This window comes from Candidatus Saccharibacteria bacterium oral taxon 488 (genome assembly GCA_010202465.1).
Lineage (GTDB): Bacteria > Patescibacteriota > Saccharimonadia > Saccharimonadales > Saccharimonadaceae > Nanosynbacter.
In genome coordinates this window covers 458,022-515,310 of sequence record CP047919.1, presented here as the reverse complement: position 1 = coordinate 515,310, position 57,289 = coordinate 458,022, and the positions used below count along the sequence as shown (strand labels likewise).

The following is a 57,289-nucleotide window of genomic DNA, read 5'->3' as shown; positions in this document are numbered from 1 at the left end:
ATCCGTTGGTGGTTGAGGCAATGCGGCCGTATTTTTCTGAGAAGTTCTTTAATCCGTCCAGTCCATATGCACCGGCGGTCGCCGTCAAGCGTGACTACCGTGAGGCAAAATCGCGCATCGCGCGGGTGCTGGGTGTGGCTGCGGATGAATTAGTGATGACGGCTGGTGCTACGGAGTCAATCAATCTGGCGTTTACCGCGGCGGGTGGTGTGAGTTTGATCTCGGCCATTGAACATAGTTCAGTTATCAATTCTGCAAAAGCGCGCTCGGACGTTCGGCTTATCCCGCCGATGAACAATGGACGCATCGATCCGCAGGCTGTCAAAAAACTGTTAACGCCAGATGTTAGTTTTATGAGCATCGCGCTGGCGAATCATGAGCTGGGGTATATCCAGCCCGTTGAAGAGATCGCGGAAGTTGTGAGGCTCGAGCGCATTCGGCGCCAAGAACATGGCGAATCAACGCCGCTTATATTTCATACCGACGCTTCGCAGACCGCAGCGCTGATGGATGTGAAAATTAAACGGCTGGGTGTTGATTTGTTGACGCTATCGGCGGCAAAAGTTTACGGGCCGAAACAGGTTGGTTTGCTATGGATACGGCCGGGCGTCAAGCTACAGCCGAACGTTGTTGGCGGCGGGCAGGAGGCGGGTCTGCGCAGCGGCACGGAAAATGTGGCTGGCGTGGTCGGCTTTGCGACGGCGCTGGAGTTAGCTGCCAAGCGTCGCAGCGGTGAAGTAAAACGGCTGCGAGAACTGCGTGATACGTTAGTAAAAAAGCTATTAGCGGCTTTTCCTGACATGATTATTTCCTCTGATCAGAAAAAATCGCTGGTTAATTTCCTCAATATTTCGTTTCCTGGTGTTGACGCCGAGCGATTAGTGTTTTTATTGGAAGCGCGTGGCGTGCTGGTGGCGACAGGTAGTGCCTGTGCGGCTAATTCGGGGACGAAATCGCATGTTTTGACGGCGATTGGGCTAAGTGATGCGGCGATTGATGGTAGTCTGCGGCTGACGTTGGGGCGGCTGAACGATGAGACTAATGTGTGTCAGGCGGCAGAGTTAATCATTGGGGCGGTGCGGCGCGAGAAGGCGAGGATGCAGTGATTCATCGGTTAATCGGCTTGGTATTAATTGCGATCGCAGTCATTGTCGGCCTGAGCTATTATTTGTCGCCGGATGACTTGAAAGATTGTCCACGCCCGGGCTCGGGGCAATGTCAAAAAGCGGGCGCCATCATTGTCATCAGCGGCGGTGACACGGAAGCGCGCACGGCTGAGGCAGTCAAATTATATCAAGCTGGCTGGGCGCCGACTATTATCTTGTCCGGTGCTGCAGCCGATAAATCCGGCCCGTCTAACGCCGCCGCCATGAGAAAACAAGCCGAAGCGGCGGGTGTGTCAGCTGCGGCCTTGGTGATGGATGAACGTTCAGAAACCACCAAGCAGAATGCCCAAGAAGTGGCAAACATCATAGCGCAGCGTGGCATCAAGCGTGTCATTCTGGTCACCAGCGGCTATCACATGCGGCGGGCACTGGCCGAGTTTTCAGCACAACTGCCGAACGTTGAACTGCGGGCGCATCCGGCGGCGCAGGATAAGCATTGGAGTGCATGGTGGTGGCTGACACCGTGGGGCTGGTGGCTGGCGGTCGGCGAATTGCTGCGGATCGGTTTATTTGCCTTAGGAGTGTCGCGCTGATGGCTCGGGTATTCGTCGGTATGTCAGGCGGCGTTGATTCGTCGGTAGCGGCAGCGCTATTGGTCGAGCAAGGTAACGACGTCACTGGCGTCTATATGAAAAATTGGTCAGAGGATTTGCCGGGTATGCACTGTCCATGGGCGGAAGATGTGGCTGATGCCAAGCGCGTGGCAGTGGGGCTGGGAATTGATTTTCAAGTGTTTGATTTTCAGAAAGAGTACAAGCAAAATGTCGTTGACTATATGATCCGCGAATACCAAGCGGGTCGCACGCCAAACCCTGATGTAATGTGTAATCAAGAGGTGAAGTTTAAGTTATTTTTGGAAGCGTCGTTGGCAGCGGGTGCGGAGTATATTGCGACGGGGCATTATGCACGCACTTTTTCTCCCGCGGGTACTGTCGCTCGGTCCGCCCCTGAAAATTTTTCGGGTGAGCTGAAAACATTTTCGGGCGCTACCCCGCCTCGCGCCACCCGCAGAGCAGATTCTTGTTTGAGCGAGGGTCGACTATTCCGGGCTCACGATGACAATAAAGACCAAACCTATTTTCTGTACCGCGTGACGTCCGAGGCGCTAGCAAAAACCATGTTTCCGCTGGGTGATTTTACCAAGGCTGAGGTGCGTGAGATGGCCAAAGAGCGGGGCTTGTGGACGGCCAGCAAAAAGGAGTCGATGGGGATTTGCTTTGTTGGGCAAGTGGGAATTCGTGAGTTTTTGTCAGAATATGTCGAGACGAGCCCTGGCGATATCATCGACCAGCCAACGGGCGCGGTTGTCGGCCGGCATGATGGCGCAATTTTCTATACCCTGGGGCAGCGGCATGGCCTGAATGTTGGTGGCGGCTTGCCGTACTATGTCGTCGGCAAAGATATGGCCAAGAATGAAGTTTACGTGTCCCGCTCAATTGATGATGATAATTTGTGGCGGAAAGGATTGACACTGGCTGACGTTCACTGGATTAACCAGCCGCCAAAAGACGGCACCTACCACATCCGAGTGCGACACCGAGCGCCATTGATCAAGGCGGAAGTTACACGTGTGAATAATAATGATGGCGAGAAAATAACGATTGCCCTGTCTGAACCGCAGCGCGCCGTCGCCCCAGGTCAGTCAGCCGTAATATATGACGGCGAGGAATGTTTGGGTGGCGGGATTATTTGCTAAGTCATTTAATAGATTACTGTTGCTATCGCTCCGTCTCTGGATTGATCATGATGGCAATTAATACCGGGTGCCTCAAGATGGCGTTCCTCTTTTTCTGCTCTGTTGGCTACGGCTTTTGTTGGGTAAATTATACACTTTGCGTCAAGAATGATAAAAAGTTAATTAGCGATTACTTGAAGTTTCTGTGATAGATTCATGCGCTTACGAAAATCGTAGCCCTGCGCTTCAAAACGCATCAACTGCTGGTAGTCGAATATGTTGTCTAACATATAGACGACTAGTTTTGAATAATCCTCTCTAAGCTCATCTTTATTAACCGAGTCATCATTAATTGTCATACCCTGTAAATCGTAGAAGAATAAGCGCATTGATCCATCGGGCAAAGCGGCAAACGATATGCTGTCTCGTGACAGGACGATTCCCGATTGTGTGAGCGTGGCGATATCGGCGCCAAAACCAGTGATATAGGAAGAAATATCTGAAAAATGTTCAATATGAGAAAGTGGACCGTGTGTATATGTCTGTGTTCCATCCTTGCCGCCAAAGACCTTAAAAGGAAGGTTAGAAAATGGTGTCATGCTTAGTGCTGGTAATTCCCGACCGTTTATAGTAGTGGTTATTATTTCGTATTCAGGAACAGTGAGAAGTCCTAATTCAGATAGTAGTTTCGCGTTTTCGGGTTCTTGTAATACACTGTTCCATTTCTCTGCCTGTGTATCGGGATCGTCAATACTATTCGGTATCGCCAGCGCCCTTCTTTTTCCATTAATGATTGCGTCAAATACTGTTTTTGAGCCGCCTTCGCCAAGCAGACCCGAAATAATAAAATCTGTATCATCGATTTCTCTTGGTTGGATATGTTCATGTGGCATATTTGGATATTATAACAGATAGACATAAAAAGTCAATAGCAGACTCAAGACAGAATTGACGTACATAGCGAAATAGTGTACACTCTCTAGGAGTAATACATTAATCAAAGAGTTGTAAGAAAAGGAAGAAATCACACATGCTAGCAATTCGTTTGCAACGGTTGGGTCGCAAGGGCTATCCGGTGTACCGCCTGGCAGTACAAGAGGCGCAGCGCCATCCATCAAGCGGTCGCGTGGTCGCGTATGTCGGCAGCTACAATCCACACACTAAAGCAGCAAATATTCAGGCTGAATTAGCACAGAAATATTTGGACAATGGTGCCCAGCCAACACCGCGTGTTGTTAAGTTATTGAAAGAAGCTGGCGTCGCCTTGCCAAAGTGGGTTAAAGAGCCAGCTGCTGATAGGCGCAAAGCCATCCGCAATCCAGAGAAGCTTCGTAAAAACCAGCCAAAAGAAGAGCCAGTTCAGTCAGATACTGATGAGTCAGGCGCTGAATAATACGACGTGATAAACTGAGACATTTCCCGCCCGCGATGAGGGCGGGATTTTCTTGACAATGGAGGGCTTAGTCGCGTATTATTTGAGGTAATAGTACAACGAAGTAACATGAACATAATAGGGGGTTTATGAAATATTTACAACGACGCGGGCGCTTGCTGCCGACGCTAACAACAGGGGTTATGATGCTTGGTGTTGGTGGCGCGACGCTACTGGCGATGACGCAGCCAGCGAAAGCTGATCCAATTAACAATACTGATTTTGTCGTGACGATTGACACCATGAAGCCGGGCGTATCAAATACCGATCAATTTACCATACCGGTAACGGGTGGGGGATACAATTATACGGTCGACTGTAACAATGACGGCATTCCTGACGCTGTGGGCGTGACAGGTAGTCACACCTGTACATACAGCGACGAGGGTCGTCACACGATTCGTATCGGCGGTACATTCCCGCAGATTTATGTAAATAATGCCGGTGATCGTTTGAAAATTATGTCAGTTGACCAGTGGGGAACGGGCGCGTGGCGCAGCATGGACTCGGCGTTTCGGGGCGCTGAGAATATGGACGTCAAGGCGACTGATGTGCCAAATCTCACGAACGTAACGAGCTTACAGAGCATGTTCGACACGGCTCACTCGCTCAAGGGTGAGGGTGCCAACTGGCAATGGAATACATCAAATGTGACAACAACTGCTAATATGTTCCATGGCGCCGGACAGTTTAACCAAAACATCGGTTCGTGGAATGTGGGAAATGTGACGAGTGCTGGCCATATGTTTGCGTATGCGGGGGCGTTCAATAACGGTGGCAGTTCGTCGATTGCCAGCTGGAATACTGCAAAACTTGAATACGCTGATAGCATGTTCGAGTGGGCAAATTCGTTCAATCAGCCGATCGGGCTGTGGAATATGACGAAGGCACATGCTATGGTGCGGATGTTGGCTAATGCGCGGGCATTCAACCAGTCGCTGGCTGGCTGGCAACTGACCTCGCTGCAGGATGTTACGGGTAATCCGTATGCTGGCGGGGCGAATATGCTTGATAATACGGCGCTATCGGTGCAAAATTACGATGCAACACTGACTGCCTGGAATAATGCAGTACTCAAGTCACCAGTGACGCTGGGTGCGGCTGGCCTGAAATATTGTACGGCGGAGGCGGCGCATGCAGCACTGCAAAAGGCAGTGGCCGATGGTGGTCACGGCTGGACGATCAATGGCGATGCCAAGCAGTGCCCGACCTACACGCTGACGTTTGATACCGGCTCAGGCTCACCGGTACCATCCCAAACGGTCGCCTACACTGCCAAAGCGGTGCGGCCGGCTGATCCGACGCGAGCTGGCTATACCTTTGCTGGGTGGTACGCTGATCCAACTTATCTGATGCGGTGGGACTTTAACGTCCATACGATGCCAAATTCTAACTTCACGCTATACGCTAAGTGGAACGCTGTGCCAACGGCGCCGGGTAATCCAGGTGCTCCTAGCCAGCCGGGTCAGCCGAGTCAACCAGGGCAGCCGGGCGCTTCGCAAGGCCGAGCGGGCAGTCAACTAGCTGATACTGGTACGAGTTTGCTGGTAGCGATCGGGGCTGGTGTTGCTGCCATCATCAGCGGTGCAGTGCTGCTGATGCGGAAAAAACGTTCATAAAGATCCAGAGTATCTGAGGCGACTTGTGCTATAATTGCTCCTATGAACGCTCAAGAAATTCGCCTCAAATACCTCGACTTTTACAGCAAACAGGCTCATGCAGTCATTAGGCGCGCGCCGCTGATTCTAACCGATGACCCGACAACACTATTTACCGGTGCGGGCATGCAGCCAATGATCCCGTACCTGCTGGGTGAGCCACACCCTGAGGGCAAGCGAATCGCTGATTCGCAGACATGTTTACGGGCGCAGGATATTGATGATATCGGTGATAACCGCCACACGACATTTTTTGAAATGCTTGGCAACTGGAGCTTGGGCGATTATTTCAAGAAAGAGCAGATCAATTGGATGTGGACGTTCTTGACCGAAGAAATTGGGCTCGACCCGCAGCGGCTATACGTGACATGTTTCATTGGTGCGCCGGAATATAATATCGCCAGGGATACTGAAGCGGCCGAGTTATGGCAGCAGAAGTTTGTCGAAAAAGGCATCGAGGCTGGACTAGCCGATATTGGTAGCGAGGAGCAGGGCGCAGCGCGCGGTATTCATCCGGGTGAGCGGATTTTCTTTTATGATAGCAGCAAGAACTGGTGGAGTCGTAATGGTGGGCCGGAAACTACGCCGATTGGTGATCCGTGTGGGCCGGATAGCGAGATGTTTTATGAGTTTGACTTTATCGAGCATGATCCGAAGTTTGGCGAGTATTGTCATCCGAACTGCGATTGTGGTCGTTTTATGGAGATTGGCAACAATGTCTTTATGGCTTACAAAAAGGTGGCGGACGGTGTGTTTGAGCCACTAGAAAAGCCAAACATTGATCATGGCTCAGGCCTGGAGCGAATTGCGGCAGCGGCTAATAACGACCCGGACGTTTTCAAGATTAGCTTGCTATGGCCAATCATCGAGAAATTGCAGGATTTGAGCGGCAAACAGTACGCTTCACATACCGAAAGTATGCGGGTGATCGCTGATCATCTGAGGGCTGCTACCTTTATGGCGGTCGATGGCTGCGTGCCGAGCAATAAGGAGCAGGGTTATGTGATGCGCCGCTTACTGCGCCGGGCGATTCGCTATAGTTTCGATCTGGGAATTGAGCAGAATTTCCTCGAGGAAATCGTGCCGGTGATTGCTGATTTGTATGAAGCAGATTTCCCAGAGGTTAAGGAAAACCGCGAGAGTATCATCGCTGTGCTGGTCAAGGAAGAAAAAGCCTTCCGCCAAACGCTGCGCAAAGGCTTAAAGCAGATGCAGCATTATATCGACGATGGCTTAACTGGCGAAGAGCTATTTACGCTATATGATACGTTTGGCTTTCCGGTGGAGCTGAGTACCGAGGAGGCCTATAAACAAGGCATCAAGCTTTCTGATAATTGGCGCGCTGAATTTGATGCGCGAATGGCTGAGCAGCGCCAACGCTCCAAGACAGCACGCAAGGGGCAATTTAGCGGCGGCCTGGAGGGTCACGATCCGATTCATTTGAAATATCATACGGCGACGCACTTGTTGGGAGCAGCGCTACGCAAAGTCCTCGATGCACCGGATTTGCAACAGCACGGCAGCAATATCACTGCTGAGCGCCTACGCTTTGATTTCAATCACGATAAATTGACGCCAGAGGAAAAACAGGCAGTAGAAGATCAAGTCAATGCTTGGATCGACGCTGATTTACCAGTCAGCTTTGCCGTCTATCCGACTGACGAGGCGCTGAATATGGGCGCAATCGGCGCCTTTGGCGAGCGCTACGGTGATGAAGTGAAAGTTTATTCTATCGGCGAGGGCGATAATGTCGTTAGTTTCGAAGTTTGCGGCGGCCCACACGTCGAACACACTGGCGTCTTGGCTGAGGGCGGTAAGCGCTTCACCATCACTAAAGAAGAGGCGAGTGCTGCTGGGATTCGGCGGATTAAGGCTGTTCTTAGTGAGGGCGCTGCAGACGCTTCTTGATTGTAGTTTTGTATAGAGGTAGGATATCGTGGGCTAAAGGCGTTATCTATCAAGCTGCTCCAATATAGCAAACGGGTCGTTGTCTGTACGAATTGTCTCGCTGAGCCGTTTGCAGGCTTGAACTGCGCGATCAGTTATTGTGTCTGGATTAGTCTGGAGAAGGTGTCCGTGCGTCGTTGATGGACTAATTATTGTCTGGGCATCAACTACACCGGTATACGGGTTTACGACAACGGTGAGGGTATCTTTGATTGCTTGCTGTCCGACTTCCCCTAGAATTTTACTATTGCGCAGTACATATCGCTCTTTGGTGCGTGGTTTTGAGGTGGATTTTGACCGCGTCCTTTTATATATAGCATCAATCGCGACCACATCGGTCATTCCAAGCCCAACAGCTGGTTCAAAAAATTCACTACAAAAACGAGTAAGACGATCTTTCTCTATCATGGGGATTTCATCAAGCAACTGCCACATGGTGTTGTCACTAACCTTACGTGTGGGGTTTGTATAGTATTCGCTTGTGCGGATGGAGTCGACTCCGCCAAGGGCGGCCACGATATCTTCATTACTAAGGAGGCCTGTCCAGGTTGGTGTATGCTTTGGCCGAACGAGCCGTCTTCCGAATTGACCTTCCCGTAGCTCAAGGTCAGCGGCAAAGGCTAGGCCGCTGGCGATAAGTTCTCTCAGAGCAGCTAGGTGCAGTATCGTATCCTTTTCGCGATATGTGCCTGTGATGTGTACAGCACTGGGTGTACAGGTATTGTTAACAGTATCAGCATGTAATCCGATAATTTCACGTTTTAAGGTATCACGCTGCTCGGCGGACAGTTTGCGTGACGCAGTGTATGATAAAGTGTCACCATCATGACGGAATGCAGAATACATAATATGTATTATACAACTAAATAATATTTTGTCAAAACTAGCCAATCCACACCCAAATGGTATATAATCATAAAGACTATGGTGTTAGATAGGCTTTTCAAGAAGACATACAAAGATGAACACCAGTACCTGGTCGGTCTCGACATTGGTACGGAGTATATTAAGGCGCTGATCGCCGAGATCAAGGATGATGATATCGAGATCATCGGAGTTGGTCGGGCGCAGCAGAATCTGGGCGACATGCACCAAGGCGCGATCGCTGATATCGCTGGTGTGGTGACCAATTGCGAGGCGGCACTGACCGAGGCTGAGGATAAGGCCGGTGTTCAGGCCAAGCGGGTGATCATCGGTATTGCCGGTGAGCTGGTCAAGGGCGTGACCAACACAATTCGCTATCGCCGGCCGCAGCCCGATAAACCACTGGATGTTGCCGAGATGGAATTCATCATTGAGAAGGTACAGGAACGAGCACAGGGCAAGGCGCAGGCGCAGATTGCACTGGAAACTGGCAACGAGGACGTCGAGGTGAAGCTGGTTAATTCAGCACTGGTCAGCATTCATATTGATGGCTACAAGGTGTCAAACCCGATCGGTTTTCAGGGGCGGGACGTCGCGGTACAGATTTATACGGCATTTGCACCAATGGTACATATCGGGGCGCTGGAAAAGGTGGCCGACGAGTTAGCGCTGGAGCTAATCGCCGTGGCGGCCGAACCGTTTGCAGTCAGCCGAAGTGTGCTCGGTACAGATGCGAATTCTAATTTTACGGCGATCTTGATCGACTGCGGTGGTGGCACGACTGACATTGCGGTCGTCAATGACGGCGGCGTTGAGGGCACCAAGATGTTCGGCATCGGTGGGCGGAGCTTTACGCGGATGATTGCGACGGACCTTGATCTGGGTTATAAAGAGGCGGAAAAGTTGAAGGTAAATACTGATAATGGTTACATCAAACCAACCCTCAAGCGCAAACTTGACGAGGCAATTGATAAAACACTTGAGGTATGGCTGTCGGGCGTTGAGCTGGCACTCGGTGATTTTGACAGCGTTGATCATTTGCCGAACCGAATTTTGCTGTGTGGCGGTGGCGCGAGCTTGCAGCAGCTGGTTGATGCACTCGCCAATCAGCCGTGGTACAAGGAACTGCCGTTTACGAAAAAGCCAACCATTCAGCATATCAAGCCCTCTGATGTCATCGGTATCACTGATACGACCGGTGATATCACGGATCACACATTTATCACGGTGATGGGCCTGCTGCGGGTTGGGTATGATACAATGGTAAGTAATCAAGACGCTCATGGCTTGATGGATAAAGTTAACCGATTACTTAAAATATAGATGAATAAAGATGTTATTTACATTGACGTCGAAGATGATATCACTGCCATTGTTGGCAAGATAAAGGCGTCAAAGGAGCGAATTATCGCACTGGTGCCACCCAAGCGGGTTGGCGTGCTGCGTAGCGCGGTCAATATGCGGCTGATCGCTCGGACGGCCGCGTCGGTTAATAAGCGAGTCGTACTGATTACTGGTGATACGATTCTGTCTGGCTTAGCGGCGGCGGCCAAAATTCCAGTGGCCAAGACGCTCCAGAGCAAGCCAGAAATGGCCGAGGTACCGGTACTGAAGGTGGACGACGAAAATGACGTCATCGACGGGCGCGAGCTACCGGTTGGCGAGCTAGAAAAGAGCGCGCAACCTGTTGATGAAACGGATAAAGCGATTGATTCAGCCATCGCTGATTCATCCAAAAAGCAAGACGACGAGACCTCAAAACCGGCGGATAACGCCAACAAGAGCAAGACAGCGCCAAAAGTCCCGAACTTTAATCTATTTCGTAAAAAGTTTCTGCTGATCGGCGGCGGTGCGCTGCTACTTATTGGATTTTTGGTATGGGCGATTTGGTTTGCGCCGCATGCGCGAGTGATTATCACAGCTAAGACAACAACGGTGACGGTAAATAAGAAAGTAACACTCAGGACTGACGGGGTGACTGACCCGACCGCTGACGTGATTAAAGCGCGCCAGCAGGAGCAAAAAGTAGAACTATCCGTTGAGTTTTCGGCGACTGGCAAGAAGAAAGTCGGTGAGCGGGCTAAGGGTAAGTTGCGTATCGCGACCGACTCGATCAGCCTGCTGGACAAGACCGTTCCGGCTGGCACCTCGATTCGTACGAGCGGTGGGATGACCTTTACGACCGATAGCGCGGTGACGTTTAGTCGCTCCAATGCCTCAGGCTCAACGGTCATGGTGACAGCTGCAAATATCGGGGCGGAATATAACGGTGAAAGCGGCTCGGTATCGGGAATGCCATCAGGGGTCAATGCTGCCCTCGTTGGCGAAACCTCAGGGGGCAGCAGTCGTGAGGTGACGGTGGTCAGTAGCGATGACGTTAAGCGCGCCAGTGATTTATTGAACGAAAAAAAGGCCGACTCTCTTCGCGCTAAGGTCGAGCAGTCATTTGGCGGATCAACCACCATTATTAAGGGAAGCTACCAGGAGCAGCGTAGCACGCCAACTCCAAGTGTTGCTGTTGACAGTGAAGCGACCGGCGCGGTGACACTCAAAACGGTGGTGACTGCCTCAATGGTTGGTATCGAAAAATCAGAGCTAAGCACCTACCTCAAGGCGACCGCCAACAAGGAGCTAGAGGGCAAGCAGTCGCAAAAGATCTATAAAGATGGTGTTGATAGCGCGCAGTTTGCGCAGTTCAGTGGCCGGGGCGGTAACTTCATCGCTCATATCACCGCCAATGCCGTCGTCGGTCCAACCATTGATGAAGAAAAGGTCAAAGAGCAGTCACGCGGTAAAAGTTATGGCGACATTCAGTCGGCGCTCGAAGCCATCAAAGGTATCGAAAATGTTGATGTGAAATTCTCTCCGTTCTGGGTGCGCACCGTACCAAATGATACCAAACGAATAAGCATCGAATTTAAGCTCAATGAAAGCTAAAAACTTTCTAGCGCTAGATGTGGGCGAGAAGCGGATTGGTTTAGCTATGGCCGATTCACAGGTGCGGATCGCGGTACCGTTTGGCTGGGTGGCTAATGACGAGCGGGTCATGAAGGAGCTGGCAGAGATCATGTTGCGGCACGATATCTCGCTGGTAGTGGTCGGCTATCCGCGTAATCAGTCCGGCGAGCCAACACAACAAACAGAGTTCGTGGTCGATTTTGTTAGGCGGCTGGGTCAGCTGGACATTGATGCCGAGATCGCTTATCAGGATGAGTCGCTAACCAGTGTTCAGGCCGAACAGCGCCTAGCTGGCAAGATCAAAGATAAAGGCGACATCGATGCCGAGGCAGCGAGTATTATTTTGCAAGATTATTTGGAGGTGCACGGATGAAGAAAATGAAGATCAAAAAACGGCGGTTGTGGCTCATTATCGTATCGGCAGTTGTCGCGGTGGCGGGTGTGGTGATACTTGGCAGCGTCATTTGGTACAAACAAATGCTTCGTCCGGTCAACGCCGGGGCGCGGCAAAAAATTAGTGTCGAAATCGCCAGTGGCGACACGGCACAGGTTATCGCCAAAAAACTTGAAGATAAAAAAATTATTCGCAGCGCCTTTGCCATGACGATTTACCTCAAGTTAAATAACGTTACCGGCACCTTCAACAAGGGCGTGTACAGCTTTACACAAGATCAAGATGTGGCGTCGGTGCTTAAGCATTTACTCGGTGGCAAACCGGATCGGCGTTCGGTACTATTTTATCCAGGGGCAACACTACGCGACAAGACCTCGACTCCCGCTACTCAAAAGACCGATGTAGCCAGCGCCCTCAAGCGCGCTGGCTACAGCGATGAGCAAATTACAGCCGCCTTCGCCGCTACGTATACCGGTGCGGTCATGAAAAGCAAGCCAGCGACCGCCGATCTCGAGGGCTATATCTATGGCGATACGTACTTCTTGCCGTCAGACGCCACCGCCCAGCAGGCCTTGCAGCGGGCCATCAGCGAGCTAGACCGGGTGGTGGCTGAGAATAATCTCGAGAAAAAATTTGCGGCGCGAGGGCTGTCGCTGTATCAGGGCTTGACGCTGGCTTCGATTGTTCAGCGCGAGTCAATTGGCTGCCCGGGTAAAGCGACCTGTGAGGATATGCGGCGGATTGCCAGCGTGTTTTATAACCGTCTGAAAAAGGATATGCCACTCGGGTCAGACGTGACCTATCATTATGCCGCCGATAAGGCTGGCGTCGCTCGCTCGCACACGCTTAATTCACCGTACAATACGCGCATTCACAAGGGGCTGCCGCCTGGGCCAATCGCTTCGCCTGGTCTCGCGGCACTGAATGCTGCGGCCGATCCAGCCCAGGAGGATTACCTTTATTTCTTGAGCGGCGACGACAACATAACTTATTTTGCGAAGACCGAGGCTGAGCACAAAGCGAACATTACCGCCCACTGCGCCAAAAAGTGCCAGTTGCCATAGTTGCCCTCGGCAAATCGCCTATGCTATACTAGGAGTACAGTTAATTCCAAGGAGGGGCAGTATGTCAACGATAGATCAGCAATTTGTAGAATACGTAGTAAAGGCGCTGGTTGGGCATCCAGAAGATGTCGTCGTCGAGCGTTTGATTGACGAAAAAGGGGTGTTACTCACGCTGACGGTCAACCCAGAGGATCTCGGTCGGGTCATCGGTAAGCGTGGCGGTACAGCGCAAAGTCTGCGGACGCTGCTCAGGGCATTGGGGACGAAAAATGATGCGCGCTACAACCTGAAAATCGTCAATAATGATGGCTTTACAAGCGCCAAGCAAGCTACGACTGCCGCTTCAGATGATAACACTGTGGACAACTCAACAGATGAGACTGTGGAAAATAGCTCTTCTTATGCAGAAAATGCTCGAAAAGAGCTTGCAGAACTGGACGACCTTGATATATAATCATAACTAGTTCAAGCACAGACAATATGCGAGAACAGCTCTATGCGAGCAATGGGTAACCATTGAGAGCCTTATTTGTGCTAAAAAACCGCCTGGCTAGAGGGCGGTTTTTTGGTGGTTTCTATGTGGGCGCGGTATAATTAAGAATATGCGAAAATTTCAAGTTATTACCCTGTTCCCCGAGATGTTTTCTGAAGTCTTTGGAAATTCAATGATGTGGAAGGCGCAAAAAGACGGCATCGTTTCGCTCGAGACGGTGAACTTGCGTGAATTTGGCCTGGGGTCGCGGCAGCAAGTCGATGATACGCCATATGGCGGTGGCGATGGGATGCTACTAATGATTGAGCCGTTGTGGCGGGCGGTGGAGTTTGCGAGGTCGCGAGATGAGAGCGCAAAGGTTGTCTTGATGAGCCCGCGCGGTCGACGCTGGCGACAGGCGATGGCGCGTGTGGCGGCGGATGATAGCCGGGGACTCATTATAATCTGTGGGCGCTATGAGGGCGTTGATGAGCGCATTATGGAATTGGTTGATGAGCAGTGGAGCATCGGTGATTTTGTGTTGACTGGTGGCGAGCTGCCGGCAATGACCATCATTGACTCGATCGTGCGGCTGCTGCCAGGTGTACTGGGCGGTGAAACATCAGCGGAGATTGAGAGTTTCTCAGACGGCGAAACACTAGAGTATCCGCAGTACACTCGGCCGGAGGTATTTAATGGCCTGTGGGTGCCGGAAGTCTTGCTGAGCGGGCATCACGGCAAGATCGCCGAGTGGCGCGAACAGCAGTCGCAAAAAGCGGCTGTCGATTAGGCGGATAGCAGCGACTCTTGTTCGTAGTCATTGACAGCAGGGGCTGCTAATGCATTGGCTTTTGCGACGAACTCCTCGAGGTCAGCTAGCTGTTCGGGTGGCATATTTCTTGGATCGTCTCCATAGGCATGACGTAAGGCCGATACGGCTGTCTTACCGAGGCGGATCTCTGATGCCTTTCGCTGAGATCTAGAGCTGGTTTCTGCTATAAGGTCAAAGCTGGGCTGGGCATTGATAATTCGTAGTTCTATGTCACTAATCTGCTGTTGAATATAGTGATTGCGCTTCTTGGCGCCAAGGAGGCCTTCAACAATGGTATTCGCCACGATATGAAGGTGATTTTTGACATAGGTCTTACGATCTTCTCCATCCAGCGTTTGCCCGAGCGAGAGTAACTTATCATACAGCTCACCTCGTTTGCGCATTAGTGGCTCGAGCCTTACGAGAGTCGAGTAAGGGAGGATATCGCCATGAGTGGTGGCAAGTAATCGGATGCTTTCCGGTAAGCGTTGAAATCGTAGCGCAGTACTAATGATACCCTCGCTAATACCGGTCATCATAGACAGTCGCCTGTAGGTCGGCTGTGCCCCTTCTTTATTCTCGAGGTAGGCGTGTAGTTGCTCGATATATTTGGCGGTTTCAGTAGGCGACACTTTCTCGTGCGTATTCTCGCGCACTTGAGCAACGAGTGCTTCCTCAAAGGTAATGCCACGGCGAAGATTGACATTTACTAGGGTGCACTCCGGCGCAATGCCATGTTGGCTCAGTAACTGCTCGATAGCGCGTTTACGACGATGCCCAGAGATTAGGATGACGTAGTTACCATCATCATCCGGTGTGAGATTATCGATTGACTGAGATCCTTTATGAAACGCAGCGTGTTCCTTGAGGTATTGCTCCGCCTCCTCTGGTGTGAGGCAGGCGGCTAGGAGAGGATTGTACATATCGAACCAAGTATTACCGTCTTCCTCGTGAACGATTGAAGTCGCTAGTTCAGTGATTGCCCCTGGATCATAGGTTTTACGAATCTGCTCAATTTCGTTAATAGCAGGTAATGGTACGGGTGCGGTATTTTTTGGACCAAACTCAACAAACCCTCTCGACTCACAATGTTCTTTCATATTGTTACTATAGCACGTATACGCTATATATAGCGTTGTGATTTATCCAACAACGGAAAATACCGCTACATACTCGTAACGGTATTTTGTTGTGGTGGATATCGTAGAGCGAAAGAAACGTCAGTAGTGTTTGTTTTTGTATCGTTCGCTTGTTGTTACTGTACGTGTTTTTAGTAAAAAAAGCAAGCGTTTTGGTAAATAATACAACAAGCTTGAGCTTTTTAGAGCGGAGCGGTATACTATATCTATGAAGAAAACATCAACCAAACGACCAATATCAGTCGTGCAAATTGTGCGGTTAATCGTTGCCGGATATATTCTCGTCATCGTCTTGAGCCAGCTATTTTCGTTTGATAAGTTTCCATCAATGCTCGCTGGATTGCCGAGCGTGATGGCGGCAGTGTGCGCCATCGTTCTCGTTGTCGCAGAGATTGGGGCGTTGCCGTTCCTGCTGGCCATGGATATATCGGCTAGATTGAGAAAGGTCAGTGCCATGATGGGCATCGTGGCGCTACTACTGTTGACGCTGCTAGAAAGCATGGCGTTCTGTCACGGAGTGTCAATGATATTTGGGGCGACGTTTGACCTGCCGGGCGGTAGCTGGTCGCTCCTGTTTCTAGCTGGCGTGTGGATTTTGGCGATATGGGCAAGCGGTTTCGGCCAGGGCGCGACAACCGCGGTAAAACCTCAAAAAAAGTCAGCTGACCACCAGGCTCATGCCAAACCAAAGCGTAAGAAAAAAGATTGACAAAACGTCAATCCTTTTTCTTGGCTGGGGATGAGGGATTCGAACCCCCGAATGCCGGGACCAGAACCCGGTGCCTTACCACTTGGCGAATCCCCAATGCGTGTCTGATTATACTACGAATGGTAAAGCGGCGCAAGCTGGCGGGTTGAGCTCAGGGTTTGACGCCGACGCCCAGCAGGGTATAATGGGGCTTATGGATATCTCATGGATGGTGAAAATTATTGCCGACGGGCTGGTGATCCCGGTGGTGTTGATCGGGATGTATACGCTCATCCGACATGTACCGCGAGGCCGGCGCTATCAAGTGTATATGCGAGTGTTGATGGCGGGATTGACGGCATTTGTGACAGCGAAAATTATCGGGTTACTGTATCAGCCATCAGGTCTCCGTCCGTTTGAGCTAGCGGGCGTGAGCGCCGGCGCCTCGTTTTTGGATAATCCGGGCTTCCCGTCTGATCATGCTCTATTCACTATGGCCATCACGTTGGCGGTGTGGTTCGGCGCGAAGTGTCGAGGGTGGGCCGTGGCCTGTTTAGTGATGACGCTGCTGGTCAGTATAGGGCGGGTGGTGGCGCTGGTGCATACGCCGCTTGATGTGGCTGGGGGGCTCATTATTGCCTGGGTGGGTATATTCTGGTACATGCCATTGCGACGGGCGTCACGCACTGCAAAATAGGGTTGCGGTTTTATCAAATTACTGCTATAGTTGTATCTATTGTGAAGTGGTTTGAAAAAGTTTTTCACGAGGAAGAATCAGACTATATGTTTCCTGTGACGCCGGCGGTGTTCTGGCGAGTTGTCGTCAGCGGTATGGTTGGCGGTGTCGTGACATGGCTGATTGCCCTGGCGCTTGATCGCTTTATCCTAAAGCAGATTATTTGCGGTCCGACGGCCGACCCGTCAATGTGTACAAACAGTGCGCAAATCGGTGCCTACGTTGCGCTGGTATTGGTCAGCGTTATGCTCGTACCAATTATCGCCCTCAATCGAGTTCGGCGGCCGCTGCTCGTGGTGCTCGCGGCGGTTGGTGCACTGTGGGGTGTTGGCGTCTCGACTGCCGAGGCGTGGTGGTTATCGTTGATAGTGACAACCGTGGCGTTTGGCTTCGTATACGCAACCGCAATGTGGCTGAACCGGATCCGCGGCAACGTGGCGGCGATTATCTTTTTGGCTATATTCGTCCTGCTGGCGCGAGTTGTCTTGTCTCTGTAATCCCTGTACACTAAGAGTATGGAAATCATTATCATTATTCTCTTAGTTATTATTGTTATGGGTTTGGGCGCGACGTTGTTTGTGCTGCAATCAAAGCTAGGCGAGCTGAAGCAGCAATCCTCAGTCGAGCTCATTAAAACTGACGTAGTGGAGCTGGGGCGGACTATCGCCAAGCTAAATGAATCAGTCAGTGACAAACTCGAACGCAGTAACGCTCAGGTACAAACCTCGGTGCAAAAGCAGCTGTCGGAAAGTGCCAAGCTGGTGGCGGACGTGACACAGCGGCTGGCGAAGTTGGATGAGACGAACAAGCGGGTGGTTGACGTGGCGACTGACCTAAAAACCCTGCAGAATGTCCTGCAAAACCCCAAGCAGCGCGGCGTGTTCGGCGAGTTTTATCTGGAGAGTGTGCTGGATAACGTGCTGCCCGCCAAGCAGTTTCAGATGCAGTACCGATTCAAGGACGGCGAAATTGTTGATGCAGTTATCTTTCTGGATAAGGGGCAGATTTTGCCAGTGGACAGTAAGTTTAGCTTGGAAAATTACAACCGGATGATTAACGCCGAGACCAAGGCTGAGCGCGAGCTGTGGCTGAATAAGGTGAAGGCTGATCTGAAGGGGCGCATTGACGAGACTAGCAAATATATTCGCCCGCGGGAGAACACTATGGATTTCGCCTTTATGTTTATCCCCAGTGAGTCGCTGTATTATGACCTGCTCATCAACAATGTTGGTACGGGCAGTTCGAGCCGCGATTTGATTGAATATGCCTTTCGTGACAAGCGCGTGATTATCGTCAGCCCGACTAGCTTTTTGGCGTATTTGCAGACGGTGCTGCAGGGCCTGAGGAGTTTACAAATTGAAGAGCAGGCCAAGGATATTCAAGTGCGTGTCGGTCAGCTGGGCGTGCATATTAAGAAGTTTGATGAGCTACTGACCAAGATGGGCAAGAGTCTCAGTACTACAGTTGGGCACTATAATAATTCGTACAAAGAGCTGGGTAAGATTGATAAAGACGTGGTGCGAATCGCTGGCGGCGAGCAGCAAACGCAGCCGGAATTAATCGATCGACCGGCACAGGAAGATTAACGCAAAAAATATCCCGCCAAAAGAGGCGGGATATCGTTATGGTAGAACTATGATTTACTCTTCTTCCTTATTGCGGTAGTTGATGAGCAAGAACAAGTTACCGCCGAGTGCTGCACCAACGAGCGTCGCAGCGATTACTTCAAGGCTGAGGCGGGTATACAGCTTCTCTGCTTTTTGTGCTGGTGCCGAAGCATTTTGTAGCTGTGAGTTAGTCTTTTCCGTAACCGCTAGAGCAACTGCCGGGTTCAGTGTTGCACCGCTGATATACACTTCGCGTGGGTAGGTGCGCTGATCCTTTAGCTGCTGAGTTTGCCGAGTCGCATTTGCTTGCTCTTCTTGGTACTTTTGAACAGCAGCATTTTGGGCGAGTGGTAGCAATGCACCGCTAACCACCAAGCCAAGTGTCAATGACATACCAATGACCACGGCTTTACTGGTATTCTTGAGATCAGTGCGCGATAGGGCTGCGCTGATGCCAAACATAAAGACCGCCATACCGACGAGCTCGACGACAAAGATCGCCCACGAGAAAGTGGTGAATTGGTCAAAGTTAATGACGAAGCTGCCTGATGAAATTGCTCCCATCAAGACAACGGCAGCCATCGCGCCAAGGAATTGTGCTGCCCAGTAGAACGGCACAAGTATAGCTCGAAGCTTGCGCATCGTCCAGAGACCGAACGTCACGGCTGGGTTAATGTGCGCGCCAGAGATTGCACCAATACCGAGTACTAGTACTACCAGTGCGAGACCGACATAAAACGGCGTCATCATATATGCCGAGAATAAGGCGACTAATGTCAAAATAAATGTGCCGGCAACTTCAGCCAATACGATGTTGACAAGGTTGCGTGGTAGTTTGCTGTCTAGTTTTTTACGCGGCGAGCTAGTCCTGACGGGTTTAACGGCAGTCGATTTGACCTCTGGTTTTTTCGCCTCAGTTTTGCTGGTGACGCGCGTTACGGTTGTTTTCGATGTAGCAGCTGCAGCAGTCGTCTTCTTTGGACTGGATTTTGCAGTCGCGGCCTTTTTAGTAGTCTTCTTCGTGGCCATAGTCCCTCCTTACTGTACTATTACTATCATTATAACATATCTGGTATAATCGACATATGGGATTATTTGTAAATCAACAAGATCGGCGCAGTGAACTACAAGAACGCATTGCGGCGGAGCTGCGCGAGAAGGCCAAAGCGTCGGGTCTGCAGGAAAAAGCTAGCTTGGACGGCGTAGAAGATGTGAAATATTTGGAAGATACGAAGCAGACGACGACGCTGGCGCCAGCTTGGATTATAATTGTGATCATGGCGGCCGTGGTTGTTGGGATGTTTTTGATGCAGGGGCGATGACATGGAAAAATTGGATGAAGTTCGAGCACTATTATTATCGCGCGTAGCCGAGGCGGCTGAACCGCGCAGCGTGTTGCGGAGCGCGGAGCTGCGGGAACTATACGGCGTTATCGCGACGCTACCGAGTGAAGAGCGCGGGGCGTTTGGTAAGAAAGTCAATGAATTAAAGCAGGAATTAGAGCGGGTGATCGCGGCTCGTGAAGATGAGCTGTCAAAAGTTGATCTGCCGCCAATTGACGTGACAGCGCCGATGGATGTCAATGCTCCACGGCCTGAATTGCTGCCGAGTGAGCGCGGCACGATTCACCCGCTGAGCGCCGAGATTGAGCGTATTTCTGACATTTTTAACCGCATGGGTTTTGTGACGGAAGAGTCGCGTGAGATCGACGATCAATTCCATATGTTCGAGAGTCTGAATTTCCCGAAAGGCCACCCGGCGCGCGATGATTATGACACGTTCATGACCGAGGAAACTGACGCCAATGGCGACCGCTTGATCGCGCCGGCGCACACCTCGACCATGCAAAACCGCGTGTTGAAAAAATATCATGGCAATTTGGCGAGTGGCGAGGCGATTGCTGCTATTGTACCCGACCGAGTGTTTCGTAACGAAGATCTGGACGCGCGGCACGAGCACACGTTCTATCAAGTCGAGGGCGTGTATGTCGCCAAGGGGGTTAACGTTGGCAATCTCATTGCCACGCTGCAGGAGTTTTTACAGGAATATTACGGCAAGCAACTTGATGTGCGCGTCAATCCATTTTATTTCCCGTTCACCGAGCCGAGCTTTGAATTTGCGCTGAGCTGCCCGTTCTGTGAGGGTAAAAATCCAGATTGTAAAGTTTGCTCGGGCGAAGGCTGGATCGAACTCTTGGGCTGCGGTATGATTCACCCGAATGTGCTGAAAGCTGCTAACATCGATCCGAATGAATACACCGGCTTTGCCTTTGGCTGCGGCATCGACCGCTTGGTGATGATGAAATACGGCATCGAGGACGTGCGGCATTTTGAGAGCAGTAAGTTGGACTTTTTGGAGCAGTTTTAATTCAGTCAATTAGTCCATTTGGAGATATGTGATGATTAAGCGCAACGTCTTTCTCTACAACATCACCAATCGCGACGATGAGGGGTACGGCAGCTATCCGTTTGAGGATGTTCTTCGTGATCTGATGAACCTCGAAGAAGACGATAGGAATTGGCAGTACAATCCGAATGATGATGAGTCTTTCATGCGGCTTTTGCAGTTTGATAAGCTACATAAAACCAGCGAACTATCCAAATGCTATGCTGGCATCATCGCCGTGTACGGATCGAACGTGATTACCATAGGCAGGGACGATGACGATCTTGTCAAACGTTATCCGCTTCCTGATGGGCAGCTGCCGGTGCAGGTGGTGCATTTCCTCTACTATGCCGACAAAGGAATTATGGCGTTAGAATACAACCGAAACGTCGCCACAAACGTAAAGATCCTAGCGTATATAAACAATTGCGCAACAAAGCTCTCGCTTTCTGAAAAGCTAGCGTTTATCGGGACGGTGGTTTGCCATCCCGATGCCATCGAGTTAATCAGGCGGGCGCATCGTATAAAATCTGCGAAGATATTTGTTACTCGTGAAGCCATAGAGCACAATAATAAAATTAGCCAACTAGCGAAAAGTTTATTCTCCGCACCTTCAATCGATAATCATACCGATACGCTCGGCACGGTGGTCATTGATTTTCGGCCGAGTCGAGGCAAGTTTCTATCTCCTGGCGCGTACATTGATCACTATGTGAAGGAATTTCCAGGGGTCGAAAAGCAGGTCTACGAAGTTGAAATTGAAGAGGGCATGGAAGTAACGTCGGTAAATATCATGCAGCCGCAGTTCAAGAATACTATCGAATTGCCGGACAGCAGCATCGAAGATAGAGAAGAGTATGATAATCAGGTTTTTGGTAAAATCCACGAGGTGTATAAAGCAGCCACCAATGTCATAACGGGAGCGAACAATGTGGACTAGGCGATGGAGCTCCATTGGGCTGGTGCTGATCATCCTGCTGCTGTTCTTTGGGGTGTCGCTGGGTATGCAAGAGATCGTGAAGGTAGTGAAACCTGATATCATGAAGGTTAACCCGTGGGATGTATTTGAGGGCATAATAACCATCCCATCGTATATCGTTATTGTGTTATTGGTGTTGTTGCCGTCGGGGTCTCGATATAACCTGAGGCTATCACTATTTCAGCGCTCCAGTTACGTGCGTGAGATCATTATCTCCGGTCTCCTGATCATTCTCGTGATGGCCACAGTGGGATTTGTGGCGTACGACCCGACAGACAGTCCGACTCGTAATCCTTGGAATGATTTTAATTGGGGTAATTATCTGAGCGTGATTGTTTGGGGAATTATCATATTTTTGTATAATGTGCTGCTGCGGTTGGGTGGCGGGGCGAGGCGTGGATTTGATAAAAACGTAGCTTGATTATCCCATACAAATATCCCGATAAGGCCGCGTGACAACTTCTGCCGACTCAAGGCCGAGTTTGGCTTCAATGTCACTAATCATCGCCAGCGCACTGGTCTCATCATCTGACAAAACCTCAACTTCCACGAATGTCCCAGCGTCTTTGATTTCGTCTATGGCCACCGTTGCCTGCGGAAAATCAGGGGACTGGAACGAGCGACGGTATTTGTTGACCTCGACCAGTTTTACCATGCCAAGGTTGGCAAACAGTTGTTTGGCAGCCGTTGCGCTCTCGGGCTGAATTGGCAGGTTTGTCTCGGGCTTAATAATCACATTATTTTTCGTATGTGTCGCAGCCGTCGTTGCAGGCTTATATGTCACCTCAGCAAAACCATCGCGCTGGCGAATTCGCAGACATTCAACCGTCTGCATAAAGTCGACATCAGGACGAGAATAATACGTATCAATTTCGTGGAGATTGCTCTGTAGTTCAAAACCAAGGTCTTGCAATCGCTTGAGTAATTCGTTTGCGTCACCAGTTAATTGACGTTTGCGTTCGATTTCTAATAGTTTTTTGGTCATTTTGTGGCCTTTCTGGCGTTTATCTAGTATTGTATTTAGCCTATAATTATATTATACAGTTACCTATCTATAGTCTCTACATCTTGCCGTATCAAAAAACTCTTGCACTCCATCGTCCACCTGGCGATTCACAAAGTGTGATCGTGCTGCCAACTTGCCGCTACCATAAATAAATTGTGTTTCCTCGTCGTATTTCATACCGCGAAAGGCACAGCCCCCTGCCTCAATAATAGCTTTGACGCCGCGAAAATCTACGCTCTGAACTGATGAATTCTTAAAACAGACTGGTTGCCCGTAAATATGCTTTGCGTAATCCAGGTTGCAATTCTCAAACACGAAAAATCCCATGACAAACTGGCCAAAATCAACGAATGAGCAAGTATTTGAAGACTATCATTCTGAAATCATGAGTAGCTGGGCGACAGCTTCCGCTGATGAAGATGGTTTGGTCTATGTTCCTGAAAAATGAAAAAGCATTAAGCTTACGGTGTTAGCTTATATAAGCAATAGTTGAAGTCTCCGTCGAAGAATATAAAATTATCTGGTTGACTATACAACGAGAAGCAAGAGTCTACAATTTTACCAGATCCATCTTCTACGCCAACTATCGGAGAAGCTTCACTTGAGCGGCTCATTGGGTCATACAACACAGACCGCGTCTTAAAAGACATACTTCACCAGCAAAGCATCTATCTTCAGTCACGATGTAAAAGAAGTCATATGACCCCATAGGCAGATTAGTAAATTCAAAATGACCACGTGAGGCGCACTCATGAAGCTTGCCGGTAAATTTCTCAATAATAGTATGATGATTATCCATAATCAATGACATATTATAAAGGAAAAGTGGCTTTTTGTACGGAAGCCACAAACCGCTTAGTAGGAATCAGCCGTGGTGGTCGCGGTAGTCGTTGATGACCTCGCCGTCGACGCGCATATACTCGACACCACCGTCCTCATTCACGACGATGTGGTCGTGCGGCCGTGCGCCGGGCATGCCACCGGGGAAGATGTTGGTAGTACCGTCATCGTTCTTGTCCCAGTACATGACCTCTCCACCGATGCGGCCCATACCACCCTCGTACTGGCTGTTAGTTCCCATAATAACTCCTCTTGGAGTCAGGCGAGATAATTATCTCGCGAAGTGGAGCGTCTCAAGCCCAATGGCTTTGGGCGAAACGCCGACCCTTGCGGATGCAAAGGCTGATATATATATCAAATAATAGAACAAAACGTCAATGGATTTTGTCAAAATTATGGCATAAAACAGTAAATTACCTCTGCAGTAATAGTTTAACCATAGTACTAAACTTAGTAGAAAGTTGTGAACATAACGCGGGACGTAGTCTTATGTTGTATTTTGCTTGAGCTTAAAATTATTTGGTATAATTATCTTAAAAGGAGTAGAATTATGAACCATACAATTTTCGACGACATTGTATCAGGCACCGTAAAATCATGGAAGGTTTGGGAGGACGGGCAGTTTTTGGCGTTTCTCACGCCGTTTCCAAATACCCCGGGGGTGACAGTGGTCATTCCAAAGCATAATCCGGGCGATTATATTTTTGCAATTGACGAGACGTTATACCTCGAGTTTATGCGAGCAGTGCGCCAGGTGGCGCGGCTGCTGGAGCGCGCGTTTGATACACCGCGGGTAGCGCTGGTATTCGAGGGGACGGGCGTGGCGCATGTGCACGCCAAGCTGTATCCGCTACATGGTGACTTGGCAGGGCGGACTGATGTCTGGGCAGAGAACGCAGAGTTTCACGAGAGCTATCGTGGTTGGCTGACGACGACCGAGGGGCCGAAGATGGATGAGGCCGAACTAGACCGGATTCAGGCGCAGATCATTGCTGCTCAAGGGTAATATTTTAACTTTAACCAACGGGGCGAACTATGAAGTGGCTCGGAGTTGTCGGTACACGTGAAGTAAATGACACGATTCGCCGCGATATTGAGCAGTTTGTCGGGCAAAAGATTGCTGAAGGCGGCGGGATTGTGTCGGGTGGCGCGACTGGTGCTGATCACGAAGCGGCGCGGCTGGCGTATGAATGTGGCCTGGAGGCGGCACGGTTTCGGATATTTTTGCCAGTGGAGCTGGAGCTGTATTGCCAAGCATTGTATGATCGTGCAGCTGTCGGCAAATGTCGCCAGGATGATGCGATTGCGACGATCGCTCTTTTGCGAGACATCGCCAAACATCGGCCAGGAGTACTGCACGATGCTACTGATTTTAATGGAGTTAATGCTGATTCATTTCATGCGCGTAATTGTCAAATTGTTGACTTGGCGGACGAACTGGTGGCGTTTCGGGTCAACGATAGCTCTGGCACGACGTTTACGATTGACCAAGCTCAGGAAAAAGATATTCCTGTCAAGGTGTTTGACTACACCGTTGATTAGAATGATATACTGGTATATATGAAAGTCAGCCTAAACATTATCAAACAATTGATTAATTTTGAATTGCCGCCGGTAGATGAGTTGGTGTCGCGGGTCAATCAGCAGCTTGGTGGCGTCGAAGAAGTGATCGACCTCAACGCTAAATATGGCGGCGCACGAATCGTCCGGGTGGTTGAATGCGTCAAGCATCCTGATGCTGACCGGCTGAGTGTGACTAAGATTGATGACGGTGGCGCAGTGGCGGATGTGCCGCGCGATGAGAGCGGTCTGGTACAAGTGGTCTGCGGCGCGCCAAATGTGCATGCGGATATGTGGGCGATTTGGCTGCCGCCAAAAAGCACGGTGCCGGCAAGCTTTGACGACGACGAGCCGTTTGTGCTAGATGCGCGGCCACTGCGCGGCGTGCTGAGTCAGGGTATGTTGGCGGCGGCCGACGAGCTGGCGATTGGTACGGATCACGAGGGAATTGTTGAGATTTATGAACACGACGTGCCGGTGGGCGTTGAACTTACGGCAGGTGCGAGTTTCGCGGAAACGTTTGGTTTGGACGACTACGTGCTGGATATTGAGAATAAGATGTTTACTCACCGGCCGGATTGCTTTGGGCAGCTCGGCGTGGCACGCGAGATTGCCGGGATTTTTCACCAGCAGTTTACCAGCCCCGAGTGGTACAATGTGATTCAAGAATTTGCTGGCGGCGACGGTCTTGAGCTCGAGATCTTCAATGAGGCGACTGAAGTAGTGCCGGTGTTTTCAGCGGTAGCCATCAAAAATATTGAGGTGCAGCCAAGTCCGCTGTGGCTGCAATGTCAGCTGGTGGCGATGGGCGGCAAGCCGATTAATAACATTGTCGATGCCACGAATTACATGATGCTCATGACGGCACAGCCAACGCATGCCTATGATTATGACAAATTACGTGGGTCTACACTCGGGGCGCGGATGGCTCGTGATGGCGAGAAAGTCAGTCTGCTCAATGGCAAGGAATATGAGCTGACGACGGACGACATTGTCATTGCTGATGGCGAGGGCGTGATTGGTCTGGCGGGAATTATGGGCGGCACCGACACTGAGGTTTCGGATGGCACGAAAAACATCGTTTTGGAGTGCGCCAATTTTGATATGTATGCGCTGCGCCGCACGGCCATGCGCCACGGCATTTTTACCGATGCGTTGACGCGGTTTAATAAGGGTCAGTCACCGGCACAAACCGACCCGGTACTCAAGCGACTCATGGGTATGACTGGCGGTGAACAAGCTAGTCCCGTGCTGTTTAAGAATCATCAGTCTCTGCGGTCTGTGTTGGCTGATAGTATGCATTGGTGCGGTGGCCTGTTGGTGCCGAGTGGATTTGTTGAAGAGCGGCTCGGCGTAAATTTTACCGATGGTGAAATGAACACGCTGCTAGGAAACGTTGAGTTTTTCGTTGATGAAGGGCGCGAGTATGGTGAGGACGGCATGATGGTCTACAGCCCGTTTTGGCGCACCGATATTGAGCTGCCTGAGGATATCGTCGAAGAAGTTGGCCGGCTGTATGGCTTTGATAAATTACCGCGTCAATTACCGCATCGCAGCATTAAACCCGCGCCAAAAAATTTGCGTCGTGAATTGAAAAACGCCGTTCGCCGTAGTCTATCGCGTGCCGGTGCCAACGAAGTCTTGACCTACAGTTTCGTTCACGAATGCATCCTAAAAAATGCCGAGCAGGACGTTGCTCAGGCATACAAATTATCAAACGCCCTCAGCCCTGATTTGCAATATTACCGCTTGACGGTGCTTCCGAGTTTGCTGGACAAGGTCCACGCCAATATCAAGGCCGGGCATGATGAATTTGCTTTGTTTGAAATGGGTAAGGGCCACAGCAAAATGCATGGCCTAGGCGAAGATGGTTTGCCAGAGGCCAGTCAGTTTACGGACATCGTCTATGCTGCCAAAAAGCCGGGAGCGGGTGCGCCGTTTTACAAAATTCGTCGCTTGGTTGAGCAGTTGGCGCGTGACCTTGGCGCTGAGTTGGTATTCAAGCCAATTGAACAAGAACTTACGCTTCCAGTCGCGGCACCGTTTGACCGGTCGCGCAGCGCGCTGATTGAGACAACTGACGGAACGTTCATCGGTCTGGTTGGCGAATTGAAACAATCAGTCATCAAGAACTTCAAATTACCAACGTACGTGGCGGCGGCGAGCTTGGACACTGCTGGCTTGGAGGCTGTCTACGCCAAGCGTGACAGTCATTATCGGCCACTCAGTCGCTATCCATCAACGACGCGCGATATCTCGCTCAAAGTACCATCCGCTGTCAGGTATCAGCAACTACTGCAGACGCTGGATGAGGCTATACGGACCACCGATATGAATGTACGGATTGAGCCACTCACCATTTATCAGTCCGAGCATGATGCGGCGCAGAAAACGATGACATGGCGACTGACGTTCACCTCGCATGAGCGGACATTGACGGACAAGGATATCGCGCCGGTGATGCAGCAGATTGAACAAGCGGCCAAAGATGCGTGGGGCGCTGAAGTAGTCTGATGAAGCCGCTGATTCACATGCTCCGATATGCACGCGGCATGGGCAGATACTACATCGGGGTTAGTATTAGCTCAGTTGTTGTGGCGCTGACCGGCATTGCGGTGCCGTTCGTGATTTCGCGGGCGACCAGCTTAATGGTCGAAGTGGTTGAGGGCGGCAATGTAGGAATTGAGCAGGCGATTTTCTTGGCGCTGGTGCTGCTGGCGCTTGACGTGACGAATACGATGGTGCGAAACCTTGGCGGTTACTGGGGCGACGTGATGGCAACGCGGCTCAAGCAGCAGCTATCGACGCGGTACTATCATCACTTGCTTGGCTTGCCGCAAAGTTATTTTGATGGCGAGCTGACTGGGACGATTATCAATCGCCTCAACCGCGCGATTACCGAAACGACGAATTTCCTGAACATGTTTGCCAATAACTTTTTCCAAATGCTGCTCACGACGGGCATCACCATCGGTATCGTTCTGGTGTACAGCCTGGAGCTGGCGGCAATGGTGGTCATCATGTATCCGCTATTTATGTGGCTGACGGCGCTAACCAGCAAGAAATGGCAGACCTTTCAGAACCGTAAAAATCACGAAACGGATATGGCCAGCGGCCGGTTTGCCGAAGTCATTGCTCAGATCAAAGTCGTCAAAAGCTATGTCCGCGAGTCGCTCGAATATCGTCATTTTGCCAAGCGTTACCGCAAAACAATTGCCATCACGCGCAAGCAATCGCGCTATTGGCACAGCATGGACATTGTGCGCGGCGTGGTGCTGTCGGTCATCTTCTTTATGATTTTTGCCTACATTTTTGTGCAGACGACCGAACGGCGCTTTTCGATCGGCGATATGGTGCTGCTGATCACGCTGATTAATAATTTGCGGATGCCGCTGTTTAACATGAGTTTCATCGTTGATAATTTCCAAAAAGCTCTGGCCGGGAGTCGGGATTTTGTTGGTGTAATGACGCTGCGTCCAGCGATTGAAGATGTGCCTCACGCGCCGGAATTAGTCGTGAGCCGCGGGGCGGTCGAATTTCGCAATGTCTCGTTTCGCTACGCCTCTGCCATGCAAAAACCAGTGTTGACCGACATCTCGTTTACGCTTCGTCCCGGTGAGCATGTCGCTCTCGTCAGCGAGTCGGGCGGCGGCAAGACCACTTTAACGAACTTGCTGATGCGCCTGTATCAGCCAGACAGTGGTGAGATTATGATTGATGATGTGGCAATTGATGTGGTGCAGCAAAAGAGCTTGCGTCGCCACATTGCCACGGTGTTTCAGGAGCCAGCGCTCTTTTCCGGCACAATTCGTGAAAATATCGCCTATGGCGCCGACGAGCCGACGGATGAGCAAGTGATTGCCGCCGCCAAGGCCGCCAACGCGCACGACTTCATCAGTGAGCTTGACAAAGGGTACGACACGCAAATTGGCGAGCGTGGCCTCAAGCTGTCCGGCGGTCAAAAGCAGCGCATTGCCATCGCGCGGGCGGTACTCAAGGATGCGCCAATTCTCATTCTCGACGAGGCAACAAGCAATCTCGACAGCAAGAGCGAGCATCTAGTGCAGCAGGCGCTGGAGCGGCTGATGAAGGGGCGAACGACGCTGATTATCGCTCACCGGCTGAGTACCATCGCTACGGTGGATCGGATCGTGACGCTAAAACATGGCCGGGTCGACGAGATTGGTACGCCGAAACAGTTGGCAAAATCGGGCGGTATTTATGCTAATTTGCTCAAGCTACAGCGGACAGCTGGCGTGGGGATTGATGATGAGCTGGCACGTTATGACATTGCGGCCGAGAGGAAACATTGATATAATTTCAAGGTAAGATAAAGGAGGATTATGGCAACGAGGGGACAGCGACTCGGTATATGGATCATCACGGGGACATTAGCGGTTGGGACAATTGGCGGGTTCATCGCCATGATGGTGCAGCCAGGCAATGACGCCAAAGACCAGGCCGAGCTGAAGCAGGCGCAAGAAGATTATAAAAAAGCAACCACGGAGTGGCAAAAGAAAGTTGACGCTCAGACGGCGGAATTGAACAGTAAATATCACGGCAAGTTTTTGGGGTTTAGTACGCGAGTCGGTGCCTTTGAGGCTACTGGTGTGAAGGAGCTCGGCAAAGAAGATTTGGTCGTGGGTGACGGCGCGGAGGTCAAGGATGATACCAAATTTGCGGTTTACTACATCGGTTGGAATGCTAAGGGTGAGATTTTTGATCAGTCAATCAACAGCGGTAAATTGAAAGCGCCGTTTGCGGTAAACGGCCCAGCACATACGTCGGTGATTCAGGGCTGGAAAGAGGGGCTGATTGGTATGAAGGTTGGCGGTGTGCGCGAACTGACGATTCCAGCTGACAAAGCTTATGGCGATAAAGGCCAGGGCGATAAAATTCCTGCCAATGCGCCACTTAAATTTGTGGTAATGGCTATCGAGAAACCGGCGGAGATTCCACGGCCGGAGATGCCAGAAGTTATCAAGCGATATTATAGATCAAGGGGGTTGAATGTCTAAAGAAGTTATCATCGTTGGTGCTGGTCCAAGCGCACTCACTGCAGCAATTTACCTATCGCGCGAAGATGTGCCGACAACACTATACGAGCGCGGCGTGGTCGGCGGTATGGCGGCCATCACTGATCAAATCGATAATTACCCAGGGTTTGCCGAGGGCGTGACCGGTATGAAATTGGCGTCCGAGCTGCAGCAGCAGGCTGAGCGATTTGGCGCGAATATTGAGTACGGTGATGTGACGGCCCTGAAGCAGGTTGACGGCGAACTGGAATTGACGATTGATGGTCAGTCGGTACGCGCCAAAGCAGTGCTGCTGGCGACCGGTTCAAATCACCGCAAGCTGGGCGTGCCGGGCGAAGATGAATTGTATGGCCGCGGTGTGCATTACTGTGCAACGTGCGACGGTGCATTTTACCGCGACAAGCGCTTGATCGTCGTTGGCGGCGGCAACTCGGCGGTGCAGGAAGCGATATTTTTGACTCGCTACGCCAGCCACGTTGACCTATTGGTGCGCAGCAAATTGCGCGCCAGCGATGTCCTGCAAAAAGAGCTGCAAAAGTATGTCGATGAGGGTAAGATTGCCGTCCATATCGGTGCGACGACTGATGAAATTATCGTCAAAGACGACAAATTCTACGGTGTCAAATCGACCCAAAACGGCGAGCAGAAAGAATTTATGGCAGACGGCTTATTTGTTTTCATCGGCTTGATTCCAAACACGCAGTTTTTGGTAGACTCAGGTATTGAGCTGGACTTGGGCGGACACATCGTCACCGACGAGCATTTGCACACCAATATCCCTGGCGTCTTTGCCTCGGGCGACGTCCGTTCGGGTGCAACCATGCAAATTGCTTCAGCGGTCGGTGAGGGCGCAGTGGCGGCACTGCAAATTCGTGAATATTTACAAGAAAAAGCCAGAGAGGAGTAGTATATGGCAGATTTTAACCAAGTATTAACACCGGGAAACTATCAGGACGGCGAAATCACCGTTGTCGTGGAGATTCCGGCTGGGTCAAATCATAAAATTGAATGGGATCGAAAAGTTGGCGTCATGCGGCTAGATCGGGTTGATCCGGCGATTTTTGCCAAGCCGACTAATTATGGTTTTATTCCACAAACGCTGGACGAGGATGGCGACGAGCTGGATGTGCTATTGGTCACGGACACGCCGCTGACGACTGGGCTGGTAGTCGAGGCGCGAATCCTCGGCGTGATGAAGTTTGTTGATGACGATGAGGTTGATGATAAAATTATCGCCGTGCCAAGCGACGATCGTCATACTGGAAACGCCATTCAGTCACTGGAAGATTTGCCAGCGCAGCTGATTAAGCAAATTGAATTCCATTTTAATCACTACAAGGATCTGAAAAAGCCAGGCTCGACCATTGTCAAAGAATTTGCTGGCGTTGATGCTGCCAAGCAGGTTGTAGCGGCGGCGATTGAGCGCTGGAACGAGCAGGCGTAATACTACTATCTTGCAAAGCAAAGCGATATCACATCTTGCCAAGAATCGGGTATGCGTGTTTGTCGCGGAATTATCAGCCTCTCCGACACGTCGATAGCTCTGCGGACGGCGCCCGCCGGATGCATTCGACGTGGAGGAGACGGCTGGAATCCAAGCCGTGGCAGCCACTCCACCGTCCGCCGCCAGAGCACACTCTTCGCTCAAATCTCCACTGGATATTTCTCGCGAGCGTTCGGCTGAAACGTCCGTTACTCACGAACGGTTTCACAGTCTCTGGCGGAGGAGGTGTCGTGTCTGCCGCAGCCTCTGAGGTGTGAGTGCTTTGCTTACCGTCGAAACAACGACGAAACGCCGTCGGTTAAGCCGGTCAGGTGTGCAAGCACGCCGCCGCTTTTTGACAGCTGCATGCGCAGTTTGGTTTTGGCGTGCGGCGTGATGACCATATTGCGCCAGGCTGGTTTGGGCTTGGCAGATTTGCTGGTCAAGACTTCGACGACGTCGCCGTGCTGCAATTCATAGGTGAACGGCTTCATAACGCCATTGACCTTAAAGCCGCTGGCGTGCGCTGCGATGTCGGAGTGAATGCGATAGGCGTAATCCAGCGGGAAGGCGCCGCGCGGCAAGTCATAAATATCACCTTTGGGCGAATAGACGAAGATGCGATCTTCAAACAACTTCATGCGGAATTTTTCTGAATTAAAGGCCTTGCCCTCGCGGGCCCGGGCCGCCGTTTCCTGCAGGTCACGAATCCATGCCAAATCCGTCGGCAGCGCGGCGATTCGCCCCTGGCGGTAGGCATCGGACATCTTTTGTTCGTTATAATGAAAGCTGGCTGCCAAACCACGCTCGGCGTATTCATGCATGTCTTGGGTACGAATTTGGAATTCGACAATTTGTCCGGTCGGCGTTTGCACTGTCGTGTGCAAGCTTTGGTAGCCGTTCGGTTTAGGGTTGGCAACGTAATCTTTGATGCGCTCGTAAAACGGCTGGTACATCTCGTGCAGTACGCCCAGTACCAGATAGCCGGTCGCTAAATCATCAACAATGATGCGCAGAGCAATCAGATCGTAAATCTTATCAATATCGCCAACGCGGTCGAGCTTCTTGAACAGGCTATACACGCTTTTGACCCGGCCATCCATATCGAACCGTAGGCCCTCGCTCTGCAGGCGCGCCGTAACGTCGCGGCGGACTTTGGCGAGTTTGCGCTGGCTTTTTTTCAGGCGGCTGTCCATCAGACTCTTGGTGCGCTGAAAATCCTTGGGCATCAAGAATCGGAAACTAAGCTCTTCTAATTGTACGCGGACACGCCCCATATTCAGCCGATCCGCCAACGGCGCAAACACCTCAATTGTCTCGCGGGCGATTTTCTTCTGCTTGTCACGCGGCATATATTGAAGCGTGCGCATATTATGTAGCCGATCCGCCAGCTTGATAATAATCACTCGGATGTCCTCGCCGACCGCGATCATCAGCTTGGCGAGGTTGTCCTTGGTGTGCGGCAGATAGCTATCGAGGCTGCGCATACCAGCGCGTGCCTGCGACACCTTGGTCACACCATCAACCAAAAAGGCAATGTCGCGGCCGAACAAACTTTCTAGTTCATCCAGCGTTGCATCGGTATCCTCGACCGTATCATGCAGCACGCCAGCGATCACCGTGTCAATATCCATACCCCATTCCACCAAAATCCCAGCCACCGCCAGCGGGTGCGTGATGTAGGGTTCGCCGCTCTTGCGCTTTTGCCCGGCATGCTTTTTGGTGGCGTAGTCAATAGCGCTATCTAACACTAGTACCGGTACTTCATCGTACTGCGGCGCCGCTAGATGTAGTAATTCCTCCCGCGTCATAGTTTCATTATACAACTTTGTAGTATAATTAGTAAAAAGCTAATGCTACTTGGGAGGAATAATTATATGGCGATAACGAAAATAGCGATTAATGGTTTCGGGCGGATCGGGCGCAGTGCCTTTAAGATTGCCCGGGAGCGCAGCGATTTGGAAATTGTGGCGATTAATGATTTGACGGATACTAAGACGCTAGCGTACCTACTCAAGCATGACAGTAATTATGGTGAGTACGGTCGGCAGGTTGATGTTACAGAGGATGAACTCATCGTCGACGGAAAACCTGTCAAAGTGCTGGCGGAAAAAGATCCAACGAACTTGCCATGGGGCGAGATGAATGTTGACGTGGTGATAGAATCGACGGGACTCTTTACCGATAAAGATGGTGCGGGTAAGCACTTGACTGCTGGCGCTAAACGTGTGGTTATCAGCGGGCCGACCAAGTCCGACGGCGTCGATACAATTGTCCTGGGCACCAATGACAGCAAGATCAAGGACGCTACGCCGATAGTTTCTAATGCCAGCTGTACGACCAATAGCTTGGGCGCGGTGATGGCGATTTTGGATGCGGAGTTTGGCGTCGAGAAATCGATGCTGACAACGGTGCATAGCTACACTGCCAGCCAGCGCCTGCAGGACGCGCCGGCTAAGGATCTGCGTGAGGGTCGCAATGCAGCCGAGAATATCGTGCCGACAACCACCGGTGCGGCCATCGCCGTGACGAAAACCCTGCCGCAGCTAACCGGCAAGTTCGACGGCCTGAGTGTCCGCGTACCGACGCCGGTGGTGTCGCTCAGTGACGTGACGGCACTGCTACGGCGCGACGTGACGGTCGAGCAGGTAAATGAGGTGTTCAAGAAAGCTGCCGCCGATAGTTTCTATCAAGGGATCTTGGGCGTCAGTGAGGAGCCGCTGGTCAGCCGCGACTTTATCGGTAATTCACATTCTGGCATCGTTGACCTGCCGCTGACCAAGGTCGTTGGTGGTAATATGGTGAAAATCATGGTCTGGTACGATAACGAGTGGGGGTACTCCAACCGTCTGGTCGAGCTGGTGGCGGACGTCGGCCACTATCTCCAGCAGTCAGCGATGTCATAAGTTCAGTGATGTGAGTGGGGCGGGAGATACGAAAAATCGTATCAATCCCGCCCCGCACCTCAATATCAGATTCTTCCTCCTTTCTTGCGTCGGGGAAGGTGGACGAAATCGTCCACCAGCAGGGCGATAGCCATTACCCATAGCACCACGGTGATCGCGGCGCCAACGTAGCCGACCCATTCGGGGAGGCTAGCCAGTGGCTTGTATAGCCAGCTGACAGTTGAGTCTTTGTGGAGATGTGGGGCGACCGCCCCGGCTGTCCAGTACAGTGCTGTGAGCCCAAATATAGTAAACATAACACCACTGACCATGGTGAACTTGTCACCGGCCGAGGCCACACTCGTCATGATTCCCATCACAATAGCCGCAATGATGAGGATAGTCAGGATCTCGAGGAACATGATATGACCTTTCTCTTTGTTGAGGTGCGGCCGTTCCGCGCCTCAAGCCACCGTAGGTATCCGACCCAGGGCAGCGAAGCGCAGTTGACAAAACTTACGGTAAGTTGTCAAAAGGCTGATATATATATCACTATTAGTAGAAAATGTCAATGCTTTTTGTCAAGATTGTGAATAGCTATGAGCTCCCACCTCTGTTAGATACGCATACCCGTTCGCAGGCTGACATGGGCGAATGGGGCGGCTGAACTTGACGCCGCCTGGCTGGATATGCTACACTACTAACATATCCGGCCAATCAGGTCGGAGTTTTTCGTCTCTTGGGCGTTTGCAACGAAACATAGTATAATAATATAGCGTAAAGGAGCTAGTATGGAAGATTTGAATATTAAGCAGTTGACGTTGGCGGTGCGGACGATTGCCGAGGAAAAGAACCTGCCAGAAGAAACGGTTTTGGAGGTGATCGAGCAGGCTATCGCCGCAGCGTGGCGGCGTGATAACGGTACGCGCGAGCAATTGGTGCGCGCCAGCCTGAACATCAACAGCGGCACGGCTGTGGTGTCGGTCGTCAAAACCGTGGTTGAAGAAGTCGAAAATGACGTCAATCAAATGAGCCTCGACGAGGCCAAGACGGTTGACCCGGCGGCTGAGCTGGGAAGCGAAGTGACGGTCGAGACGCATAACGTGACGACGTTTGGCCGGGTGGCAGCCCAGACCGCCAAGCAAGTGATTTTGCAGCGGCTGCGCGAGGCAGAGCGCGAAGTGGTGCTGGCAGAATTTGAAGATAAAATTGGTACAGTGGTGACTGGTACGATTCAGCGGGTTGAGCCACGCGTGGTGCGAATTGAGCTGGGTAAGGCCGTCGGTATCATGCCGCAGTCCGAGCAAATCCCTGGCGAGTACTACGGTGTTGGCCGCCGCGTCAAAGTGTACATCAAGGACATTGAGCGTGAAGGTCGCGGTCCGCAGCTGATTTTGAGCCGCGGCAATGAAGAATTTGTGCGGTTCTTGTTTAGCCAGGAAGTGCCAGAGATGGAAACGGGCGCCGTGGAGATCAAGGCGATTGCCCGCGAGGCTGGTCGCCGCACCAAATTGGCGGTAGCGTCTGCTTTGCCGGGTGTTGACCCAGTCGGTACGTTCGTCGGCGGTCACGGTACGCGTGTTCAGGCAGTGATGAACGAAATCGGCGAGCAGGAAAAAATTGATATCATTCCGTTTGAGGAAGACGCGGCTGGCTTCATCGCGAATGCCATGAGCCCAGCAGAAGTACTGAGCGTGACGGTTAATGAAGATGAAAAGCGAGCAACGGTCTACGTTAGCGAGGATCAGCAATCAGTGGCCATCGGCCGGGCTGGGCAGAATGTTCGCTTGGCAAGTCGGCTGACTGGCTACGAACTGGATATTGAGGCAAAGGCGGCTGTTAAACCTGAAGCAAAACCTCGTAAAAATATTGAGGACAGTTTGATGAGCGTGGTTGAGGAGGTGGCGGAATAGGCTGCTTTCTGACAATCGCCAAAAACGAAAGGAGGGCGATATGCCGGAAGATTTTTCTGAGTTAGAATCTCGGCTGACTGATACCGCCAAGGCTAGTTTAGAGCGCGCCGGGCTACTGGCGCATAATAGTGGTAGTCCGTATGTCGGCACTGAGCATGTGCTGCTTGGTGTATTGGCGCAGAATTCGTCGCTGGGTGCGAAGATTTTGGCGGAGAGTGGTGTGACGCTGGATCGAGCGGAGTTGGCGCTAGGCTTAACCGCGCAGTCGTTCGTGGTGGTGGTTGTTCACAAAGGCATGAACGCTGAAGTCTTGGAGACAATACGGGCTGCCTGGCAGCTAGCGACAGAGTTTGGACAGGAGCGCATCGGTACCGAGCACATCGTCTATAGCATGCTATTGCAGCACAAGGCTCGGGCGACGAAGTTGCTCAGTGATATGAATGTGGATCTGGAGGAGCTGCGCGGTACATTGGAGGACGTGTTTGATCGGCAGCAGCTGGAGGCGATACAGGATGAGTCGAAGGAAGGTACGGCGCCGCATACTCGTCGGTCGGCCGATCTCAAGCTGCTTGACCAGTACGGAGTCGACATGACGGAGCGCGCACGGAGCGGACTGCTCGATCCAGTGGTCGGTCGGGAGGCCGAGACGGAGCGGCTGATCACGGTGCTCGGGCGGCGCGGCAAGAATAACCCAGCGCTAATCGGCGAGCCAGGCGTCGGCAAAACCGCAGTGGTCGAGGGCCTGGCGCAGCGCATCGCAGCGGGGACGGTGCCAGAGTTTTTAGTCGGCAAGCGGCTGATTCAGCTTGATCTGACGGCCATGGTCGCCGGTACAAAGTTTCGTGGTCAGTTTGAGGAGCGCTTACAAAAAGTCGTGGCGGTAGCACGTAATCATCAGGAGATCATGTTATTCATTGATGAGCTGCATTTATTGGTCGGGGCTGGCTCGGCCGAGGGGTCGATGGATGCGGCGAACGTCCTAAAGCCAGCGTTGGCGCGTGGTGAAGTGCGGGTGATCGGTGCAACAACATTTGACGAGTACCGCAAGCACATCGAAAAAGATGCGGCCCTCAGTCGGCGGTTTCAGGCGGTGACGGTGGCGGAGCCGGATGAGCAGGCGGCAGTAGCCATGGTGCGGGCGCTAGCGGGCCGGTTGGCGACACATCATCGACTGCGGATTTCTGATGAGATGATCGAGCTGAGCGTAGCCCTCAGCCAGCGCTACGTAACGGAACGTCATTTACCGGACAAGGCAATTGATGTACTCGATGAGGCGGCGGCGCTGGTTAGTACGCGGCGGCCAGCCAAGCCAACCAAACAGCAACAGCTAGCACGGCGGATTAAACAACTAGCGGGCAAACTCGATGCGGCGGTCGAGGCTGAGCAATATCAACGTGCGGCCGAGCTCAAGGTGCGCATCAAACAATTGGAGCAGCAGGCTAAGCAGCTACCGGCTGACGACCCAGCATTGCCGGAGCTAACCGAGGATGATGTACGGCGAGCGGTGGCGGCGATGGCTGGTGTGCCGGCAGAAAAAGTGACGGTGAACGAGCGCAAAGATCTGGTGGCACTGGAGCAGCGGCTGGGCCGGTCGGTGCTCGGTCAAGAGAGGGCCGTGGCGACCTTGGCGCGAACCATTCGCCGGGCGCGAGCTGGGCTGAGTCGGCGGTCGGGGCCGCTTGGGTCGTTTATTTTTCTCGGGCCGACTGGCGTGGGCAAGACGGAGTTAGCTCGCGTGTTGGCACGGGAAGTGTTTGGAGGCGACAATAGTTTGATCAAGATTGACATGAGTGAGTTCTCGGAGCGGCATACGGCCAGTCAGTTGATTGGCGCGCCGGCTGGCTATGTTGGCTATGATGAGGGCGGCAAATTGACCGACAAGGTTCGCCGGCAGCCGTACAGTGTGGTGCTGTTTGATGAGATCGAAAAGGCGCATCCGGATGTACTGAACTTGCTGCTGCAAATTTTGGAAGACGGCAAGCTAAGCGATTCGCATGGGCGGACGGTCAGTTTTCGCCAGACAATCGTGATTTTAACAAGCAATGTCGGCGCCGAGGCGATGGTGCGCGACGGTGAGCTGGGCTTTAGCCCGCACGGCGATGATGGTTCGCGGGCGGACGATGTGAATGAGCGCAATGCTCGGGCGGCGCGGCGCGAGCTGGAGGAGCTACTGCGGCCGGAGTTAATCGGGCGATTTGATGCAGTGGTGCATTTCAAGAGCTTGACTCGGCCGGTGGTGGGCAAGATTTTCGATAATCTCGTCAGCGAGCTTAAAGAAGCAGTACGAGCGCAGCAGATGACGCTGGTCATCACGCCGAGCGCTAAGCGTTGTATCATAGACAACGGATTTGATGAGCAGCGCGGCGCGCGGGTGCTTCGGCAGACGATTCAGACGATGTTGGCTGATCCGCTCAGTGATGTCTTATTGTCTCGTCAGGCCCGTCCCGGTGCGGTGTTGGTGGCAACCACGAAAAATCGTGAGGTAGTGATCAATGTTACGGCTGCGTAATCTCGTTAGTGTCGTGGTGTTTGTGGGGCTGGTGGCCGGTGGTAGCTGGCTGGTGCTCAATCGCCAGCTGGTGCTGGATCATATCAGGGTCTGGCAGTACCAGCCTAGTCAAGACATAGCGACGCTGGCACGGCGGGCAACGATGACTGATAAGGCCAAATTTAGCTTTTATCTGGCACAGCCGCGACTAGAAAACGCTACGCAGTTTAATCACGATTGCCGTCGTATCGAACAGGCCAGCCCGATCGTCGGCTGTTATTCTCACGCCAAAGAGACCATCCACATTTACAACGTGCGGAACGCGGAGCTAGACGGTATCAAAGAGGTAACGGCGGCGCACGAAATGCTGCACGTAGCCTGGTCGCGCTATTCGGCGGAGCAGCGTCGGCGGCTGGGCGAGCTGCTAGAGGCGGCTTATACCAAGGTCAAGACCAAAAAGCTCGAGGAGCGGATGGCGTATTATGAACGGGCACAGCCGGGTACGCGCGCCAATGAGCTACATTCAATTTTGGGTACGGAGTTTGCTGATCTCGGATCGGAGCTGGAGGCGCACTATGCCGAGTATTTTAGTAATCGAGCGGCGCTACTAAAACTGCACGCTCAGTATAATCAAAAGTTCACCAGTGCCGAGGCCGAGGCCGACGCGCTGACGGCCAGTCTCGCCAAGCGAAAGCGTGAAATTGAGCAGCTGACGACGTCGTACAGTGCGCGCATTAGTGCCTATAACCAAGACGTAGCGGCATTTAACCAGCGGGCAACGACGGGTGGTTTTCAGACGCAAGCTGAGTTTCAGGCTGAGCGAAACCGGCTGAGCCAGCGTGGCCTGGCGCTTCGTCGTGAGCGGCAGACTATCGAGGGTAAGGTCGATGCCTATAACACTGATGTTGAAAAATTAAATGCGTTGGGGCGCAAGATTGATCAGCTCAATCAAAGCCTCGATAGCCAAAAGGCGGTTAAATAATGGCACGGGCAAAATCACAATTTATCTGTCAGCAGTGCGGTGCCAGCTATCCGAAATGGGTCGGCAAGTGCGACAATTGTGGCGAATGGAATTCGCTGGTTGAACAACTACCAGTTGACACCGGCGCCTCGGCGGTAGCCCGCAGCAGCGGTAAAGGTAAAGCGCTGACTGCGCTTAGGCTCAGCGAGACGGCCACCGAGGCCAAACAAGCGCGGTTGGCAACCGGCATCGCTGACCTTGACGCAGTGCTCGGCGGCGGCTTTCTACCAGGCGGTGTGGTGCTGGTGGCGGGGCAGCCGGGAATTGGAAAAAGTACCCTGCTGGCACAAGTTGCGGCGTTTGTTGCTCGGCAGAAACCAGTGCTGTACGTCAGTGGCGAGGAGTCGGTGTCGCAGGTCAAATTGCGGGCTGAACGGTTGGGCGCGGTTGACTCAGAGAACTTGCAGCTGGCGTCCAGTAACAGTGCCGAAGACATCGCCGCCTCCATTCAGACTGGCCAGTACAATCTAGTGATCGTCGATTCCATCCAGACCTTGTCGCTCGCAGACATTGCCTCAGCGCCAGGCTCAGTCAGTCAAATCACCAACTCATCCAACGTCATCATTCGCGCCGCCAAGGCCGCGAACACCGCAGTGATTTTGGTCGGTCACGTCACCAAGGAAGGCTCAATCGCCGGGCCGAAAGTCCTGGAGCACTTGGTCGATGTGGTGCTGAACTTTGAGGGTGATCGCTACGGCGGCTTCCGGGTGGTGCGGGCGCAGAAAAACCGCTATGGCTCGACCAATGAGGCAACAATTTTTGAGATGCATGAGGATGGCTTACGGATTGTGGCCAACCCATCGGCGAGCTTGCTAGCCGAGCGACAAAACCTCGATGGTTCCATCGTCCTCGCCACCATGGAGGGGGCGCGGCCGCTATTGGTGGAAATTCAGGCACTGGTCAACCCGACGAATTTTGGCTATCCCAAACGCGCAGCCAGCGGTTTTGATCTCAACCGCTTGAACTTGTTGGTGGCGGTGCTGGAAAAGCGTACCAAGCTCAATCTTTCCGACAAAGACATTTACATCAATGTGGTCGGCGGCTTGAAACTCAGTGACCCAGCGGCGGACTTGGCAGTTGCCATGGCCATCGCCTCAGCCTCAGCTGGCCGCAAGCTCAGTGACGAAGCCGTGGTGTTTGGCGAAGTGGGCTTAGGCGGCGAAGTGCGCTCCGCTCAAGGCTGGCACGCCCGCGTCAAAGAGGCTAAGAAGCTTGGTTTTACCTATGCCATCGCACCAAAAACCCACAAAGACGCATTCGTGCGCGGCGTCGGCGACCTACGTCAGGCGCTGATTGACTATTTACAATAACATTATCATAAAAGGAAATTATTATGGAAAAAACAATTGAACTTATCATCATTATCATGCTGCTGGCTATCATGGCGGAAATATATCTACTGGTCAAGCCGCGACGGCAGGCAGGCAGTGGCACGCAGCTGCTGATTTTGGTCGACACCTCGGTACTGATGGACGGCCGGGTGGTTGATTTGGCAAAGACCGGGTTCCTATTGGGGCAGGTCATCGTGCCGCGTAGTGTGCTGATAGAACTGCAGCTGTTGGCGGATGGTGCTGATCACGCCAAGCGCGAGCGCGCCCGCTTTGGCATGGACGCCATGAAGGAGCTCAAAGATGTGCTGGGCGGCTCATTTACGCTGCTTGACGATGCGACGCGCATTCCTGAAGGGGTAGACAACCGCTTGTTACAGCTTGCCAAGGAAATGAATGCTGCTATTTTGACGCTGGACTACAACCTGAACAAGGTGGCGCAAGTTGAAGGCATTCAGATCCTCAATATCAATGAGCTAGCCAAGAGTTTGCGCATGAGCTATCTGCCTGGTGATGAACTGGTGCTTGAATTGACGCAAAAAGGTCAAGATTCTCATCAGGCTGTCGGCTACTTGCATGACGGCACCATGGTGGTGGTTGAGCAGGCCAAAAAGTTCCTAGGCCAGAAAAAGCGCATTGAAATCATTCGTAGCCTGCAAACCGATGCTGGCAAGATGATGTTTGCGAAAGTTTGCGCTGAGCCAAAAGAAGCAAAAGAAGCGGCGCAACAGTCACCAGCTCAAGCTGCTCCCAAACAGCCCAAGCAGCGCTCCACGGGTCGTCGGCCGCAGACCAGCAAGGCAGCGAAACCTGATGCCTCGCGCGCCGCAGCTCAAGGTCACCGTTCGGCTCGCCCCAAGACCCAGGCGCAGCGTGAGGCTGACTTGATCCGAATGGTTAATGAGCAATAATCGCTAAGGCTAAGAAAGAGTAAAAACCAGACTGAAGCGGTCTGGTTTTTATGTGTCATAGGGGAAGGGGTGCGGGTTAGTCGGAGCTTGAGCCGCTGCCTACCGAGAAGCTACCGCTGTCTGATGCAGTATAGTAGCCTTCGTCGCGGGCGATTGCCTGAATGGTGTGCCGACCTGGGCTACTGACCCTGATATCGACCGAAACACTGCCGCCACTACCGGAGATCGACTCGCTTTTGACGCTGCGACCATCAACGAGGATGTCAATTGAGGTGAGCGGGAAGGTGCCGTTGGTGGCGCGGGCGGTGATGGTGCGGCTGGAGCCAGAGCCAGAAAGTGATAGGCTGACACTTGGCTTGGCATCGTCACATTTGTGCTTATCGTCATCAGCGTTGGCGTCGTAACCCTCAGGTGCTGAGTATGATGGTTTCTTAGTGAGCGGGTCAATGGTCTTGGTGACCTCAATTTCCTCGATGGCGTCAGCTGGTGTACAATTTGTCGCCTTTTTCTTGGAGACACGGTCAAACTTAATCTTTTCAGTAGTCTCGCCCTGTTTTTTATTCCACCACGATGGATAGAGCTCTTTGCCTTGCTGTTGGATACCATTTGGTCGCTTGAACCAATCATTTGGCTTCCATTTGCCCTGTTTGGCATAGACTTCGTTGTGAGCAAATGACATGACGTTACGCACCACCGGCATACCAAAGGCCGAGTTCGGGGTGTTGATGGTGCTGGTGTCGGAATTACCGAGCCACATACCCATGGCTAGCGCCGGACTATAGTTGACGATCCAGACATCCTTGGCGTGGCCGTTTTTGTCGGTAGTACCGGTCTTGGCGGCGGTTCTAACACCAGGCACATTCATCGCGCCATAACCGTGCAGGTCGCGCGCCGCGTCCGCGTCACCCAAGATGTCATTGATGATGTAGGCGACTTGCGGGTCGGTTGCCTGTTTGCTCTCATCTTTCCATTTCTTTAACGTATCGCCCTGGCTGTTGGTTACCTCAAGGACGTTGGTGCTTGGCTTGGCGACGCCCATGCGGGCAAAGGTGCCGTAAGCATTCACCAATTCGGTCTGCTTCGTACCGCAGGCGCCAATGGCTGCTGACAGTCCGTAGCCGCCGGCCGCTTCTTCTTGCTGGCAATAATTGGTATTACCCATGTTGTGAATATAGTCAACAGTTGGTTTTGGCGAGCCGTTGCCTGCGATATACATTGCCTTGACCGCTGGGATATTACGGGAAAGCGCTAGCGAGCGGCGAATAGAAATACTTCCCATAAATCGTCGGTCCCAGTTGTTCAGCTTGGCGCCATAAATCTTGTCTATGTTCTCGTCGCTGAGGATTGAGCCTGAGCCATAATTTTGCTGATTACTGCCGCGATTCTCAAACAGTTTGGCGTAGTCGAAAGCCTTGATAGTTGAACCCGGCTGGATAAAGGCGGTAGCGGCATTATCCTGCCCAAAGCCAGCATAATTGAAATCACGACTGCCAACAAGGGCGACAATCTGCCCAGTCTGTACATCTTCAACGGTTGCTGCACCGTTACTGATGCTCACGCGGCCCGGGCGACCTGAGTCGAAGAAAGCTTTCATCTCTGTCTCGAGTTTTTCTTGAATCTTCCAGTCCAGTGTCGTCTTGACGGTTAGTCCACCGCGGCCAACAACCGCCTTGCCAAGTTCACGCTCCAGTTGATTACGTACCATGAGTACAAAGTGCGGTGCCTTAATACCGGCGAGCTGCTCAGTCTCGGGCTTGATTTTGTCAAGAATTGGATACTGCTTGGCTTCTTTGGCCTGCGCTTCGGTGATATAGCCTTGTTCCAGCATGTAGTCTAGTGTTGTATGCTGGCGTGACAGGAGCATCTTGCGCCCAGTGATGTTGTACGGATTAAATGTACTCGGGTTTTGCGGAATTGAAGCCAGCAGGGCTGCTTCAGCCAAGGTGAGATCCTTGGCGGATTTACCAAAGTATGTCTGAGCGGCCGACTCTGCGCCGTTACGCCGACCGCCATATGGCGCTTGGTTGAGGTAGAGCGCGAGAATCTGATCCTTGTTGTACATGCGTTCAACTTCAATTGCCAGGATAATTTCCTTGATTTTGCGTGGAATACCGCTGAGGCCGCGTTTGTCGGCATCCTCGGCAAAGAAAACTTGCTTGACGAGCTGTTGTGTCAACGTCGAGCCACCCTGAACTTGTCGACCTGATGCTGTACTAAACATAGCGCGGGTCAGGCCACTGATACTGATACCGTGATGCTTATAGAAATCACGATCCTCAATGGCAATGGTCGCTTTCTTGAGGTAATCACTAATCTTGTCGGCCTCGACCACCAGCTTATAATTATCGGTACCCTTATCTTCCCACAGGAGCTCGCCATTGCGGTCATAATACTTGGTGACCGTTGTCTGGACACGCTTGGCGAGTTCGCCCGGGCGGATCTTGTCGAGATCTTTGCGGAAGTAGGCAAACAGGCCGCCGATCAGGATAATCATTGCAACAATGGCGACACCGAGAATTTTTAGCGCCATCAAGCCGCCGCGCTTGGAGAACCAATAGCGAAAGACGCGCTTAGGGTGGAGGCGGTAAAAGAACCGCTTGACGGGGTGCTTTGGTAAACTCGCCAGATACTCTGCTTTTTCGCGGGAGCGCTTATCCTTCTTGAGCCGACGCTTATTCGCCAAGTTTGCATAGACACTCAGCCGTTTTGCCGGCTTTGGATGCGGACGTGACGGCGCTGATTTTGCGCTGGCGTCCGACTGCTTATCTGAGGGTTTCTTGTTCACACTATCATTATATCACGCCTATGTTTCGCTTCAATCATAAAATTGCTATACTATTATCCAGAAAAGGAGGAATATGCAATTATCAGAGGAGCTAAAGTGGCGCGGGTTTTGGAATCAAGCGACATTCACCGATGATGAGCGTATTGATTCGGGAAATTTTACGCTCTATTTGGGGACAGATCCGTCGGCTGACAGTTTGCACGTCGGGCATTTGGCGGTCTATATGATGGTGCGGCATTTTTTGGAGCGCGGTCACAAAGTATTCTTGCTGGTTGGTGGCGGCACGGGCATGATTGGTGATATGCGCGACACCGAGGAGCGGAGCCTGCTGTCGTATGCGGAAATTGAGCACAACAAGCGAGCGTTGAAGGCGCAGGTGTCACAAATTTTTGCGGGACGCGATTTTACTCTGGTGGACAATGCGGATTGGCTGGGCAATTTGGAATTGTTGCCATTCCTCCGCGACATTGGCAAGAATTTTAACATGGCAGAGTTAACGACGCGGGAATTTTTTAAGGCGCGTATCGCTAATGGCAAGGGGCTGAGTTTTGCGGAGTTTACCTACACCTTGCTGCAGGGCTATGATTTCTGGCATTTGTTCAAACACCACGGTGTCAATTTACAAATCGGCGGTTCTGATCAGTGGGGTAATTTGGTTTCAGGTGTGGAATTGATTCGTAAAAAAGAAAATGCCGAAGTTTACGCCATGACCGCGCCGTTACTCATCAACAAATCAACTGGGCGCAAATTTGGCAAATCCGAAGGTGGCGCCGTGTGGCTGGATGAAAACAAAACCAGCGTCTATAAATTCTATCAATTCTGGCTGAACGTTGATGACGAAAGCGCCATCGAGTACATGAAGATCTTTACTATGCTCGATCGCGACACCATTGAGGCCATCGCTGAAAACCATGCGGTTAACCCAGGTGCACGCTCAGCCCAGAAAGTCTTGGCGCGCGAAGTTACCGATATCGTCCACGGCGTTAATCGGCGCGAATCAGTGGAGCGGGTGACGGAGGTGTTGTTTGGTGGCGGTGATTTCCGGCAATTGTCAGACGATGACCTGGACGCTCTGGCTCAGGAAATTCCGCGCGTTGATGTCGGCGTCGGCGTCATCGAAGCATTGGTAGTCTCTGGCGCGGTCAGCTCCAACGGTGAGGCCAGGCGCCTCCTCAAATCTGGCGCCATCAGCCTCAACGGCGAAAGACTGGCTAATGACCAAGCCATCAACAGTCAATCTTTGTTGAAAAAAGGTAAAAATACGTTTATTCTAGTTGCAGAAAATATGGAAGGAGAGGAATAATGAAAAAAATTATCGGGTTTGATCTGGATGATACACTAGCCATTACCAAGTCACCAATTAGCGATCGTATGGCGGATATCCTTGGTCGGTTGCTTGAAAACTATGAGATGTGTGTCATCACGGGCGGCACATTCCACCAGATTAAAAAGCAAGTGATTGATCGACTTGATGTTCGGCCTGAGCTACTCCAAAAATTCCATGCAATGCCGACATGCGGTACGAGGTATTATCGATTTGACGCTGCTGATGGTGAGTGGAAGGTTCAGTACGCGAACGATCTGTCTGATGAGCAAAAAACTCAGATAACTGCGGTACTGGAGGAGGTTGCCAGGGAGATGGGTATTTGGTGTGATAATCCTGCGGGTGAGATTATCGAGGATCGCCACAGCCAGATTACCATGTCGGCGCTGGGACAACAGGCAACCCCAGAGGATAAATATGCCTGGGCAGAAAAGTATAAAGATGTCCGTCCGGTATATCGTGACAAGGTGGCGGCGAAACTGCCAAATCTCGAAGTTAGGATTGGTGGTACGACCAGTACTGACATTACGCTGCCAGGAATTGATAAAGCCTATGGCATTGGTAAGCTGCTCGAGCTGAACGGCTGGTCAAAGGAAGAGGCACTATTCTTTGGTGACAAGCTACAGGAAGGCGGTAATGATTTTCCAGTTAAGCAAATGGGTGTTGACTCGATTGAAGTGAAGGGCTGGGAAGACACCGCCTACGCGCTGGAAGGCATCAACGCCGTTTCGTAGATGAAACTAACCACCCCCCTCGCACACATCAAAGGCGTCGGTCCCAAAACCGCCCAGGCGCTGGCGGCGGCGGGTCTAGAGACGGTGGCGGATGCCCTAGATTTTTTGCCGCGGGCGTACGATGATTATTCGGCGGCGGTCAATATCGCTGATCTTCAGCCAGGCAAGGTGACGGTGCGGGCGCGCTGCGAGTCGATTTCCACGCGGATTGCTCGCCGGGGTCTGAGGATCACCACGGCGGTGCTAGCGGATGATTCTGGCAAGGTCAAGGCCGTTTGGTTCAATCAGCCCTACCGCGAATCGCAGCTGAGATCCGACACTGGGTTTATGTTCTCCGGCCAATTTGGCATGCAGTATAACAGCTATCAGATCAGCAATCCCTCTGTTGAACTCGCCAAACAAACCGATACATCCGACGCCCAGCACGCGTCGGGTATTCATCCGGTCTATAAATCCATCAAAAATCTCCGCCCTAAAACCGTGCAGGATGTGCTGAAACATCTGCGTCCTATCATGGAATTTTTGCCCGAGACGCTGCCGGAGTACATCGTCCGGCGGCAAAAATTAGTCAGCCGTGCGGAAGCTGTTAAGTTCCTCCATGCGCCAAACAATCATCAGGAGATTACCCGCGGTCGTGAGCGGCTGGCGTTTGAAGAACTCTTTGAAATGATCTTGGCAGCGCAGTTAAATAAACAGGAGCAAACCAAGTTGACTGGCTGGCGCATCCCGTTCAATCAGCCGGTCGTCAAGCAATTTGTTGAGCAATTACCATTTCCCCTGACCAACGCGCAGCGCCGCGCCGCCTGGCAGATTTTGCAAGATTTGGAGTCCGAACATCCGATGAACCGCTTGTTGCAGGGTGATGTCGGCTCGGGTAAAACAGCGGTCGCTGGGCTGGTGGCGGCTGAGGTGGCGCAGGCTGGTTTTCAGACGGCCATCATGGCACCGACGGAGATTTTGGCGGCTCAGCACGCCAAAACGCTGGATGAATTATTGTCGCCGTTTGGTGTATCGGTGGCGCTGCTGACGGGACACGTCAAAGGTGCAGCGCGGCGGCAACTGCTGGATAATTTAGCGAATGGCAACATCAACGTGGTGGTCGGCACACACGCGCTAATTCAGGAAAAAGTGGCGTACCATAAATTGGGATTTGTGGTAATTGACGAGCAGCATCGGTTTGGCGTCAAGCAGCGGCAGGCCTTACTGCAAAAGGCAGACTACATGCCGCATCTCCTCAGCATGACCGCTACGCCGATCCCGCGGAGCTTGGCGCTGACGTTGTATGGTGAACTGGATATCTCGATTTTGGACGAGCTGCCAGCTGGGCGCCAGCCGATTGAAACGAAAATTTGGTCGCCAGCTTCAGCGCCAAAACTCTACGAAACTATTGATGCAGAAATTGCCAAAGGTCGCCAAGCCTATGTCATCTGCCCGTTGATCGACGATAATCCCGACAATGACAAAAAATCGGTCGAGGCGGAATATCACAAATTAGCAAAAACGATGTTTCGTCATCGCCATGTTGGGCTGCTACACGGTAAATTGCCACCGGAGGAAAAAGCGACGGTCATGCAGCAGTTCGCCGACGGCGAGCTGGATATGCTGGTGAGTACCACAGTCGTGGAAGTTGGCGTCAACGTGCCGAACGCTACGGTCATGCTCATCGAAAATGCCGATCACTTTGGGCTCAGTCAGCTTCATCAGCTGCGCGGGCGGGTTGGGCGCGGCCAGCACCAGAGTTTTTGCCATTTGATGCTGTCGAGCCATGACAAGCCAAGTCAGCGCCTCAGGGAAATTGAGAAGTCACAAGACGGCTTTTATCTGGCGGAAGTTGACTTGAAACTACGCGGCCCTGGCGAGATTTACGGACGAGCGCAGCATGGCGCATTGAACCTAAAAATTGCCTCGCTGAGCGACACACCGCTGATTGCCCGTGCACAGATGGAGGCCGAGCGCTTTGTCAAAGAGGGACAGGATTTGCTACAATATAACCATCTGGCGCGTGCCGTCAGTCGCTATCAGCGATTAACGACGCTAAATTAGTGAGATAAGTATGTATTCAGGAACCACATTTCACACCAAATCAGGCAATCTGATGGGTGTTCATCAAAAAATTGATCGGGTCGCGCGGCGGCACATCGTGCAGCTGTTGCCATCGTGGTGCAACTTTCCGTCGAGTAAGGAGATTTTGCATTTCGAGGGTAATAATGGCCCTGATGGTATCAAGCGGAAAAGTCCGGCCGTTGATGAGCCGTGGCACTTCATTGACCCGCATGATCCGAATGACGTGGCGCTCCTCGAGATGGTTGATCAACACATCACTAATCTGGCAGCGGCGCTCAGTGCTGATAACTGTGAGCGAGCAGCATTTGAGGCAGCATGGATGGCGCACGCCATCACCGATGGCTTGACGCCACCGCATCATTTTCCGCTGGAGGAGAAATTGGCCCAGCTGCGCGGTGAAGGTATGGAGACCCGTAACTCGCTGATCAAAAAGAGCCTCATGCCGGGCGAAACGGTGCTAAAAACCCTGCGCAATAACTGGGAATTTTGGGGTGCAAAGGGCGTGATGACTATGCATCTGGCGTTCGAGGCGGGTGTCGCCAGCGTAGTAGCCTACCAACGGTTTGCCGCTGGCCTGCCGCGGCAGCGCGACATTGAGGAAGTGCGACAAGCGGGCTTTCGGGCGTTTTATCTCGGCTGCGTTCATGAGGTGGCGGATATGGCCATGTATGAAAAGTTTGCCAAGACTGGCTGGACGACGGAGCTAGCGCGACAGACCAACCGTCAACTGATGCCGCTGATTATTCGTGCAGTGGTGCTGGGCTGGCTGAGTGCAGTGTGGCTGGCCGAGGAACAGCGTGCGCGTTAAACTCATCGCTGGTAAATTTGGCGGACGATTTATCCAGGCGCCGCCAGGCTCGACGACGCATCCCATGGGTGAGCGGGTGCGCTTAGCAATGTTTAATTCATTGGGTGAAATGGTTTGCGGCGCGCGGGTGTTGGATGCTTTTGCTGGCTCCGGTGCGATTGGTTTGGAGGCGCTCAGCCGCGGCGCTGAGTCGGTAGTTTTCGTGGAGCGAGATCGAGTTGCCCAGCGGGTCATTGCCGAAAATATCAGTACCGTGGGCATCAACGAAAATACTATTGTAATAAAAACAACGGTATCAAATTGGCTGGAAAGCATGAGCGTAACAGAGGAGTTTGATCTTATTTTTGCCGATCCACCATACCACAACCCGCAGTTTTCCACAGTCTCACGACTGATGGGACTTCTCAAACCGGGTGGACATATGATATTATCACACTCAGGAATAGGTGAGGTGCCAATTCAGAACGGAATTGTTGTGGTGGACAATCGTAGTTATGGGGGTGCGCACCTCACCCGGTTCCTACGATTGAAATAAGTTTCTGGTAAAATGTCCTGATAGTTGTCAGGACGTTTTTTGATGTATAGAAAAACCCGCTGGAAGTAGATAGCCAGCGGGTTTTTCTGTTTGAAGAGGTTAGCAATATGACATTGATAACCTCTTGTAGACAGAATAACTACACTGGTCACAAAGACGACAATAACCTCCAAGTGCATATTTTAGTGAGAATATATTAGTGTAAGAATGGTCCATAATACTGAGCGTACACTACTAAAATAATAATTGACCAGATAGATAGCGAGAATGTACCCGTTTTTAATAGTAATTTCACAATTTGGAGATTTGGGGTTTGTGGTGTATGCTAAAAGTACTTTAGTAATAAATAGGGAGTCTTTACTAAGATGGGAAAAACCACAAGCCGTTAAAGGCGTCATCGGCGCCGCTATTGGTGTTGCTGCATTGGCTGGCATCGCTGGAGCAATGGGTAACGGTCAGCAACAGCAACCTACAGCACCAGCTGTACAGTCCGTAACTTATTCAAACTGTAGAACTGAAGAAATACCGTTTGAAACACAGTATGAGGGTGAAGCGGGTCAATATGGTTATACAGAAACAGTCAAACAGCAGGGTGTAGCTGGAAGCAAAAAGATCTGTAAGCCAAGTAGATCGGGATATGATGACAAGGTAGAGATCATAGCTCAACCAACAGCTCATATCATTGTCCGCACACCAAAACCAGCACCACAGCCAATTCAGCAACAAGCAACACATAGGGTCGGAGCGATCTGTCGTGATGGTTGGCGGTCATATGCTACTGGAAGAGGCGCTTGCTCGCACCATGGGGGTGTAGGTGAGTGGCTGTATGAGTGAACGTATGCAAGATAGGACTACTGGTGTACTTATTGCTGTTCTGATAGTGGGAGCAGTAGCACTTGTAGCGTATGCGCACAATCATCATTATGGTGATTCCAGCAGTAAGAAACCAGACCATAGTCAAAGTGGGATTAGTAGTCCTTCGGGTACTACTAATCCCAGTAATAGATATTACGATCCTGGCGATACAGATGAAAGCGAAGACGATGTGTATTATGCTAATTGCTCTGAAGCTTGTGAGGATGGTGCAGAGTCAATACGGGAAGGTGAATCCGGTTATCGGGAAGAGCTTGACCGAGACAGTGACGGCGTAGCATGTGAGCCGTGGCGTGGTAGGTGATTGACAAATTGCCTCTGTCTCTACAGATTGCAAGCATGAAAGAAGTTGTAGGCCATTACCTCTGCCGTGATTGTCAAGTAGGGTCTCTGTGTACATGTAAGATGCGCTGTCTTATGGTCTAGAATTTAGCCACTTACCCTTATGAAGTAGCAGTATTCCGCAATGACTAGGAATTGTGAGCTGCCCGTTTTTTCTGATAATAGAGCGGTGAGGGCGGGTTGAGGCGATGATCTCGGTATGTTCTGGGATAAAAAAATGTTGTGGTGCATCAGCGAAGTTAATATAAATATAAGCCCGCTCGCTGCCCAGCTCTCGTTTGATACCGAGAACAAATCCATTACCAGCGTTGATCACTTCAAGCGTGCCGTGCTGCAATACTGGCATACTCCGCCGCAGGTGAAGCAGCCGTCGGTGTAGATGTAGGAGTGAGTCAGGGTGCATGGCCTGTGTCAGGATATTGGTTTTGGTCGCGTTGGCGTGAACGGGCAGCCACGGCTGTACGCTTGAGAATCCAGCAAACTGCGTATCATCCCATTGCATCGGCGTGCGCTCCAGGTCGCGGCTGTCTATAGTAGAATGAGCAGGGCTAAAATTATCCTGAATATCCTCAGTAGTCAATTCGCCATTGGTCATGCCAATCTCATCACCGTAGTACATCACGCTGACGCCCGGCGTAAGCAGGTTGAGAAAATGCAAGGCCCGCGCTCGCTCTGTCCCGAGCCGCGAGGCAATGCGCGGCTGATCGTGATTGCCGACGCAGAAAAACGGCTTGGCTGAATCTGCCGCCTGCAGATAATTCTCGATCTTCTGTCCAACATGCTCCGCGTGCCACTCGTCCTGGCGATATTCCATAAAGAATGCCGACGCCTTCGGGTGGGCCGTCAGAACCTTGTGGTACTGCTGGTAAATATCACCCAACTTTTCATCCGGATAAAATTCAAACACCATCTGCTTATCGTCATATTCATCGCAAACTGACGCCAGCTCATGCAGATATTCTTGAAAATGCGGCCCCATTTTACAGTGGTCGTGAATGAATGCGCCGTAAGCTTCAGGATCGCTGTGAAAATCAGGATTTGGCGAATCATTGCCAAACTCCGGATCTTTAGAAATACCCCAAATCGCGTCAACTCGCATGCCGTCCACGCCCATATTAAACCAAAATCGCACTACATTTTTTATTTCATCACGAACCGCAGGATTATCCCAATTCAAATCCGGCTGTGTTTTCAGGAACGAATGGAGATAAAACTGGTCAGTCTGTTCATCAAACTCCCACGAACTGCCGCCCGATAAACTTCGCCAATTGTTTGGCTCCTTGCCATCCCACCCATCACGCCAGACATAATAATCACGCCTGGGATTGTCGCGCGATGACCGCGCTTCCTGAAACCACGGATGCTGATCAGACGTGTGGCAGGGAACGAGGTCGATCATGACTTTGATGTCGAGGGTGTGGGCTTTTTCTAGTAATTTTTGAAAATCCTCTAGCCCGCCAAATGTCGGATCGATCGCTCGGTAGTCAGCAATATCATAGCCAAAGTCGGTCATCGGCGAGACGAAGAACGGCGAAATCCAAATCGCGTCAACCCCCAGCCACGCCAAATAATCCAGCTTTTCGGTAATGCCATTCAAATCGCCAATTCCATCACCATTAGTATCCCGGAAACTACGCGGATAAATCTGATACAGAGAAGCGACATCGTGCCAAGTCTTCATAGTTTAAGTATAAGCGAGATGGGGGATTTGGGCAAATGAAACAGTATAAACTCAAGTTTACTCTTTGCAACATTATAAAAAGCCGCCCGTTCGGGCGACCAAATCTCAGGAAGTTCCATTGTGGTGCGGGTAAGGAGACTCTAACTCCTGGCCTCTTCCATGGCAAGGAAGCGCTCTAACAACTGAGCTATACCCGCATGTGGTTCACGGTTTATTGTAACAAAGCCGCGAATAAAATGCAATGTTTGGTGGCTCCTCCCAGACTCGAACTGGGGACACAAGGCTCTTCAGGCCTCTGCTCTACCAACTGAGCTAAAGAGCCACAAACTTGCTATTTCATTGTACTAAAGTTACCGTTATCTGGCAAGTCGCTATTTCCGCACATAGTGTGCTACATAATCAACTTCGATATCAGCTACTGCTGGCGTGAGTGGATTAGGCACGCTACCATCAACGGTTTCGGTATGTTTATTAATGCCGTTTGGATCCATTGCTCCAGCCTGCACACCGAGGAACATCTGTTTGTCGGTCACATCTGGGTGATTAATGCGGCCCCATTCTTTGCCATCCAAGGTGAAAATCATATAATCTTTCTCAACGATAACACCGTAGGTGTGCCAGCCATGCATGTCGTGATTATCAAGGAATGCTTGCTTTTGCTTGTTATCCGGATCCCAGTGGTACGTTGCCTCAATGCGAGGACCATTGACGCGTCCTTCGGCAAAGTCAACTTCTGGTGGCCAGCCCTCGTCCTTTGGCCAGAGAAGGAATGCATAACCAACGCCTTTGGCTTTCGGGAATTTGGCACGAATTTCCCAGCGACCACGTGAAGCGGTAAATACATCGCCCGAGCCGGCGCCGCCAGTGCTCCACTGGCCGTTCTCGTGCTGAGTACGAATGACCAATTTACCGTCTTGAGTAAACGAATTACGCTGCGACATCACGCCCATGCAGCCGTGGCCAACCGCCGGATCACCCCAGCCGTACTGTACCCACTTAGTTTGCTTGATCGACGAATCAAAGCCTTCAAAGTAATCAATCTGCCAGCCGTCAATTGCTGCCTGATTCTGGTCGTGGTTTGCATGGTTTGCTGAGTCATCAGACTTGACCGGTTGTGGTTGGCTCGGAGAGCCAGAATTTTTATTGCCTGAGTTATTGTTTGATGAGTTGTTGCGTGGTGACTGATTGGTTCGCTGAGTCGAGCCCTGAGAGCCACGCTGGCGTTCAGGTTGCTGTTTTGCTGCTTGGGCTTGGTCGTGATTGTGACGCATGGTCTGCGTCACCCAATTGTGTCCGGCTGGTGTCGGTTTATTGTCGGTATTTTGGTTAGATTTGCTTGGTTGCTGATTATCGCTTGTAGAATTGGTGTCGGCGAGGGAGTGATTGTTAGTACCTGGTGAGTCGGCCGGCGATGTAGTCCGATCGGCATATTTTGTTGCTTGGGGTGGGGAGTTATTCACCTGCGACAAGAAGTGCAGTGCGCCAAGCGACAAGCCGCCGATAACGATAAGGGTTGCTATGCTAGTTGTAACCAGTTTTCGCTTCGTCATGCATCTATTATAGCGCACTAAAATTATATGTCAAACTTTTAGCGTAAGCGTCAAGAAAATGCTGCAATACTCTAGTAGTTTGGCGGAGAATCAGGTATAATATTCTCGTCGCGGGTGTCGTATAACGGCTATTATGTGACCTTCCCAAGGTTGAGACGGGAGTTCGACTCTCCCCATCCGCACCACGTCGATGAAGGATTGTTTGCCTGATCACGATACCGTATAAAATTATTCGTTTCAAAAAACGTCCAAAGGAGTTATTCATGCAAAAAAACGAAAAGATCCTCAAACGGCAATCGACTAAAATCTTCTTTGACAATGACGATACCGATTTCTTTTTCAACTGGATGCTCGGCGTGGCGGAACTGTTCGGTATGTCGCATGGAGAGTTGTTTTATCTGGCGCATAAGATCGGGCGTGACGGGAAACCGAGTAAGTGGCGAGCCTGTTTTACGGACCATGCCGATTATCTCGTTCGCTTGGCAAAGGCAGCCACCGGTGAACAAATGGCCGCCGACTGCTATTTTGGCGCAACCTATGCCTATCGGGCAGTACTGCAGTTCATTGATCCGTTTTCTCCGGAATATCCGAAGCTTGTTTGCGCTATGGAAAACGCTTTTGCCGGTGCGGTCAGGGCGATAAATATACCGATCAAACCTGTGCGCGTTCCGTATCAAACTGGCTATTTACCCGGCTATTATCTTTACTGCGACAATAACCGCCCAACCGTGGTCATGGTCGGCGGCGGTGATACGTACCGGGAGGATTTGTTCTATTTTGCCGGCTGGCCGGGGTGGCGGCGGAACTATAATGTACTGATGGTCGATTTACCCGGTCAAGGCTCTAATCCCGCCAGAGGTCTCACTTTTACCGTCGACGCCGGCGAGCCGATTGCCGCGTGCCTTGACTGGCTGCAAACCGAAAATCCCGACGCGCGTCACATTGCGCTATACGGCGTTAGCGGCGGCGGGTATTTTACTGCTCAAGCGGCCGCAAAAGACGCGAGGATTAGCGCATGGATTGCCAGCACGCCTATTTTTGACGTGGCAGAACTGTTCCGCCGTGAGTTCGGCGCAGCGCTCAAAGCGCCCGGCTGGCTGATGAATCTCGCCTTAAAATTAGCGGGGAACATCAATGAAGCCGCCGATATCAATTTGAAAAAATACGCCTGGCAGTTCGGCACGAGCGACTTCCGCTCGGCGATCGATGAAGTTTTCGAACAGGCAAAGGTTGTCGACCACCAAGCTATCACTTGTCCGTCGCTGTTTCTCATGGGGGAAGGCGAAGGTGCTGAACTCCAGCGGCAAACGCGATGTCTCTACGATGAATTTATCCGGCGCGAACTTGATACGACGCTGCATGAGTTCGATTCGCAAAGCGGCGCCGACGCTCATTGTCAGCTGAATAATTTACGTTTGGCGCATAGCGTAGTCTTTGATTGGCTGGACAGTCGGCTGGTTGATTAACAAGGTTTTCGGACTGAAGGGTTGCGCTGCGGAGCCCAGTAGGTTATTTGTAAAGATTGGCGCTAATCCCATCGCTCCACCGCGATCGTGCACCGTGTCATCAACACCACCGCTGCGCTGAGTGCTGCGAGTGTTGGCAGCAGCAATACGCCGACCACGCCAGCAGTGACTGGGAATTCCATGATGCTTTCGCCTTTTTCGTTCTTGATGATGACGCGGCGGACGTTACCTTCTTTGATGAGTTGCTTGACCTTCTCGACAACTTGATCGCCGTTAACGCTAAATTCTTCGGTATAGTTTTGTCTACTCATAATTGCTCCTTACTTTTTACTGCTCTTAGATAGTTTATTTATGATGACTTAGCTTTTTTGGGCTATATCTAGTATCTTGCGCCACAACTTTCGTGATTTATTAAGACTTGCTTGTAATGCGGTCTTATCTTCGGTTGAGCCAAACTCTAACATATTTGTAATATTATGACACTGCCAAGCCATTATTTTCAAGTAGCGATAGCCACTTTGAATACATAGTCTGCTGATCGTGTATATCTATCGTACCATCTCACCACCTCTGCAACATCTCAACAGGCGTCCGCAGCTGTATGCCTAAGTGTATCCTTTCGTTGCTCGACCAGCCCCCCGAAATGTCGCGACCGCCTCGTGCAACGAAGAAGCCAGGCAA

53 protein-coding genes and 4 tRNA genes (1 of these 57 running past the window's edge) are annotated in these 57,289 nt (G+C 51.6%); 42 read left to right on the top strand and 15 right to left on the bottom strand.

What is annotated here, in order from left to right; all coding sequences use genetic code 11:
- The 3 genes in view from GWK76_02795 to GWK76_02785 are tightly spaced (each overlapping or abutting the next) and all read left to right on the top strand, a layout consistent with a single transcriptional unit that may run on beyond the window.
- A protein-coding gene (locus GWK76_02795; GenBank protein ID QHU92230.1) for an aminotransferase class V-fold PLP-dependent enzyme crosses the window boundary here: on the top strand, positions 1-1,106 show its 3' portion. Its footprint begins 37 nt before the window's first position; 1,106 of the gene's 1,143 nt are visible here — the last part of the coding sequence; its start codon lies beyond the left edge, outside the window; the stop codon is at positions 1,104-1,106.
- Positions 1,103-1,699 carry a YdcF family protein gene (locus GWK76_02790; protein QHU92564.1) on the top strand — a complete coding sequence of 199 codons (597 nt, stop codon included), beginning with the start codon at positions 1,103-1,105 and terminating at the stop codon, positions 1,697-1,699. The genes GWK76_02795 and GWK76_02790 overlap by 4 nt, the downstream gene beginning before the upstream one ends.
- Positions 1,699-2,862: a tRNA 2-thiouridine(34) synthase MnmA gene (locus tag GWK76_02785; protein QHU92563.1), complete on the top strand. Its 1,164-nt coding sequence runs from the start codon at positions 1,699-1,701 to the stop codon at positions 2,860-2,862. The genes GWK76_02790 and GWK76_02785 overlap by 1 nt, the downstream gene beginning before the upstream one ends.
- A gap of 158 nt (positions 2,863-3,020) precedes the next feature.
- Here GWK76_02785 and GWK76_02780 read toward each other — a convergent pair whose 3' ends face one another.
- Entirely contained in the window at positions 3,021-3,734 is a 714-nt protein-coding gene (locus GWK76_02780; GenBank protein ID QHU92229.1) for a hypothetical protein, read from the bottom strand.
- 137 nt (positions 3,735-3,871) lie between these two features.
- Between GWK76_02780 and rpsP the strand changes: the two genes are divergently transcribed.
- From rpsP to GWK76_02765, 3 genes are all read left to right on the top strand, one after another.
- Positions 3,872-4,234: a 30S ribosomal protein S16 gene (rpsP, locus tag GWK76_02775; GenBank protein ID QHU92228.1), complete on the top strand. Its 363-nt coding sequence runs from the start codon at positions 3,872-3,874 to the stop codon at positions 4,232-4,234.
- A gap of 128 nt (positions 4,235-4,362) precedes the next feature.
- Positions 4,363-5,892 (top strand): BspA family leucine-rich repeat surface protein, encoded by a 1,530-nt coding sequence (locus GWK76_02770; GenBank protein ID QHU92227.1) that lies wholly within the window; start codon positions 4,363-4,365, stop codon positions 5,890-5,892.
- 42 nt (positions 5,893-5,934) lie between these two features.
- Positions 5,935-7,839, top strand: a complete 1,905-nt coding sequence (locus tag GWK76_02765) for an alanine--tRNA ligase (GenBank protein QHU92226.1) — start codon at positions 5,935-5,937, stop codon at positions 7,837-7,839.
- A 42-nt stretch (positions 7,840-7,881) separates the two neighbouring features.
- Here GWK76_02765 and GWK76_02760 read toward each other — a convergent pair whose 3' ends face one another.
- The gene (locus tag GWK76_02760; protein QHU92225.1) at positions 7,882-8,724 is read right to left on the bottom strand and encodes a hypothetical protein; all 843 of its coding nucleotides are present in this window, start codon (positions 8,722-8,724) and stop codon (positions 7,882-7,884) included.
- Positions 8,725-8,802: 78 nt separating this feature from the next.
- Between GWK76_02760 and GWK76_02755 the strand changes: the two genes are divergently transcribed.
- The 6 genes from GWK76_02755 to trmD all read left to right on the top strand — a co-directional run bounded on the left by GWK76_02755 (position 8,803) and on the right by trmD (position 14,420).
- The gene (locus GWK76_02755; protein ID QHU92224.1) at positions 8,803-10,065 is read left to right on the top strand and encodes a hypothetical protein; all 1,263 of its coding nucleotides are present in this window, start codon (positions 8,803-8,805) and stop codon (positions 10,063-10,065) included.
- A complete protein-coding gene (locus GWK76_02750; GenBank protein ID QHU92223.1) occupies positions 10,066-11,679 on the top strand; it encodes a hypothetical protein in 1,614 nt (537 codons plus the stop codon).
- The gene (gene ruvX / locus GWK76_02745; GenBank protein QHU92222.1) at positions 11,669-12,073 is read left to right on the top strand and encodes a Holliday junction resolvase RuvX; all 405 of its coding nucleotides are present in this window, start codon (positions 11,669-11,671) and stop codon (positions 12,071-12,073) included. Before GWK76_02750 ends, ruvX begins: the two co-directional genes overlap by 11 nt.
- The gene (mltG, locus tag GWK76_02740; protein QHU92221.1) at positions 12,070-13,158 is read left to right on the top strand and encodes an endolytic transglycosylase MltG; all 1,089 of its coding nucleotides are present in this window, start codon (positions 12,070-12,072) and stop codon (positions 13,156-13,158) included. The genes ruvX and mltG overlap by 4 nt, the downstream gene beginning before the upstream one ends.
- A gap of 61 nt (positions 13,159-13,219) precedes the next feature.
- A complete protein-coding gene (locus tag GWK76_02735; GenBank protein ID QHU92220.1) occupies positions 13,220-13,612 on the top strand; it encodes a KH domain-containing protein in 393 nt (130 codons plus the stop codon).
- Positions 13,613-13,748: 136 nt separating this feature from the next.
- Positions 13,749-14,420 carry a tRNA (guanosine(37)-N1)-methyltransferase TrmD gene (gene trmD / locus GWK76_02730; GenBank protein ID QHU92562.1) on the top strand — a complete coding sequence of 224 codons (672 nt, stop codon included), beginning with the start codon at positions 13,749-13,751 and terminating at the stop codon, positions 14,418-14,420.
- On the opposite strand, the gene GWK76_02725 is transcribed toward trmD, so the two are convergent.
- A complete protein-coding gene (locus GWK76_02725; GenBank protein ID QHU92219.1) occupies positions 14,417-15,541 on the bottom strand; it encodes a hypothetical protein in 1,125 nt (374 codons plus the stop codon). The genes trmD and GWK76_02725 overlap by 4 nt on opposite strands.
- Positions 15,542-15,788: 247 nt before the next feature.
- On the opposite strand from GWK76_02725, the gene GWK76_02720 reads away from it, so the two are divergent.
- Entirely contained in the window at positions 15,789-16,289 is a 501-nt protein-coding gene (locus tag GWK76_02720) for a hypothetical protein (protein ID QHU92218.1), read from the top strand.
- 21 nt (positions 16,290-16,310) lie between these two features.
- Here the strand turns inward: GWK76_02720 and GWK76_02715 are convergent.
- A tRNA-Gln gene (locus GWK76_02715) sits at positions 16,311-16,385 on the bottom strand.
- Positions 16,386-16,389: 4 nt separating this feature from the next.
- Here GWK76_02715 and GWK76_02710 point away from each other — a divergent pair.
- Genes GWK76_02710 through rmuC form a run of 3 tightly spaced genes read left to right on the top strand, consistent with a single transcriptional unit; the run spans position 16,390 to position 18,590 of the window.
- Positions 16,390-16,965: a phosphatase PAP2 family protein gene (locus GWK76_02710; GenBank protein ID QHU92217.1), complete on the top strand. Its 576-nt coding sequence runs from the start codon at positions 16,390-16,392 to the stop codon at positions 16,963-16,965.
- Between the two features lie 41 nt (positions 16,966-17,006).
- Complete coding sequence (locus GWK76_02705) at positions 17,007-17,501, top strand: hypothetical protein (GenBank protein QHU92216.1); 495 nt, start codon at positions 17,007-17,009, stop codon at positions 17,499-17,501.
- A gap of 18 nt (positions 17,502-17,519) precedes the next feature.
- Positions 17,520-18,590: a DNA recombination protein RmuC gene (gene rmuC / locus GWK76_02700; GenBank protein QHU92215.1), complete on the top strand. Its 1,071-nt coding sequence runs from the start codon at positions 17,520-17,522 to the stop codon at positions 18,588-18,590.
- Between the two features lie 54 nt (positions 18,591-18,644).
- Here rmuC and GWK76_02695 read toward each other — a convergent pair whose 3' ends face one another.
- Positions 18,645-19,640, bottom strand: a complete 996-nt coding sequence (locus tag GWK76_02695; protein QHU92214.1) for a hypothetical protein — start codon at positions 19,638-19,640, stop codon at positions 18,645-18,647.
- A gap of 56 nt (positions 19,641-19,696) precedes the next feature.
- Here GWK76_02695 and GWK76_02690 point away from each other — a divergent pair, with 56 nt between their 5' ends.
- The 4 genes from GWK76_02690 to GWK76_02675 are packed head-to-tail and all read left to right on the top strand — an operon-like array spanning position 19,697 to position 22,396.
- Positions 19,697-19,933 carry a hypothetical protein gene (locus tag GWK76_02690; GenBank protein QHU92213.1) on the top strand — a complete coding sequence of 79 codons (237 nt, stop codon included), beginning with the start codon at positions 19,697-19,699 and terminating at the stop codon, positions 19,931-19,933.
- Between the two features lies 1 nt (position 19,934).
- Positions 19,935-20,978, top strand: coding sequence for a phenylalanine--tRNA ligase subunit alpha (pheS, locus tag GWK76_02685; GenBank protein ID QHU92212.1), 1,044 nt, complete (start codon positions 19,935-19,937; stop codon positions 20,976-20,978).
- A gap of 31 nt (positions 20,979-21,009) precedes the next feature.
- Positions 21,010-21,936, top strand: coding sequence for a hypothetical protein (locus tag GWK76_02680; protein ID QHU92211.1), 927 nt, complete (start codon positions 21,010-21,012; stop codon positions 21,934-21,936).
- On the top strand, positions 21,926-22,396 hold the full coding sequence (locus GWK76_02675; GenBank protein ID QHU92210.1) for a hypothetical protein: 471 nt from the start codon (positions 21,926-21,928) through the stop codon (positions 22,394-22,396). Before GWK76_02680 ends, GWK76_02675 begins: the two co-directional genes overlap by 11 nt.
- Here the strand turns inward: GWK76_02675 and cyaB are convergent, their stop codons facing one another.
- The gene (gene cyaB / locus GWK76_02670; GenBank protein ID QHU92209.1) at positions 22,397-22,960 is read right to left on the bottom strand and encodes a class IV adenylate cyclase; all 564 of its coding nucleotides are present in this window, start codon (positions 22,958-22,960) and stop codon (positions 22,397-22,399) included. It abuts the gene before it with no gap.
- 886 nt (positions 22,961-23,846) lie between these two features.
- Entirely contained in the window at positions 23,847-24,062 is a 216-nt protein-coding gene (locus GWK76_02665) for a hypothetical protein (GenBank protein ID QHU92208.1), read from the bottom strand.
- Positions 24,063-24,371: 309 nt separating this feature from the next.
- On the opposite strand from GWK76_02665, the gene GWK76_02660 reads away from it, so the two are divergent.
- From GWK76_02660 to GWK76_02630, 7 genes are all read left to right on the top strand, one after another.
- A complete protein-coding gene (locus GWK76_02660) occupies positions 24,372-24,827 on the top strand; it encodes an HIT domain-containing protein (GenBank protein ID QHU92207.1) in 456 nt (151 codons plus the stop codon).
- Positions 24,828-24,856: 29 nt separating this feature from the next.
- Positions 24,857-25,363, top strand: coding sequence for a hypothetical protein (locus GWK76_02655; GenBank protein QHU92206.1), 507 nt, complete (start codon positions 24,857-24,859; stop codon positions 25,361-25,363).
- A gap of 18 nt (positions 25,364-25,381) precedes the next feature.
- Positions 25,382-27,895 carry a phenylalanine--tRNA ligase subunit beta gene (gene pheT, locus GWK76_02650; protein QHU92205.1) on the top strand — a complete coding sequence of 838 codons (2,514 nt, stop codon included), beginning with the start codon at positions 25,382-25,384 and terminating at the stop codon, positions 27,893-27,895.
- Complete coding sequence (locus GWK76_02645; protein ID QHU92204.1) at positions 27,895-29,694, top strand: ATP-binding cassette domain-containing protein; 1,800 nt, start codon at positions 27,895-27,897, stop codon at positions 29,692-29,694. The genes pheT and GWK76_02645 overlap by 1 nt, the downstream gene beginning before the upstream one ends.
- 114 nt (positions 29,695-29,808) lie before the next feature.
- Positions 29,809-30,399 (top strand): hypothetical protein, encoded by a 591-nt coding sequence (locus tag GWK76_02640; protein ID QHU92561.1) that lies wholly within the window; start codon positions 29,809-29,811, stop codon positions 30,397-30,399.
- A complete protein-coding gene (locus GWK76_02635) occupies positions 30,392-31,324 on the top strand; it encodes an FAD-dependent oxidoreductase (protein ID QHU92203.1) in 933 nt (310 codons plus the stop codon). The genes GWK76_02640 and GWK76_02635 overlap by 8 nt, the downstream gene beginning before the upstream one ends.
- A gap of 3 nt (positions 31,325-31,327) precedes the next feature.
- On the top strand, positions 31,328-31,861 hold the full coding sequence (locus tag GWK76_02630; GenBank protein ID QHU92202.1) for an inorganic pyrophosphatase: 534 nt from the start codon (positions 31,328-31,330) through the stop codon (positions 31,859-31,861).
- A 326-nt stretch (positions 31,862-32,187) separates the two neighbouring features.
- Here GWK76_02630 and GWK76_02625 read toward each other — a convergent pair whose 3' ends face one another.
- Positions 32,188-33,711 carry a RelA/SpoT family protein gene (locus GWK76_02625; GenBank protein QHU92201.1) on the bottom strand — a complete coding sequence of 508 codons (1,524 nt, stop codon included), beginning with the start codon at positions 33,709-33,711 and terminating at the stop codon, positions 32,188-32,190.
- Between the two features lie 66 nt (positions 33,712-33,777).
- Here GWK76_02625 and gap point away from each other — a divergent pair, with 66 nt between their 5' ends.
- Positions 33,778-34,806, top strand: coding sequence for a type I glyceraldehyde-3-phosphate dehydrogenase (gene gap / locus GWK76_02620; protein ID QHU92200.1), 1,029 nt, complete (start codon positions 33,778-33,780; stop codon positions 34,804-34,806).
- Positions 34,807-34,871: 65 nt separating this feature from the next.
- Here the strand turns inward: gap and GWK76_02615 are convergent, their stop codons facing one another.
- Positions 34,872-35,207, bottom strand: a complete 336-nt coding sequence (locus GWK76_02615) for a hypothetical protein (GenBank protein ID QHU92199.1) — start codon at positions 35,205-35,207, stop codon at positions 34,872-34,874.
- Positions 35,208-35,576: 369 nt separating this feature from the next.
- On the opposite strand from GWK76_02615, the gene nusA reads away from it, so the two are divergent.
- The 5 genes from nusA to GWK76_02590 are packed head-to-tail and all read left to right on the top strand — an operon-like array spanning position 35,577 to position 42,446.
- Complete coding sequence (gene nusA / locus GWK76_02610) at positions 35,577-36,698, top strand: transcription termination/antitermination protein NusA (protein QHU92198.1); 1,122 nt, start codon at positions 35,577-35,579, stop codon at positions 36,696-36,698.
- A gap of 40 nt (positions 36,699-36,738) precedes the next feature.
- Positions 36,739-39,207: an AAA domain-containing protein gene (locus GWK76_02605; GenBank protein ID QHU92197.1), complete on the top strand. Its 2,469-nt coding sequence runs from the start codon at positions 36,739-36,741 to the stop codon at positions 39,205-39,207.
- A complete protein-coding gene (locus GWK76_02600) occupies positions 39,191-40,168 on the top strand; it encodes a hypothetical protein (GenBank protein ID QHU92196.1) in 978 nt (325 codons plus the stop codon). Before GWK76_02605 ends, GWK76_02600 begins: the two co-directional genes overlap by 17 nt.
- Positions 40,168-41,517, top strand: coding sequence for a DNA repair protein RadA (gene radA, locus GWK76_02595; protein ID QHU92195.1), 1,350 nt, complete (start codon positions 40,168-40,170; stop codon positions 41,515-41,517). Before GWK76_02600 ends, radA begins: the two co-directional genes overlap by 1 nt.
- Positions 41,518-41,540: 23 nt before the next feature.
- The gene (locus GWK76_02590; GenBank protein QHU92194.1) at positions 41,541-42,446 is read left to right on the top strand and encodes a hypothetical protein; all 906 of its coding nucleotides are present in this window, start codon (positions 41,541-41,543) and stop codon (positions 42,444-42,446) included.
- 76 nt (positions 42,447-42,522) lie between these two features.
- Here the strand turns inward: GWK76_02590 and GWK76_02585 are convergent, their stop codons facing one another.
- The gene (locus GWK76_02585; protein ID QHU92193.1) at positions 42,523-45,231 is read right to left on the bottom strand and encodes a hypothetical protein; all 2,709 of its coding nucleotides are present in this window, start codon (positions 45,229-45,231) and stop codon (positions 42,523-42,525) included.
- Between the two features lie 73 nt (positions 45,232-45,304).
- Between GWK76_02585 and GWK76_02580 the strand changes: the two genes are divergently transcribed.
- The 7 genes from GWK76_02580 to GWK76_02550 all read left to right on the top strand — a co-directional run bounded on the left by GWK76_02580 (position 45,305) and on the right by GWK76_02550 (position 51,873).
- Positions 45,305-46,534, top strand: coding sequence for a tyrosine--tRNA ligase (locus GWK76_02580; protein QHU92192.1), 1,230 nt, complete (start codon positions 45,305-45,307; stop codon positions 46,532-46,534).
- Complete coding sequence (locus tag GWK76_02575; protein QHU92191.1) at positions 46,534-47,289, top strand: HAD-IIB family hydrolase; 756 nt, start codon at positions 46,534-46,536, stop codon at positions 47,287-47,289. Before GWK76_02580 ends, GWK76_02575 begins: the two co-directional genes overlap by 1 nt.
- Positions 47,290-49,332: an ATP-dependent DNA helicase RecG gene (gene recG, locus GWK76_02570; GenBank protein ID QHU92190.1), complete on the top strand. Its 2,043-nt coding sequence runs from the start codon at positions 47,290-47,292 to the stop codon at positions 49,330-49,332.
- Between the two features lie 10 nt (positions 49,333-49,342).
- Complete coding sequence (locus GWK76_02565; GenBank protein QHU92189.1) at positions 49,343-50,161, top strand: hypothetical protein; 819 nt, start codon at positions 49,343-49,345, stop codon at positions 50,159-50,161.
- Positions 50,151-50,696 (top strand): 16S rRNA (guanine(966)-N(2))-methyltransferase RsmD, encoded by a 546-nt coding sequence (gene rsmD / locus GWK76_02560; GenBank protein ID QHU92188.1) that lies wholly within the window; start codon positions 50,151-50,153, stop codon positions 50,694-50,696. The genes GWK76_02565 and rsmD overlap by 11 nt, the downstream gene beginning before the upstream one ends.
- Positions 50,697-50,963: 267 nt before the next feature.
- Positions 50,964-51,530 (top strand): hypothetical protein, encoded by a 567-nt coding sequence (locus GWK76_02555; GenBank protein ID QHU92187.1) that lies wholly within the window; start codon positions 50,964-50,966, stop codon positions 51,528-51,530.
- Positions 51,523-51,873 carry a hypothetical protein gene (locus GWK76_02550; GenBank protein ID QHU92186.1) on the top strand — a complete coding sequence of 117 codons (351 nt, stop codon included), beginning with the start codon at positions 51,523-51,525 and terminating at the stop codon, positions 51,871-51,873. Before GWK76_02555 ends, GWK76_02550 begins: the two co-directional genes overlap by 8 nt.
- Positions 51,874-51,984: 111 nt before the next feature.
- On the opposite strand, the gene GWK76_02545 is transcribed toward GWK76_02550, so the two are convergent.
- The 4 genes from GWK76_02545 to GWK76_02530 all read right to left on the bottom strand — a co-directional run bounded on the left by GWK76_02545 (position 51,985) and on the right by GWK76_02530 (position 54,863).
- Positions 51,985-53,592 carry a DUF3459 domain-containing protein gene (locus GWK76_02545; GenBank protein ID QHU92185.1) on the bottom strand — a complete coding sequence of 536 codons (1,608 nt, stop codon included), beginning with the start codon at positions 53,590-53,592 and terminating at the stop codon, positions 51,985-51,987.
- 121 nt (positions 53,593-53,713) lie between these two features.
- Positions 53,714-53,789, bottom strand: a tRNA-Gly gene (locus GWK76_02540).
- A gap of 49 nt (positions 53,790-53,838) precedes the next feature.
- Positions 53,839-53,914 (bottom strand) — tRNA-Phe (locus GWK76_02535).
- Positions 53,915-53,963: 49 nt separating this feature from the next.
- Positions 53,964-54,863 carry a family 16 glycosylhydrolase gene (locus tag GWK76_02530; protein QHU92560.1) on the bottom strand — a complete coding sequence of 300 codons (900 nt, stop codon included), beginning with the start codon at positions 54,861-54,863 and terminating at the stop codon, positions 53,964-53,966.
- 389 nt (positions 54,864-55,252) lie between these two features.
- On the opposite strand from GWK76_02530, the gene GWK76_02525 reads away from it, so the two are divergent.
- Positions 55,253-55,327 (top strand) — tRNA-Gly (locus GWK76_02525).
- Between the two features lie 78 nt (positions 55,328-55,405).
- Positions 55,406-56,608: an alpha/beta fold hydrolase gene (locus GWK76_02520; GenBank protein ID QHU92184.1), complete on the top strand. Its 1,203-nt coding sequence runs from the start codon at positions 55,406-55,408 to the stop codon at positions 56,606-56,608.
- Between the two features lie 62 nt (positions 56,609-56,670).
- On the opposite strand, the gene GWK76_02515 is transcribed toward GWK76_02520, so the two are convergent.
- The gene (locus GWK76_02515; GenBank protein QHU92183.1) at positions 56,671-56,919 is read right to left on the bottom strand and encodes a DUF4342 domain-containing protein; all 249 of its coding nucleotides are present in this window, start codon (positions 56,917-56,919) and stop codon (positions 56,671-56,673) included.
- Positions 56,920-57,289 lie beyond the last annotated feature (370 nt).

What these genes read in the sequence shown, in the direction of transcription:
- pheT (QHU92205.1), top strand. Translation starts at nt 25,382, where the DNA reads ATGAAAGTCAGCCTAAACATTATCAAACAATTGATTAATTTTGAATTG.
- GWK76_02680 (QHU92211.1), top strand. Translation starts at nt 21,010, where the DNA reads ATGATTAAGCGCAACGTCTTTCTCTACAACATCACCAATCGCGACGAT.
- GWK76_02545 (QHU92185.1), bottom strand. Translation starts at nt 53,592, where the DNA reads ATGAAGACTTGGCACGATGTCGCTTCTCTGTATCAGATTTATCCGCGT.
- mltG (QHU92221.1), top strand. Translation starts at nt 12,070, where the DNA reads ATGAAGAAAATGAAGATCAAAAAACGGCGGTTGTGGCTCATTATCGTA.
- GWK76_02755 (QHU92224.1), top strand. Translation starts at nt 8,803, where the DNA reads ATGGTGTTAGATAGGCTTTTCAAGAAGACATACAAAGATGAACACCAG.
- GWK76_02785 (QHU92563.1), top strand. Translation starts at nt 1,699, where the DNA reads ATGGCTCGGGTATTCGTCGGTATGTCAGGCGGCGTTGATTCGTCGGTA.
- GWK76_02600 (QHU92196.1), top strand. Translation starts at nt 39,191, where the DNA reads ATGTTACGGCTGCGTAATCTCGTTAGTGTCGTGGTGTTTGTGGGGCTG.
- GWK76_02515 (QHU92183.1), bottom strand. Translation starts at nt 56,919, where the DNA reads ATGAGTAGACAAAACTATACCGAAGAATTTAGCGTTAACGGCGATCAA.
- GWK76_02575 (QHU92191.1), top strand. Translation starts at nt 46,534, where the DNA reads ATGAAAAAAATTATCGGGTTTGATCTGGATGATACACTAGCCATTACC.
- GWK76_02555 (QHU92187.1), top strand. Translation starts at nt 50,964, where the DNA reads ATGTACCCGTTTTTAATAGTAATTTCACAATTTGGAGATTTGGGGTTT.
- rpsP (QHU92228.1), top strand. Translation starts at nt 3,872, where the DNA reads ATGCTAGCAATTCGTTTGCAACGGTTGGGTCGCAAGGGCTATCCGGTG.
- GWK76_02635 (QHU92203.1), top strand. Translation starts at nt 30,392, where the DNA reads ATGTCTAAAGAAGTTATCATCGTTGGTGCTGGTCCAAGCGCACTCACT.
- gap (QHU92200.1), top strand. Translation starts at nt 33,778, where the DNA reads ATGGCGATAACGAAAATAGCGATTAATGGTTTCGGGCGGATCGGGCGC.
- GWK76_02735 (QHU92220.1), top strand. Translation starts at nt 13,220, where the DNA reads ATGTCAACGATAGATCAGCAATTTGTAGAATACGTAGTAAAGGCGCTG.
- GWK76_02780 (QHU92229.1), bottom strand. Translation starts at nt 3,734, where the DNA reads ATGCCACATGAACATATCCAACCAAGAGAAATCGATGATACAGATTTT.
- GWK76_02645 (QHU92204.1), top strand. Translation starts at nt 27,895, where the DNA reads ATGAAGCCGCTGATTCACATGCTCCGATATGCACGCGGCATGGGCAGA.
- GWK76_02655 (QHU92206.1), top strand. Translation starts at nt 24,857, where the DNA reads ATGAAGTGGCTCGGAGTTGTCGGTACACGTGAAGTAAATGACACGATT.
- GWK76_02675 (QHU92210.1), top strand. Translation starts at nt 21,926, where the DNA reads ATGTGGACTAGGCGATGGAGCTCCATTGGGCTGGTGCTGATCATCCTG.
- GWK76_02640 (QHU92561.1), top strand. Translation starts at nt 29,809, where the DNA reads ATGGTGCAGCCAGGCAATGACGCCAAAGACCAGGCCGAGCTGAAGCAG.
- GWK76_02750 (QHU92223.1), top strand. Translation starts at nt 10,066, where the DNA reads ATGAATAAAGATGTTATTTACATTGACGTCGAAGATGATATCACTGCC.
- GWK76_02760 (QHU92225.1), bottom strand. Translation starts at nt 8,724, where the DNA reads ATGTATTCTGCATTCCGTCATGATGGTGACACTTTATCATACACTGCG.
- GWK76_02605 (QHU92197.1), top strand. Translation starts at nt 36,739, where the DNA reads ATGCCGGAAGATTTTTCTGAGTTAGAATCTCGGCTGACTGATACCGCC.
- GWK76_02630 (QHU92202.1), top strand. Translation starts at nt 31,328, where the DNA reads ATGGCAGATTTTAACCAAGTATTAACACCGGGAAACTATCAGGACGGC.
- GWK76_02625 (QHU92201.1), bottom strand. Translation starts at nt 33,711, where the DNA reads ATGACGCGGGAGGAATTACTACATCTAGCGGCGCCGCAGTACGATGAA.
- GWK76_02565 (QHU92189.1), top strand. Translation starts at nt 49,343, where the DNA reads ATGTATTCAGGAACCACATTTCACACCAAATCAGGCAATCTGATGGGT.
- GWK76_02590 (QHU92194.1), top strand. Translation starts at nt 41,541, where the DNA reads ATGGAAAAAACAATTGAACTTATCATCATTATCATGCTGCTGGCTATC.
- pheS (QHU92212.1), top strand. Translation starts at nt 19,935, where the DNA reads ATGGAAAAATTGGATGAAGTTCGAGCACTATTATTATCGCGCGTAGCC.
- GWK76_02770 (QHU92227.1), top strand. Translation starts at nt 4,363, where the DNA reads ATGAAATATTTACAACGACGCGGGCGCTTGCTGCCGACGCTAACAACA.
- nusA (QHU92198.1), top strand. Translation starts at nt 35,577, where the DNA reads ATGGAAGATTTGAATATTAAGCAGTTGACGTTGGCGGTGCGGACGATT.
- GWK76_02665 (QHU92208.1), bottom strand. Translation starts at nt 24,062, where the DNA reads ATGGGAACTAACAGCCAGTACGAGGGTGGTATGGGCCGCATCGGTGGA.
- ruvX (QHU92222.1), top strand. Translation starts at nt 11,669, where the DNA reads ATGAAAGCTAAAAACTTTCTAGCGCTAGATGTGGGCGAGAAGCGGATT.
- GWK76_02690 (QHU92213.1), top strand. Translation starts at nt 19,697, where the DNA reads ATGGGATTATTTGTAAATCAACAAGATCGGCGCAGTGAACTACAAGAA.
- GWK76_02520 (QHU92184.1), top strand. Translation starts at nt 55,406, where the DNA reads ATGCAAAAAAACGAAAAGATCCTCAAACGGCAATCGACTAAAATCTTC.
- GWK76_02660 (QHU92207.1), top strand. Translation starts at nt 24,372, where the DNA reads ATGAACCATACAATTTTCGACGACATTGTATCAGGCACCGTAAAATCA.
- GWK76_02550 (QHU92186.1), top strand. Translation starts at nt 51,523, where the DNA reads ATGAGTGAACGTATGCAAGATAGGACTACTGGTGTACTTATTGCTGTT.
- GWK76_02765 (QHU92226.1), top strand. Translation starts at nt 5,935, where the DNA reads ATGAACGCTCAAGAAATTCGCCTCAAATACCTCGACTTTTACAGCAAA.
- GWK76_02615 (QHU92199.1), bottom strand. Translation starts at nt 35,207, where the DNA reads ATGTTCCTCGAGATCCTGACTATCCTCATCATTGCGGCTATTGTGATG.
- GWK76_02580 (QHU92192.1), top strand. Translation starts at nt 45,305, where the DNA reads ATGCAATTATCAGAGGAGCTAAAGTGGCGCGGGTTTTGGAATCAAGCG.
- rmuC (QHU92215.1), top strand. Translation starts at nt 17,520, where the DNA reads ATGGAAATCATTATCATTATTCTCTTAGTTATTATTGTTATGGGTTTG.
- GWK76_02530 (QHU92560.1), bottom strand. Translation starts at nt 54,863, where the DNA reads ATGCGTCACAATCACGACCAAGCCCAAGCAGCAAAACAGCAACCTGAA.
- recG (QHU92190.1), top strand. Translation starts at nt 47,290, where the DNA reads ATGAAACTAACCACCCCCCTCGCACACATCAAAGGCGTCGGTCCCAAA.
- GWK76_02720 (QHU92218.1), top strand. Translation starts at nt 15,789, where the DNA reads ATGAAGAAAACATCAACCAAACGACCAATATCAGTCGTGCAAATTGTG.
- cyaB (QHU92209.1), bottom strand. Translation starts at nt 22,960, where the DNA reads ATGACCAAAAAACTATTAGAAATCGAACGCAAACGTCAATTAACTGGT.
- radA (QHU92195.1), top strand. Translation starts at nt 40,168, where the DNA reads ATGGCACGGGCAAAATCACAATTTATCTGTCAGCAGTGCGGTGCCAGC.
- GWK76_02725 (QHU92219.1), bottom strand. Translation starts at nt 15,541, where the DNA reads ATGAAAGAACATTGTGAGTCGAGAGGGTTTGTTGAGTTTGGTCCAAAA.
- GWK76_02695 (QHU92214.1), bottom strand. Translation starts at nt 19,640, where the DNA reads ATGGCCACGAAGAAGACTACTAAAAAGGCCGCGACTGCAAAATCCAGT.